Here is a 57,671-nt window from a genome sequence, read left to right as displayed (position 1 = left end):
ATTGGCTATCAAATAATTGCGATAAATATTCAAATTAGAATATGCGGTAGGGCTTTACTAACATTGAAGTATTTCTAACGAATTTTTGTGGGCCGTAGTCTGTGGCGCTACGGCAGCGGGCCGTACTTTTGCCGCTAGTTAGCTACTTACAACCTGTGAAGTCTGTTTTCGCCTATTTGCTCTCAGCCTTGGTGCTGCTGCAAACCTTCAGCCGCGAGCTGTTGGTGGTGGACTTCACGTTGAACCAAGCCACCATCACGGCGCGCTTCTGCGTCAATAAAGCCCGGCCACAGCTGCACTGCGATGGCAAATGCTACTTTGCTAAGCAGCTCAAAAAACAGGAGGAACGCGAAAGCAAGTCGGCGGGCCCGCTAAAAGAGCGGCTTGAAATGCTGCCGGCCGCTTTCAACCCCTGGCAGCCGCAGCCGGTCCGCGTGGCCGTGCGAGTTGCCCCGCGCTATGGCCGCGTGGCGGTGGGCACGTATGCGGCCCCGCTCGGCGCCCTTTTTCGCCCGCCGCTCGGCGCCTAAACCAACCAGCAAGTAGGGAGTTGCCGGCCGGCTCGGCCCGCCTGACGCCATGCGCGCAGGTTAGGCTGCCGCGCTTTGCCCCTAGGTTCGTTTAGTGCCTGATTAGCAAGGGATGAAGTCTTATTTTATTACTGCCGGGCTGGCTGTGGGCTGCCTAGGTAGCGCCTACGCGCAGCAAGCCCCGCTGCGTGGCACCATTCTCGATGCCCAAACGCAGCAGTCGCTGCCGGGTGCCACCGTCGTAGTGGCTGGCACCAGCACGGGTACCACCACCGACGCCAACGGGCGTTTTGCGCTGGCCGTGCCTAGTGGTACCCGCGAGCTAACTATCTCGTTGATGGGCTATAACGCGCAGAAGGTGCGCGTGTCGGGCGCGGACAACGTGCTCACGGTGCGGCTCGAAGCAGCGCCCGTAAACCTGCAAGGCGTGGTGGTGTCGGCCAGCCGCGAGCAGGAAAAGCGCACCGAAGCGCCGGTGGCCATCAGTCAGGTGTCGCCGCAGCTCATTGCCGATACCAAGGCCACGGCGCCGTATCAGTTGCTCAATAAAGTGGCGGGCGTGTACATGGTGAACCTCGGCAACGAGCAGCACATGATGGCCATTCGCCAGCCTATTAGCACCAACGCGGTTTACCTATACCTAGAGGACGGACTGCCAATTCGGCCCATCGGCATCTTCAACCACAACGCGCTCTACGAAATCAACCAAGCGGGCGTGCGCAGCATTGAGGTAGTGAAGGGGCCGGCCTCGTCGCTCTACGGCTCCAATGCCATTGGCGGGGCCATCAACTTCCTGAGTCAGCGGCCTACGCCGGTACCCACGGCGGGCGTGTCGATGCAGGGCGATAACTTCGGCTACCGCCGCGTCGATGCCAGCGCCAGCGGCACGGTGGGCAAGCTTGGCCTATACGCGGGCGGCTACGCGGCCCGCCAACGCAATGGTTGGCAAGACTATACCGATTTTGACAAGCAGTCGTGGACGCTGCGGGCCGACTACGCCTTTAGCCCGCGTACGCGGCTCATCGGCATGGGCACCTACAACTACCTCAACACCCAAACGCCCGGCACACTCGACAGCACCCGCTTCTACAGCCGCCGCTACCAGAGCAATAACCGCTTCACTAACCGCGTGGTAACGGCCGTGCGCAGCAGCCTGCGCCTGGAGCACACCTGGAATGAGGCGCAGCAAACGGCCCTCACGGGCTTCTACCGCTACAACTCGACTGGCCAGCTGCCGAGTTACTTTATCAGCGACGTGCGGGTGAATGGCGTGTACCAAAGCTCGAATGGGCAGGTTAATAATCAGTCATTCAATAGCTACGGGGCGCTGGCGCAACACCGCATCGACCTAGGGTTTCTAAATTCGCGGCTTATCGTGGGCGGGTATTTCGACTACAGCCCGAGCACTTATTGGGCGCGCTACCTCACGATTCAGAAGGACGTCGCCAACAATTTCTACACTGGCTACACCGACACCGGCCGACTGCTCGACGATTACAAAATCGACCTTTATAACACGGCCGCCTTCGCCCAGTATGAGGTGCAAGCCACTGAAAACCTGCGCATCGTGGGCGGCCTGCGCTACGACCGCGTGCAATATAATTTCAACAACAACCTAAGCGGCAGCGCGACTTCGAAGAAGGCCGCCCAGCGGAATATTTACAACCTAGTCGCGCCCAAGCTGGGCCTGACCTACGCCCTAGGTGCCAGCCGGGGCGTGTACGCCAACTTCAGCACCGGCTTTCAGCCGCCCGAAACGGGCAGCTTGTACAGCTCGCGCCAACTCATCGAGCTCAAGCAAGCCAACTTCACCAACTACGAGGCTGGTGGCTGGGTGGCGCTGCTCGACCGCAAGCTCTACCTCGACCTCAGTGTGTATGACATGGAGGGGCGCAACGAGATTGTGAGCATCCTGCAAGCTGACAACTCGACGCAGAGCGAAAACGTGGGCGCCACCCGCCACCGTGGCGTAGAATACACGCTGACCTACGCGCCCGTGTCGGAGGTGAATTTCCGCCTCAGCGGCACCAATGCTCGCCATACCTACGTGGAGTACAGCGAGGTAGTGCAGGGCCGCAACCGCGACTACTCGGGCAACCGCATGCTGAATGCCCCCAACTGGATTGCCAACGCGGAGGTGTTTTACAAGCCGCGCTTCGTGCCCGGTGCCCGCCTAGGGGTCGAATACCAGCGCATCGGCCAGTACTATACCAACACGGCCAATACTAAGACCTACGCCGGCTACAACCTGCTTAACCTGCGCCTAGGGTACCGCCTGCCGCAAACCACGCTGCGTGGCCTCGAAGTGTGGGCCAACGTGGTGGACATCGGTAACGCGCTGTACGCTACTACGGTGACTACCAACCAGTACGGCACCACTTACCAGGCCGCCGCGCCGCGCACCTACACCCTAGGCGTGGGCTACACCTTCGCTGGCCGGGCCAAAGAATAACCAGTAGTGCGGCGAGCTACGCCGTGCCTAGGTCAATCTGAAAACCGAGTTTCACTCCGTTTTACTTCCTCTATTAATGTCTAGTAATCAACTTTCGCCCGCGCCGCCAGCTGTAGTGGCCCCCGCGCGAACTGTCTCGCCGGTGCGGCGCTTTGTGGGCCGCCACATGTACCGCTGGCACCGCATACTCGGACTCATCACGGTGGTACCCGTGGTGCTGTGGGCGCTCAGCGGTATTTCGCACCCGTTGATGTCCAATTGGTTGCGCCCACCCATCGCCCACGAAACCGTGCCCGCGCCGTCGCTGAAAGCGGCAGCGCTGACGGTGCCCGCCACGCAAGTGCTGGCCGACCACCACCTGCCCGCCGTGCAAAACCTACGCGTGGTGCAGTACCGGCGTCAGCCTTACTACCAGGTCACGACAGCCTCGGGCAAACTGCGCTATTTCTCGGCGGCCACGAGCCTCGAACTGCCGGGCGGCGACCGAGCCTACGCCGAGGACGTGGCCCGCTACCTACTAGCCGACTCGACCAGTGCCGTGGCCAGCGCTGAGCTCCTGACCCACTTCACTGGCGACTATAAGTTTATCAACCGCCTGCTGCCGGTTTGGAAAATAACGCTGGCCCGGCCCGATGGCATGACTGTGTTCGTCGAAACCGGGCAGAGCCGGATGGGCACGTTCAACAACCATGCCCGCGCTACCTTTTTGTGGGTGTTTGGCATGATGCACAACTGGGACTTCCTAGAGGTGTTGCCCCGGCCGCTACACCTAGGTATTATGTTGGTGTTCACGACCATCATCTGGCTGTCGGCGCTGAGCGGGTTGGTTATTTATGGCTTTGTACGCCGCAAGCTGCGGCAGCCGCGCTCGGCCCAGGATAAGGTAGGCTGGCTGCGTCGGCGGCACCGCACGCTGGGGCTGTGGGTGGCGTTCGTCACGTTCACGTTTGCTCTTAGTGCTTCATACCACCTCTGGCAAAAGCTCACGCCTGACCGCCGCAATGACGTAGCCCGGCGCACCACATTTGGCGCGGCCGAGCTGGCGTGGCCGCTCACCCAGGCCCTAGGTGGCCCCGAGCCGGTTACGCAGCTGTCGCTGGCGCGTGTGAGTGGCCAGCCTTACTACCGGCTGGTGAGCAAAAAGGCTGACGGCCAGTTGCAAGCGCAGTACCGCAGCACCCGCGACGGCCAGCTATTGCCCGACGGCGAGTTTCGCTACGCCAGCGAGCTAGCTCAAGAGTTCAACGCCAAATTGAGCCAGCCCATGAATGCGGCCGCCGCCAGCGCTGAAAGTGGCTCGGCTATGGCTGACTGCTGCGCACCGCCTGAGCCGGCCACTGCTACGGCCACCAAAACAGCCCTAGGGTTGCCCGCGGCTGGCCAAGCGCCGGCTACGGCCGCGCTGCTCAGCCCCGAGTTGATAACCAAGTTTGCCGGCGAGTATGGCTTTGTAAACAAGCGCCTGCCGGTGGTGAAGCTAGCCTTCGACGGGCCGGGCCACCCGGCGCTGTACGTGGAGCCGGCGTCGGGCAAGCTGTCGGCACTCGTCACCGACGGCGACCGGCGCGAAGGCCTGTCGTTTGCGGTGCTGCATAAGTTCTTCCTAATGGACTGGGCCGGCAAAAACGTGCGCGACTTCGTGGCCATTTTCTCGGCTCTAGGCGTGCTGGTAGTCACGCTCTACGGGCTGGTGCTGCTCATCCGCACCCAGCGCTAGAGGCTAAAGCGCGAGCAGTGCCTCGGCCTGCTCGCGCAGCACCTGGCGCAGCAGCGGGTCGGTAATCTCACCTTCCTTTGACATAGCTTTACTGATGTTGGGCAGGCGCACACGCTGCGGCAACACGCTGGTACCTAGATAGAAAAGGATATCGGTAAGGTGGCTCAAGGCTAGTAGGCCACCTTGGCTGCCGCTGCTGAGAGCCACCAGCGCCGCCTTCTTGCCTCGTATGCCGCCGGGGTAGGGGAGGGCATCGATAAAGGTCTTGAGCGCGCCGGGGATAGAGCAATTATACTCGGGCGCGAAGATGACGAGCTTGTCCGACTGGTCGAGCGGCGCGATGAGGCGGTTGAACTCGTCGTGCCGCCCGGCATTGTGGTAAAGTGCCTCGGTGAGCAGGTCGGCCGGCAGGTCCATGAGGTCTAGGTACTGATAAGGTGCGCCGAGCTCATCGAGCAGCGTGGCGTAAAATTCGGCTACGCGCCGGGTGCGCGATTCGGGGCGGCTAGTGCCGACGAGGAGAGTAAGCAAGGGACAATAGGAATAAGGAAGCAATTAGCTACTAGCCAGTAGCCGGCGGGTTTTGTTTTTGAAAAATGAAGCTAACAGCCCCGTTTCTAAAATTAAAAAAGCTTGGCAGCCAGCCCAGACGGTAGGCATCCGTGTTTTGGGGCCTAGGTCGGCTTATAAATGCTACTTGGCTATCGCTTTTAACACAAAAGCAGGTTCCTACTGGCTATTCCAGTAAGAACCTGCTTGTACGCAAAACCAATGGTCGGGGCGCTGCCCGAGCACTCGCGGCTCCTACAGCATTACCCCGCCTGTTGCCTCGATGCGCTGGCCGTTGAGCCACCGGGCGGCATCGGTGCAAAGGAAAGCCACGATTCCGCCGATGTCGTCGGGCTCGGCCGTGCGGCCCAGGGCCGTTATCTGGGCTACCCAGGCGCGCATTTCGGGCGAATCTGGCATGGCTCCGCCGCCAAACACCGCGCCGGGCGCAACCACGTTGGCCGCAATGCCCCGGGGGCCCAGCTCTACGGCGAGGTAGCGGGTGAAGACTTCTACTGCCCCTTTCACACTGCCGTAGACGGAGAAGCCCGAATAAGAACTGCGCGCGGACACCGAGGAGATATTGATGATGCGGCCGCCGTCGTTCAGCAGGGGTAAAGCTTTCTGCGTGAGAAAGTACACGCCCTTGAGGTGAACGTTGAGCATCTCATCAAACTGCGCCTCCGTCGTTTCGGCGATGGGCGCGCTCAAGCTGGTGCCCGCATTGTTGATGAGAAAGTCGAACCGGTCGGTGCCGAAGGTATCGGCCAGGGCGGTGGTGACCTGCGCGAAAAAGGTCCCGAAGGTGCTCAGGTCAGCGGCATTGAGGCGGAGAGCCACGGCGCGGCGACCTAGGGCTTCAATGGCGGCTACCACGGTGGCGGCTTCGGCCTGCTGGCTATGGTAGGTGAGAATGACGTCGATGCCCTGCTGAGCGAGTTTCAGGGCCATATCCTTGCCCAGGCCGCGGCTGCCGCCAGTCACGAGGGCGATTTTGGAAGTACTCATACGGAGTGCGTTTGCAGTGTTAAATGAACACGACAAAAGTCCCCTAGGCCGCTTGCGGTGGTGTTGTAGCCGCCAATCGGCTTTTTGTAGAAATCAAACCAGCACGGCTTCCAGTGTGCGAAATGCGCCGGGGCTCACGGCAGCGTAGCGGCGGAAGAAGTGCGAGAAGTGCGCCACATCGACAAATCCTAGGCTGTCGGCAATTTCCCAGAGCGTCCAGTCCGTTTGGCGCAGCAGGGCCTTGGCCTCCTGCGCCAGCCGCCCGCCGATGAGGTCGGTGGTGGTGCGGCCGGTGCTGTCCTTGAGTACCTTGTTGAGGTGGTTGACGTGCACGGCTAGGTGGTCGGCAAAGTCCTTGGCAGTGCGCAGCGGCACGCGTTGCTGGGGAGTAGTGAGTGGAAACTGCCGCTCTAGCAACTCCGCAAAGCGCGATGTGAGCCGGGCCGCCGCCGAGTGGGCCGGGTGCAACGCAGTGGTGGTCTGCCGCTTCTGCCCTAGGTGCAGCAGTTCCAGCACGTAGGCTCGCAGCAGGTCGTACTTGTGGGCGTAGTCGGAGGCTAGCTCCTCCTGCATCTGACTGAAAATGAATGCCGTTCGCGCTGCTTCGGTCGGTGTTAGCTGAAACACGAGGTAGCCGTCGGCCCGAAACAGGGGAAGCTCGTCAGGGGTAAGGCCGCCGAGCACCGGCAGCAAAAACTCGGCGCTATACAGGCAGAAGTGCCCCTGCTGCACCTCTGCGGGCGACCACTGGAAGGATACCTTTGGCGTCGAAAATACCAAGGTGTCGGGCTCGATGTCAATGGTTTGGTTGGCATACTCGGCGCGGCTCCGACTACGCAACAAGCTGATTTTGTAGAAAGAGCGGCAAGGATAGGACATGCCCGGCCGCAGTTGGCTAGTCTCCCAGAAGTCGGCTAAATCAAATACGTTGAAGTGGCCGACCTCGCGCTGAATACCGCCGGGCAGCAGCTTGCTCAGGTCGAGGCTGGTGCAGGGAGCTAGCTCCTGGTAAAGGGTATTTAGCGTGGTAGTCGTCATGGCAGCAGGCTGCTTGTAAGATTCAAAGCCTACGGAACTCCCACCGGAGCAAAAAGTTTGCTGGCTCCCGAGCTCTGTGTGAGCACGATGCAGCCTATTGCACGCTCTCAGCTACTTGCAGTGGCGGGCTAGGTACCTCTACATTGGCCGTGCGCGGGAAAGCCAGGAAGTGCGAAACGTGCGGCGGCTCTGGCCCGCGATGGAACCGCCGCACCTCGGCTTCCACGGCCTGGTCGTCGCGCGTGAAGCGGCGGTGCTGGCGCAGGTGCTCGCCCCAGGTAGCCACGTAAAAGAACTCGGTGAGGCGCGTGGGGTCGGCCACGTCAGCAAAGACGCCGGCTCGCAGCGCCCCATCGCGCAGGCGTAGGCGGCGCAGCTGCTGGGCTGCCTCGCGGAAAGCGGGCCAGTCGGCGGGGGCCACGTTATAAGCTATCATTACTACCACGGGGCCATCTTCGGGGTCTACGCCTTCGCCTTCGGGAGCGCCCGGGGCGGGGTCGGTCCAGCTATCGGCCGGCGCTAGGTCGAGGCCCTCAGGCTGGTGAATAGAGAACGGAATGGCCAGCAACAGACTAGCCAGCATCCAGCCGGCTGCTACCAGCAGAGCCGTTTGCAGGCTGATGCGGTCGGCCAACTCGCCCCAGGCCACGCTGCCTAAGCTCATGCCCGCCTGAAACGTCAGCATATAAATACTCACTACCCGCGCCTGCACCCACTTGGGCACATGCAGCTGCACGGTGGTATTGAAGCTGGTCATCACAATCAGCCAGCAGGTGCCCGAAATGAACATGACCGGGAACAGCCAGTACTCGCTCGGTACCAGCGCCAAAGCCAAGTTGGTGCCCACAAAGCCGATGGAACCCAGCAGCACCCGCTGGTTCATGGTAAGCTGCTGGCCAGCGCGTCCCATGAGGAAAGCCCCCGTGATGGCGCCCGCGCCCAGCCACGACAGCATGACGCCGTAGGTGCCCGAGCTGAGGTGCAGCTGCCGTGCCACCACCACGCTCAGCAGCGCCCACATAGCGCTGGCCCCGAATGAAAACGCAAACGTGCGCACCAACACCCCATAAATAGCCGGCGAATACTGCACATAGCGCAACCCCGCCCGCAACGCACCCGTGAAGTTTTCGGCCGGGCCACTGCTAGGTTCGGCCTCACGCTGCCAGCGGTATACCACCAGCCACGTGCCGATGAAGGAGATGCCATTGAGCATGAACACGTAGCCTGGCGAGTAGTAGGCAATGATGAGCCCACCTAGGGCCGGCCCAATGGCGCGGGCAATGTTGTTGCTGACGCCATTGAGCGTGATGGCAAACGGCAGTACCGGGCGCGGCACCAGCTCGGTAGCCACGGCCTGCCATACCGGCCCATTTAGCGCCGCGCCCATACCTAGGAGAAATGTGAAGCCCAGCACCTCCAGTGCCGTAATGTGCCCCGTAAACGTGAAGGCCCCTAGGCTAAACGCCACCACCGCCATAAAGCCCTGCGTGGCCAGCAGTAGCTTGCGCCGGTCGATGAGGTCGCCGATGGCGCCGGCCGGCATGCTCAGCAAAAAGGCGGGCAGGCTAGTGGCCGTTTGCATAAGGGCCACCAGCAGCGCCGAGGTGGTGAGCGTAGTCACGAGCCACACGCCGGCCACATTCTGCATCCAGGTGCCCACGTTCGATACTACCGAGGCTATCCAAATAGCCCGAAACAGGGCGTAAGTAAAAGGCGTGAGAAAGGAGGGCTTGGCAGCAGCGGGAGCCGGGGACATGGGTAAGTGGTACTAGCAGATGATGGCAATGTCCTCGCTGCGCTGTGCTTGCAAAGACAAAGAGGTAGCTCACTTACGTACCGGCACTTCTTTGAGATAAAGCGGCATTGGCAAATAAATCTTGGCTGCGGGCTGCCCCGGCTGATGCACCACCAGCGCCCGGCAGTGGCTGGTGCTCGTTTTGCCATCTAACTCAAAGGCGATGCCTAGCTTCACATTGTCGTAGAGGTAGCGCGGGCCGGCCTTGAGCTGGTAGCTGGTGGCCAGCGGCAGCTTGCCATAGCACTCCTCAATCTGGCGCAGGGTCGAGCCATTGCGCAGCCCGTTGGCCAAGCGGAAGTAGGCGGACGTGGCCCGCACCACCTGCACCGATTTGTGAGTGTCTTGGCCCGGCACCATCGTGGTGTACACGTCGAGCTGGGCGGGTGGGTGGCCCGTGCCAAACCAAGTAGCCCAGCCCTTCTGCATGGCGGCGTCGCTGTAGGCGGCGGGCCCTAGGTTGGCCAGCGTGGCCGCATCGGCCCCCAGCTGGAGACTGCCCAAGCTCTGGCCCGGCACCACGAGCTGGGCCGGCGTGGGCGGGGCTGCAAGTGGCAATAAACTCAGCGGCAGTAGCAAACAAAGCAACATCGTTTTCTGGCTTGGTTGGGCTAGCGCTTACGCGGGCCGCGCAGCGCAGGTTGAAAGTGCCCATGTTCTTTAGGCTACCCTAGGAGGGTGAGCCCAAACTAAACAGTGCCAAATAATAAAAGCCCCTCAAGGAGGGGCTTTTAAAAGCAGAAAAGAGATGAGAAGAGCAAGTGAAATCTGCTGAGTCTGCTAACTAGCTCTTCTTGTTGGCGTTGAAGCGGACGCGCTGGTCCTGCACTACGGCACCGAGTTCGTTGGCCATCGTGTTATAGCGCGAAATGTCCAGCAACTTGAGGCGGGCCAACAGGCGGTCGGCTTCGTCAAAGTTGTTCAGCCATAGGTTGGCTTCGGCGTCATTGTATAGAGTTGCGGCGGTAACTTTTTCGTCGATGCGGGCCTTTTTGTCTTTAGGGTTCGATTCCGATAAAGCCTTGTTCCAAAGTGCAATAGCTTCGTTAATTTGCTTTTGGGCGTCGGCTATGCGGGCAGGGTCGCCTAGGCCTTTGTAGCCCATCAAAGCCTTCTCGTAAGCCTGGGGGTACTCGTCATAATTCACTTTCTTATCTGACACGACGATGATGGACGTGTTGCGCGTGATAACGCGCTGCCCTAGCTTGCTGTCTAGGTAGTCTGCCACCAGCTTCATGTTAGCTTTCATCGAGTTCTCGTCGAGCTGGCGTAGAAAAGCGTTTTGATTTGCAGCCCAGAACTTTGCTAGGCCGTCAGGGTTACCAAAAGCTTCTGTTTTGCCCACCGTGTAAGTGTTGGTTGCTTCGATGAGCTCATCGAGCAGCACCGCACCATCCTTGGTGCTCACCTTCACTGAGATAGGCGATTTGTACGATACTTCGTACAAGTGTTTTACGCCATCGCCCGTGCTAACGCCAGCGAGCTTTACTTGGGTGTTGCTTTTCACCTCGGCTGGCGCAATGGGGCCTAGGGTAAACCCATCCGTCGTTACCGTAATGCGCAGGTCGGCAGTAGGGCCAGCTGCCCGCTGAAAGCCGCTTACATTGACGTAGGTAGCAGCCAGGGTTTTAGCATCGTATACCTGTGCTGTATAGTCGGCAGTCGGAATCACGGCCGCTCCAGGCTTGCGCTCATCCAGCAGCAAGCGGTTGAGAGCTTTATCCTTAAGTGATAGCGCTTTATATTCTTGCTTGTCTTTCTCAGCTTTAATTTTAGCTTCTGCTACGGCCGACAAATGGTCGGCTTTCTGCTGCTTCACGGCTTCTTCGTAGCGTAGCACTACTTCGGCCTGGTACGAGTGGCTGCCGGCCGGAACCGGTATCATGGGCAGGCGCACATAGTCGAAGGTGACTTTTTGGGCATCAATGCTCTGGCCATAAGCAGTGACAGTTAGCAAGGAGGCCGCGCCCAATAGGGTAAACGGTAAACGCATAATTTAAGTAATGATAAAATTGAGGTTGCAATAAGCGACGCAAGTTATTCATAATTTGAATTATATATAAGTAATGGCTCTGGTAAATGCCTGCTAGCTAAGTACGGTTTTTAATTCCGTTATCTGGATATTATCCTATCGGATTAATAGGCGTAACCCTTTCTGGCATATTGGAGATTTTGGCTTGCTCAGTCTTCTGCCTAGAGGCGTTGCTTGCTGGTAATGAGGCGGTAGCAACTAGCTCAGCGCCGCCATAGGCGTTTGCGTCAGGTAAGCAGCCGTAATGGATGGAGCTACCAAAATGTCTTTGCTGCTATACAGCAAGCTGATTTACAGCAGAAAGCAGGATGGAAAAATGCTGTAGAAAACCACGTTTAAGTACTTTTTCATATGCCAACAATGCAATGAAAATAGCTAAAAATTAAGGGCCTAGGCAGTAGTGCTGCCCAGATTTGCCAGCCTAGGATGCGCTTACTCTACTACGAGGTCGTACTTAGCTAGCAGGCCCGGCAGCCCGGCCAGCGCAAAGCGCGCCCCGGTGAGGATGTTGGCTTCGGGGTCGAGGGCGTAGTTGGTAGCCGTCGTAAAATCGGCCCTCGCCAGCAGAGTATTATGAAAGCCCGCCCGCGTGAGGTCGCAGCCCGCGAAGGAAGCGCTGCTGAGGTCAGTATTGGTAAAATCGGCCTCATCGAGGGTGCACTGCGCGAAGCGGGTACCCGCCATGCGCTTGCCCCCGAAAGAGGCATAACGCAGCTGGCAGCCATCGAAGTGCACGCCGAATAGCATGTCCTGGCACGCACCAAAGTTTACACCTAGCAGCTTGCAGTCAGCAAAGGCTACGTTTTGCAGCGCTGTGCTGCCGAGCTTGGCCGTGGTCAGGTTGCAGCGCTCAAATAGGCAATCCTCGAAGCGCAGCCCACCTAGGTCGGCTTCGGCTAGCTCGCAGCTTATGAAATGGAACTGCTCGAACTCGCGACCTAGGGCAAGCAGGCGCCGTGCATCGAGGCCCGTAAGCACTTGGTCGGCCGGAAAAGAATCGGGCTTGCGGAGAGCAGTGGGCTTGCGGCGCGGTTTCATAGGCTAAAGCGTGAGAGAAAGCGTAAAACTACCCTGAAGCAGCCTCCTCTAGGTGTAGTAAATGGGCGGATGGCCCTGGCACTAGTACCTTGCAGTGGCGGTTATCTAGTTACTACTGCTATACTATGGCTTCGGCGCGCACTATCTACTTTAAAAATAACGCTGGCTGCCTCTGGGAGGAGCCAGAGGCATACATCCGCCTGGAATATTATGCAGGCGTGCGCAGCGAAACGCAGTTTCAGGCGCTGCTCACGCACGCCCAGCAAGCCATGAAGCGCCACGGCTGGAGCAAGATGCTTGTCAACCAGCAGGCTATGAGCGCCTTCACACCCACAGAAGAAACCTGGATGATAGACGAGTGGCTGCCCCGCGCCGTGCGCGAAGCTGGCTACCGCTACGGCGCCGTGGTGGTGGCCCACAACGTATTTGCACGCCTCGCCATGACGGGCATCGTCATGACCAGCCGTAAGCTTGGCCATCAGTACCGCAACTTCGAGCAGGAGTCCGAAGCTGTCGCCTGGCTGCTGGCGCAGGTATAATGGGTAGTGATTAGTGGTTAATTGTCAATTATTAATGCCAAGCTAAAAGACATTAACCACTACCCACTACCAATTAATCACTACCAACTACACCTGGCCAGCTAGCAAATCCTCAAAAGTTTGGCGGCGGCGGATGAGGCGCGGAGCTTCCTCCCCATCGAGCAGCACCTCGGCGGGGCGCAGGCGCGAGTTGAATGAACTGCTCATTTCGAAGCCATAAGCGCCAGCGTTGTGGAAGGCTAGGATATCGCCCTCGCGCACCTCGGGCAGCAGGCGGTCCCAGGCAAAGGTGTCGGTTTCGCAGATGTTGCCTACTACCGTGTACAAGCGTTCGGGGCCGTCGGGGTGCGAAAGGTTAGAGATGTAGTGATAAGCATCATACATCATGGGCCGGATAAGGTGGTTGAAGCCCGAATTGACGCCCGCAAACACGGTAGCCGTAGTGTGCTTCACGGTCGATACCTCGACCAGCAGGTAACCGGCTTCGCTTACCAGGTACTTACCGGGCTCAAACCAAGCTTCGAGCGGCCGGCCGTATTCTTTCTCAAACTCTTGGAAGGCTGCGGCTACCTGGTGGCCCAGGCCCGCTACATCGGTCTCGGGGTCGCCAGGCTTGTAAGGCACTTTGAAGCCCGAGCCTAGGTCCAAAAATTCGAGCTGTGGGAAGCGACGCGCGGCGTCGAACAAAATATCCAGCGCCCGCAGAAATACTTGTACGTCTTTGATTTCGGAGCCCGTGTGCATGTGCAGGCCGCGCACGTGCAAGCCAGTGCCTTTCACGACGCGCTCGAGGTGGCGCATCTGGTGAATACTGACGCCGAACTTGCTGTCGATGTGGCCGGTCGAAATCTTGTAGTTGCCGCCCGCCTCAATGTGCGGGTTTAGGCGCACGCACACGGGGTAAGAACCGCCAAACGTGGTGCCGAAGCGCTCGAGCAGCGACAGGTTATCGATGTTGAGGTTTACGCCTAGCTCCTTAGCCTCCACTAGCTCGCTAAAGGCAACGCTATTGGGGGTAAAGAGAATGTTTTCAGGCTGGAAGCCCACGTGCAAACCTAGCTTTACCTCGTTGATACTCACGCAGTCGAGGCCAGAGCCCTCGGCCAACAGCACCTTCAGCACGGCTACATTGGTGAGGGCTTTGCAGGCGTAGAAAAACCGCGTGGGGTGGCCGCTAAAAGCGGTCGTGAGCTTGTGGTACTGCGCCCGAATGGTATCGGCCTGGTACACGTAGAGCGGGGTGCCAAACTGCGCGGCGGCGGCCAGCAGGGCAGAAGCAGAAGATGCAGACATGAAACGCGAACGAAAAAGGCGGCCGGGCCGCGCTCTCAAAGGTACAACGCCCCGAAACTCGCCCCACTAGGTGCGAACTAGGCTTGCCCCAAAAGCTTGCCCCCGGCCCGCGCTGGTGCAACGCGGCCGGGGGCATAGGTGGTAGTTGTGACCTGGCTTTTATTTCTAATAGACAACCGTGATTGGCCCAGTAAAGGATTTGCCGTTGCCGAGCGTGATGAGGTAATAATAGGTGCCAACGGGGGTAGGCTGGCCGTTGATAGTGCCATTCCACTCGTTGCCACGACTATAGTTTGCGGCTTCGAAAATCTTGGCTCCCCAGCGATTATACACGATGACGCGGTTGTTAGCGTACTGGCTGATGTTGTCGATTTGCCAAGTGTCATCGTTGTTATCGCCGTTGGGCGAAAAGGCGTTTGGAATGCGCACGCGAGGCAGCACTGTCACCGTCACGGTGCTGCTGTTGCCGCAGTAGCCCGCGCCGGCCGCAAGGGTATAGGTAGTGGTAACCAGCGGCGCGGCCACAGGCCGCAACTGGTTGTTGGCCGCGAATGCCAGGCTTGCTGAAGGTGACCAACTGACGGGGTAGGTGCCGTCGGCTGTTCCTTCGAGTACCACCGTTTCGCCCTCCATAATGGTTTTATCGGGCCCAGCATTCACTTGCACAGGCGCCGTGACAACTACGCGCACGGCCGCCGAAGTGGCGGTGGCAGGCTGGCCGCAGGCATTGGTAGTGCGCAGCACCAACGTCACGGCCTGGCCATCGCGCAGGGTAGTAGTGGTAAAGCTGGGGTCGGTAGCACCGGCCACGCTTACGCCATCGACCTGCCATTGGTACTGTGAGCTAGGGCCAGCATTAGTGGCCTGGCCGAGGCTAAAGGTGAGGGGGGAGCCTATGCACACGGGCAGCGCGCTTTGCAGCAGCATGGTGACGGTTGGGGCCGGCACGGGCGTCAGGCTTACCTGCGCTGTAGCCGCCGCCCCACCAGTAGTGCACAGGCCAGGCGTTGGGGTCAGTTCTACCCGCACTAGGTCACCATTGGCCAGTGTGCTGCTGGTATAGGTGGGGCCGGTGGCCACGGCCGTACCATTCACAAACCACTGGTAAGTGGGAGCGGAGCCGGCGTTAGTAGGTGTGGGGGTAAAGGTCATGGCGGTGCCTGGGCACTGGGCCGGCAGCGCTGGCAAGGCTACGGCAGTCACTAGCAGCGGCTGGGTGGTCACCGTTAATACGTTAGAGTAAGCTGTACCGCAGGCGCCTGCAGTGGCGCGCCGCCGGAAGTACGTAGTAGCGGCCACTGGGCCGGGCGCGTAGGTGGGGCCAGCCGCGTTGGCTAGCGCCGTCCAGGTAAGGTTATCGGCCGATGATTCCCACTGATACGTGTAGGTGCCCGGTCCGCCCGTGGCGGCGGCGGTGTTTGTGAGCGGGGCTGGTACCGCACCCGCGCACACCGTTTGGTCGGCCCCAATGGTGCCCGGGGCCACGGCAGGCAACACTACTACCGCCACTGTGCCGCTAGCAGCGCAGCCTCCGGCGTTGGTGACGGTCAGGGTATAGGTCTGAGAGATGGCCGCGGCGGTGGTATTGGGTAGGGTCACGGTGGGATTAGCCACGGTACTACTGCTTAAGCCCGTGGCCGGGCTCCAGCTGTAGGTGAGGCCCGCCACGGGCGCTGCCCCGAGCTGCGCGCTGCCGCCAGGGCAAAGGGTAGTCGCCGCGCCCGCCACTGCTATTGGCGGCGGAACTACTGTCACTACTACTGTACTACTGGCTTGGCAACCGCTGGTGCTGGTGACGGTCAGAGTATAAGTCTGAGAGATAGCCGCGGCGGTGGTGTTGGGTAGGGTCACGGTGGGATTAGCCACGGTACTACTGCTTAGGCCCGTGGCCGGGCTCCAGCTGTAGGTGAGGCCCGCCACGGGCGCTGCCCCGAGCTGCGCGCTGCCGCCGGGGCAAAAGGTGACCGCCGCGCCCGCTACAGCCACCGGCAGCGGGTTCACAGTGATAGTTAGCTGCCCCACGGCGGGGCAGCCGCCCGATGTAGCTGTGCCCGCAATCGTGTAAGTTGTGGTTTGCGCAGGACTGAGCACGAATGGCCCCGCTCCGCTCACGGCCGTGGGCCCGCCGGTGATGGTGTAAGGGGCCGTACCCCCGCTCACCGTGAGCGTAGTGCTACCACCTAGGCAAATGTCTTGGGTGCCAGTAAGTGTCAGCGCCGGGGCGGGGCTCACCACCACGTTGCTAGTCACTAGACCTAGAGGGCAGCCAGCTTGCGACATGCCCTGCGCCGTAATGGTGCCCGCGCCAGCTGTGGGCCAGCGCACCGTTACGGGGTTGGCGGTGGCGCTGCCCACGATGGTACCGCCCGTCACGGTCCAGTTGATAGTGGAAGCGGTGCCACCGCTGGCGGTATAAGTCTGGGTAGTGTTCAGGCCACACACGGCTAGGTTACCTGCAATGGTGGTTGGCCCAGTGGGCTTCACTACCGTTATGCGCAGCACATCGCTCGCTATTTTGCCTGCGCAGCCCACGTCTTGTAGCACAAGCGTGACGTCGTAGGGTGTGGCGCGGGCCTGGTCGCAGGTAGGAGAAAACACAAACGTGCCCGCTACCGTGCCGCCGGTGGTGCCCGTGGCCGTATAGGCGCCTACGGGGCTGCCCGCATAGGTGAGGGCGCCGGCATTGTTGGCAAAGGTGGCATTATAGCCGCCGCTGCCATCGAGCAGGGTACTGGTAGCCGTGAGCGTTAGGGGGTGGGCGGCCGGCTGGGTGCCCGTTATTGGGATGCTTAGGGTGCTGCCGGCCTCTACGGTGTAGCTGCGGGGCATAACCGCTGCCGCCGGCAGCACGGGCGGGTCAACGGCCGGGCACAGGCCTACGAGTATTTGAATGTCGCGCCGAGTAGTGCCCAGCGATACCTCCACCCCGTTGATGGTTCGGTACTCTGTCACATCCACCGCAATGCCGTAGCGGTTGCCTACCAGGGGGCCGCCCACATACTTGGTAACACCAGTATTCTCGTTGATTTTGGCGTAGTACCCGGCGCCAGTACCCAGCGGGGTGTTGGCCGAGTAACCGCCCGAGGTGGTGTAAGGAACATACTCCCCGGGTGGCGTAAAGGTAGCATTGCTAGACAGGTAGTTATAGGGCTGGCCAAATGCGTACTCTAGGCGGTCGCCGTCGGCGTCCACCGCATTGTTTAGCACCACCGTGGTGTCGCTTGCGCAAATCAGACCTACGGCATTGCCAGTAAATATCGGTGAGCTATTAGGCAGGTTGGGAGGAGCCAGCGTTGAATAAAGCCCTAGCTGGTAGCCGCTGCTGGCGTTGCCGCCACCCGCCAGGTTGTTGATGTCTGCATTGCGGCCACCGCCTGGGGCAGTCACTACATAAAAGCCCGCGCTTGAAGCCGGTAGGCAAATGATGCCCACAAACTTTTGTAGCTGGTAGGGTTGCGAAGCGCCCGTGATAGTGCAGCCCGCTGGCACCGCAATAGTGGTGCAGCCACTGATAGTAGGCTGTACGAACTCTACGCCTAAGCCAGCCACCATGGCGTTGCTAGAACCTATGTTAGCCGCAGTTGGGATAACGCGAGCCCCAGTGGCCTTGTTATAGATGTACAAGTCAAGAAACGATGTTGTGACCGACCGATTGCAGGCCACGTATACCGAGGTCGTAATCTCGTAGCGATGCGGCGCAGCTGCCGGGCCAGTAGCCCCGAGGTACTTGTAGGTCATTTCGCCGCCCAGCAAGTGGCTGGCCAGCGCCGCCTGAGTTGTGCCCAGCAGCAGTAAAAGCACCAGCCACGGTAATAGCGTAATGCGGCGGAGTAGTGTTGCAATCATATGTAAGCGGTAAGGGACGGGAGACGGGCCGGTAGTGCGCTTGGGCTACGCGCGACTAGGCCTTGGCTGGTCGTTGGTAGCACCCCGCGTAGTAATAAAGGCTAAGAAGGTTCGCTCTAAAACGAACCCTGTATGCGTAGTAATAGCGCAGTAAAGCTAGGTCGCGGATACCGTGATATAAAGCGTTAAGACTATTAAATACATGAATAGTATTACTGCCTACCAGCCCATTATATAAGGAACCCAAGATGACTAGTGAGTCGGGTCGTTAGTGGTAAGCAGGCTACTACTAGCCATTTTACCGTAGAGGTTATTCAAAATGAGTTTAGGGGGCTTTGTGCCATAGCCTTCCGCTGCGAAAGACGGTGTATCTGTGGTCGAAACGACTATCTTGGCGAGCCGAAATAACGCCGCGCCTAGGGGCCCTTACCTTGCCAAATACTGCACTGTAGATAGAATTTTTCTGCTTCTTTTTATGCCTACTCCTAGTATGCCCGAAGTGTGGCTGCGTGGCCCATTACCTGCGGTGCCACCCCTGCTACAGCCAGTAGCCCACGCCCTGCTGCAAGCCCGCGAAGAAATAACCGAACTACTGGCCGACTTCCCAGCTGAGCGATTGGCTGAGCGGCCCCTAGGGCTGGCTTCGGTAGGTTTTCACTTGCGCCACCTAGTAGGCGTGCTCGACCGCACTTTTACTTATGCCCGCGGCGAGGCCCTCAGCGAGGGGCAGCTGGCCTACCTAGCTGCCGAAGGGCAGCCACCTACCCACCTAGGGGCCGTGCAAGAGCTAGTGCAGGCTTTTGCACAGCAGGTCGATACGGCGCTGGCGCAGCTGCGCGCCACGCCCGAGGCTATACTGCCTGAGTGGCGCGGGGTAGGCCGCGCCCAGCTGCCAAGCACCGTGATAGGGCTGCTGGTGCACGCCGCCGAGCACACCACTCGCCACGTGGGCCAACTGCTAGTCACGGCCCGGCTAGTAGCCAGCGCGGCCATTTAAAAGGGCTATAAGCGCATCCGTCCTCAAGCTTAGTACTACTTGCCGCCTGCTACGTATTAGGCTGTACCACTCTTCCCACCTACTTTATGAAAAACACTTTCCAAGGAATCGACCACGTCGGTTGGACGGTACCCGACCTAGAGGCTGCCACCCAGTTTCTGGAGCGAGCCTTTGGGGCGCAGGTCATCTACGACTCGCACCTCAAAAGCAGCCCACCCCAGGCCGGGGCCGGCGTCGAGCAGCAACTAGGGCTGCCGCCCGGTGGCCAGGTTATCCAGATTCGGCTGTTACGTTTGGCCAACGGGGCTTCTCTCGAACTGTTTGAGGTGGCCCGTGCGCAGCAGCAGTCGCCGGCCACTATTGTAGACCTTAGCTTTACGCATATAGGGCTATATGTCGAGGACATGGCCGCGGCCACCCAGCGCTTTGAGGCGGCAGGTGGGCGACTGCTATCAGCCCCTCACCCACTAAAAGGAGTAGAAGCGGGCCCCGGCAATGAGTTTGTATACGGGCACACGCCTTGGGGCGCCCTCATCGAGCTGCTGACGTACCCTGCCGGCGTGCACCTCCCCAACCCTCAGGTGCCACGCTGGACGCCAGCCGCCTAGGTCGTCGCTTTGGCTGGCAAATGCGGTAAGCTGGCGCGCGGGTGTTTTCTTTGGCCTGCGCATCTGCTTTCAACCCCCGACTTTGTATGGCCACTCGCCGGAAATTCCTGACCTCCTCAGCTGCCAGCTTGGCACTGCTCACTACCCAGCCTGGTGCCGCTGCCCCCCGGCTGCTGCCCCCCAATGTGCGCGGCAAGGCGCTGGCCATCTCTACCTGGAACGACGGCGTGGCTGCCAACCAAGGCGCCTGGGAAATCTTGAAAAAAGGTGGCCGCGCCCTCGATGCCGTAGAGGCCGGCGTGATGGTGACCGAGGCTTCGCAAAACTGCTGCGTGGGCCTAGGTGGCAATCCTGACCGCGACGGTATCGTGACGCTCGACGCCTGCATCATGGACCATCAGTTCAATTGTGGTAGTGTGGCTGCCCTCGAGCGCATCTTGCACCCCATCAGCGTGGCGCGGCGCATCATGGAAAAAACCCCCCACGTGATGCTCGTGGGGGAGGGCGCCCAGCAGTTTGCCGTGGCCCAAGGCTTCCCGCTGCAACCCCAGAAGCTTAGCCCCGACGCTGAGAAGGCTTACCGCGAGTGGCTGAAAACCAGCGAGTATAAGCCTATCGTAAACATCGAGAACACGGGTAATCAAAAAACCGGCCCCGTAGGTGGTCCCCAAAACCACGACACCATTGCCATGTTGGCGCTGGATGCGCAAGGCAACCTCAGCGGCAGCTGCACCACCAGCGGCATGGGCTTTAAGATGCGCGGCCGCGTGGGCGACTCGCCGCTTATTGGCTCGGGCTTGTATGTTGATAATGAAGTGGGTGCCGCCGCGGCTACCGGCCAGGGTGAAGACGTGATTCGCATGGCGGGGGCGCACACCGTAGTCGAATTTATGCGCCAAGGTATGTCGCCTGAAGCGGCGTGCCGGGCTGCTGTCGAGCGGGTAAACCGCATCAAAGGCGCCAAGGCTAAAGATATTCAAGTCTGTTTTATCGCCGTCAATAACCAAGGTGTAACAGGGGCTTTTGCCTTGCAAAACGGTTTTAGCTATGCGCTTTGCAATGCCGCCGATCAGCGCAAAGTGGTGCAAAGCGGGTACTTGTTAAAATAAGACAGGTAAAGCCAACAAAGCTTTTACTCAATCGCCAAGCAACTAAGCAAAAGAGCCCGGAGGTACTAAAGCCTATTTAAAGGTTTTAGCACTTCCGGACTCTTTTCCTAGTTTATGCGCAAAGCAGCAAAAACTAACCTAGGCTAGTTTCCAGCCCTGGCGGTAGTCGCGCTTTATGAATTGGTTTACCTCGTCGAGGTTTGTGATGCGCATTTGATTGTTGTCCCACAGCAGCTTACGGCCGCGGCCTGGGTAGTCAAAGCCGTTGCCCGACGCCTTAGGCTTCTGCAGGTCGTAGCCACGGATGGCGAGGTTAGCCATGAGAAGCGCCTCGGTGAGTGGGCCAGCGAGTTCGAAGGGCGAGCTCAGCTTCATTTTGCCAGCACCGGCGATGCTAGCTTCTACCCATTGGGCGTAGTGGCCGTTGGCTTGGCCAGGTACGCGGGCCAGGGTCTTAGGCACGTTCACTTCTTGGTTGCGAGAGAGGGGCAGCAGGCGCGGGTTTTCAGCGTAGGTGCTGGCCATCATTTTGCCCTTAGTGCCGATAAACAAGGTGCCATTGCCACCATCGCCAAACAACTCGTTCGGGCCTAGCTCGTCGGGGCGCTCGGGCTGAATGCCGCCGTCCATCCAGTGTACGGTAATGTCGCCCTTGGTTTTGTCGGTCTTTGGGAAGGTGAGCGTAACGTGGCTCGACGGAGGGCAGCTCTCGGGGAAATAGCCGCGCTTGAACTCATCAACGTATACGCTACCTACGCTGGCTTGCACCGAGTTAGCATACTTTAGGTCGAGAACTCGGAAAGGAGCTTCGAGCAGGTGGCAGCCCATGTCGCCGAGGGCGCCAGTGCCGTAGTCCCACCAGCCGCGCCAGTTGAAGGGGATGAGGTGGTCGACGTAGTCGCGCTGCGGCGCGCTGCCCAGCCACAGGTCCCAATCGAGTTCGGCAGGTACGGTAGCCTTGGTCTTAGGCCAAGCAATGCCCTGGGGCCATACGGGGCGGTCGGTCCAGCAATAGATGGTGTGCACGTCGCCGATAGTGCCAGCATCGTACCACTCCATTAGCTGCCGCACGCCATCGTTGGAAGAGCCCTGGTTGCCCATCTGGGTCACTACTTTGGGATAGCGCTTGGCTGCGTCGGTAAGGGCGCGCGCTTCAAAAATATCGTGGGTTAAAGGTTTTTGCACGTAGACGTGCTTACCAAGCTGCATGGCCGCCATAGTAGGCATGGCGTGGTTGTGGTCGGGCGTCGAAACTGACACGGCATCAAAATGCTTGTGCTCTTTTTCGAACATTTTCCGCCAGTCCTTATAGTACTTGGCTTGCGGAAACGCCTTGCGCGAATTGGCCGCCCGGCGGTCGTCTACGTCGCAGAGGTAAGCAATACGGGCTTTACCGCTCTTGGCAAACATGGCAATGTCGCTTTCGCCCTTGCCGCCAACGCCAACGCCAGCGATTAAAAGCTGGTCGCTAGGTGCAGTGTACCCCTTGCCGCCGAGCACAAAGCGCGGCACGATGATAATGCCGGCCGTCGCAGCCGCACCTTGTTTGAGGAAAGTCCGCCGAGACGGAGTTTCGGGAAGTTGGCTCATATGTAATGAGTTGAGTGGGAAAAGTTTGGTAAAAGGTACGCAATTATGCACATTATTTTCTCCACTTTCATCTAGTTACTTTACAAGTGTGGTAATTTAATAGCGTAGCACTAGGGTAGGGGAAGCATATGTATGTATACTAACTATCAATTAATTAAATAGTAGTATTTTAAAGAAAAATACGCAATAAAAAAAGGTTGCGTTAAGAAGCTGTTGTCAGTTTCTTAACGCAACCTTTTTCGATTAAGCCTGAAACGAGCATGGGAGATGCTCGATTAGGTTTGAAAGTGCAAAAGCCCTATTGCACTACCTAGCGGCGCGGCTTGGCGCGCTCGTACTGCACCGGCCAGTCCACATCGGCCCCTAGTTCGTGGGCGGCGCGCAAAGGGAAGTAGGGGTCGCGCAATTCCTCGCGGGCTAGTAGCACTAGGTCGGCTTGGCCGTTGGCAACTAGCTCTTCGGCCTGCTGCGGCGTGGTGATGAGGCCCACCGCGCCAGTAGCAATGCTCACTTCGCGCTTGATGCGCTCGGCAAACTCGACCTGATAGCCGGGCCCCACGGGTATCTGTGCCTTTTCCACGTTGCCGCCCGTTGAGCAGTCTACCAAGTCCACGCCGCGGTCGCGCAGCCAAGTGCTGAGCTGCACCGATTCGTCGGGTGTCCAGCCACCTTCGGTCCAGTCGGTGGCCGAGATGCGCACAAACAGCGGGAAATCAGCGGGTAGTACCTGGCGCACGGCGGCTACCACTTCGAGCAGCAGCCGTATGCGGTTCTCAAACGAACCGCCGTAGGTATCGGTGCGCTGGTTGGAGAGAGGCGACAAAAACTCGTGCAGCAAGTAGCCGTGCGCCGCATGAATCTCAATTACTTTAAAGCCAGCCGCTAGGGAGCGCTCGGTGGCGCTGCGGAAGTCAGCGATTACCTTCTTGATACCGGCCGCATCGAGCGCTACCGGCTGTGGGTAGCTATCGGAAAAGGCAATGGCGCTAGGCGCCACCACTTGCCAGCCGCCCTCAGCCTCGGGCACGGCCCCGTGGCCCTTGCCGAGCCAGCTGGTATAGGTGCTGGCTTTGCGGCCGGCGTGGGCTAGCTGTACGCCGGGCACGCTGCCGTGGGCTTCGATAAACTGATTGATGCGCTTCTGAAATTCAATGTGTTCATCTTTCCAGATGCCTAGGTCTTCGGGCGTGATGCGGCCCTCGGGCGACACGGCCGTGGCTTCTTGAATGAGCAGGCCGGCGCCGCCCACGGCGCGGCTACCTAGGTGCACCAGGTGCCAATCATTGGCAAAGCCATCGACGGCGCTGTACTGGCACATGGGCGATACTACGATGCGGTTTTTTAGGGTGAGGCCACGGAGGGCCAGGGGTTCGAAGAGAGCGGACATAAACTAGTGGCTAGCGAATGGTTAGTGCTGATAGATGCTAGCACTAACCAGATTTTTTCTGCGTGAATAGCTCTTAACAGCGAACGATAACCTAGGGTTGTCATGGCTGAGTTTGGCCTGCTGGACAGTAGTACTTAATTGGCGTTGGCACGTACAGGTAGGCTGCAACAGCTCTTTCCTCCCATTTTAGCTAGCTATGTTCCAAGAAACTTCCGCGGCCACTACTCTCGACCAAGTAGCCCTAACCCTAAGCGAGCCCACGGCCTGCGACACCTCGCGCCGCCAGTTTATCAATAATGCCGGGCGCGGCCTGCTGGCTGCCGGCATTGCCACGGCCCTGCCACTGGCCGCGGCCGAAGCTGCCGACCTAGGCAATGGTGCAGCGCCCGCGCCGCCTACCGGCCCGCTCGACATCAAGCTGCCCCCCCTCGAAGCGCCCACCGACCCCAAAGCTGGCCCCTTCCCCAACCCCGATGCACCCGACCAGCGCGTAGGTTTTGCCATCGTGGGCCTAGGTCACCTCACGCTCGCCGAAATTCTGCCTGCCTTTGGCCAGGCCAAGCACTGCAAGCCGGTGGCCCTAGTAAGCGGCGACGCGGATAAAATGGCTAAAGCCGCTAAGCAGTATGGTATTAAGCCGAGCAGCTGCTACTCGTACCAGAACTACGATAAGCTGAAGGACAACCCCGAGGTGCAAGTGATTTATATCGTGCTGCCCAACTCCATGCACCACGAGTACACCATCCGGGGCGCGAAAGCGGGCAAGCATATTCTTTGCGAAAAGCCGATGGCCAACTCGGTGAAAGAGTGCGAAGAAATGATAGCTGCTTGCGAAAAAGCCGGTAAAAAGCTCATGATTGCCTACCGCATTCAGTATGAGCCGCTGAACCGCGCCGCCCAAAAAATGGTGCGCGACAAGACCTATGGTAAAACCAAGCTCATCCAAATGATGAACTGCCAAAACCAAGCCCACGACCAGCAGTGGCGCCACAAAAAGGCGCTGGCCGGTGGCGGCTCGTTGCCCGACGTAGGCCTGTATTGCCTCAACACCACGCGCTTCCTGCTAGGGGAGGAGCCCACCGAGGTGAGCGCCCAAATCTACAGCACACCCGGCGACGACCGTTTTAAGGAAATCGAGGAGAACGTGAGCTTTACGCTGCGTTTCCCGAGCGGCGTAATAGCGCAGTGCATGACGGGCTACGGCTCGTTTAATAACAAGAGCTACGCCGTGCACGCCGAGACGGGCACCATCAAAATGGACCCTGCTTTTCCCTACAAAGGCCTCAAGCAGGAGCTGGTGCACGCCCCCAACGGCAAGCAAATGATAGAGCAACCTAGCAACCCCGACAAGCAGCAGTTTGCCCTTGAAATGGACCACATGGCCGAGTGCGTACGCGACAATAAAAAGCCCTACACGCCCGGCGAAGAAGGCTTGCAAGACCAGCGCATCATGGAGGCCATTTACCAATCGGCTAAGGAAAACAAACCCGTGAAACTGACTACTGGTGTAGGCAAGACAGATGCTTTCCGTGGCACGCCGCCCACAGAAGAGCAGGCTTAATAAAGCCACCTAGGGTAAGTAAAAGCACGCTTGTCATGCTGAGCTTGCGAAGCATCTTATCACGTCTAGATTATCATTCTGACGTGATAAGATGCTTCGCAAGCTCGGCATGACAAGCGTTTTTCATGACAAGCGTTCTTGATACTAGTTCAACTCTCAAATCGGCCACAAATAGGCTGACCGGCTACTTTTGCCGCCCATTCTTTTCATTCATGCACTTCACCTTTCTACGCGCTGGCTTGGCTTTGGCCGCGCTGACTTTGGCCACGTCGCTGGCCGTAGCAAACCCACCCACTGGCCCCATCAAAGTAACGGTGAGCCGGACCGCCAGCGGCTATGAGCTGCTACGCGATGGCAAGTCCTACTTCATAAAAGGAGCGGGCGGTAGCCAATACCCCGAGCGGATTGCGGCTTACGGCGGCAACTCCATTCGCACCTGGGGCACCGCCGAAGCTCCTAAGGTGCTGGCTGCCGCCAACAAGCACAACCTGACCGTGATGCTGGGCCTCGATGTGGCTCGTGAGCGCCACGGCTTCGACTACAACGATGCCTCTTCGGTAGCCGACCAGCTCGAAAAGATTAAGGCTGAAGTGCTGAAGTACAAGGACGACCCCGCTGTGTTGGTGTGGGGCATCGGCAATGAGCTGAATCTAGACTATACCAATCCCAAGGTGTGGGACGCGGTGAACAACATCGCTAAGATGATTCATAAGCTCGACCCCAACCACCCGACCTCCACGGTGCTGGCGGGCGTGAGCAAGCGCGAGGTGGCGTACATCATGGCCCGTTGCCCAGCCGTGGACATTCTAAGCATCAACACTTACGCAGGCTTGGCTACGCTGCCTAAGCAGGTACGCGAAGCTGGTTGGCAAGGCCCATATATCGTGGCTGAGTGGGGACCCACCGGCCACTGGGAAGGCCCCCAGACACCTTGGAAGGCTTCGGTGGAGGAAACCAGCAGCCAGAAAGCCGCCGTGTACCAAAGTCGCTACGAGGCCTCGGTGCTCAAGGACCGGGCGCACTGCCTAGGTTCCTACGTTTTCTTGTGGGGCCAGAAACAAGAGCGCACGCCTACTTGGTATGGCCTATTTACCGAGAAAGGCGAGGAAACCGAAGTGATGGATGTGCTGCAATACGAGTGGAGTGGCCACTGGCCTCAGAACCGCGCCCCGCATATCAACTCGCTATTGGTTAATGGTAAAGCCGCTACCGACGGCGTGACCTTAAAGCCTGGTCAGCCTTATTCCGCCGCAGCCGTTGTCACCGACCCCAACCGCGACCCGCTCACCTACCAGTGGGAACTGCTACCCGAGAGCACCGACCTCAAGCAGGGCGGCGACCGCGAAAGCCGCCCAGTGCCCATGGCCGGCAGCTTGCCCATAGGCGCGAAGGGCCAAACTACCCTCACGACACCTACCCAGCCGGGTGCCTATCGCCTCTTCGTGTATGCCCACGATGGGCACGGCAACGTGGCTACGGGCAACGTACCCTTCTTGGTGCAGCCGTAACTAGGGTGCCATTTCGCGGTTATTACTAGACTATGCGCACTGTCATTCAAAAGCACCGGGCCGTAAATGCGCCCATCGCCGACCTCACGACCTACCGGGCCATCCCCACGCAGTCCGTTGAGTATATCGACCCGTTTCTGTTCCTGAACCACCACGGGCCGCAGGTGTACCGGGCCAACAACCGCGGCCTGCCCTTTGGCCCGCACCCGCACCGCGGCTTCGAAACGGTTACGTTTATCCTGGAGGGCGACATTCTGCATAAGGACAGCAGCGGCCACGAAAGCGTCATCAAAGCCGCTGGTATTCAGTGGATGACGGCTGGTTCAGGCCTCATCCACGCCGAAGTATCGTCCAATGAATTCAAGAGAACGGGCGGCCCGCTCGAAATTTTGCAGCTTTGGGTCAACCTGCCGGCCAAGTACAAAATGACTGAGCCACGCTACCTAGGCCTACAGGAGAACGAGATACCGACAGTTGCGCTCGCCGACGGCGTCACGGCGCACGCCGTGTCGGGTACCTGGGGCGGCACCGCTGGCGCCGTGCAGCCGCTGGCCGATGTGGCCCTGGCTTGGCTTGATATGGCCGAAGGTGCCACTGCTACGCTGCCAATTGCAGCCAGCCACAGCATTTTTTTCTACGTGGTGCGCGGCAGCGTGCGCGTCAACGGTACTGAGGCCTTCGCCCGGGAACTGGTCGAATTCAACCACGATGGCGACGAGTTGGCCTTAGAAGCGTTGACAGACAGCGTATTGCTCCTAGGTCATGCCGAACCCTTTGGCGAGCCCGTAGTGTCGGGTGGGCCTTTTGTGATGAACACCGAGGCCGAAATCGAACAGGCCTACGCTGACTATCAGCAGGGAAAATTTGGCCGTTGGAACGGCTAAAACCTTGTGAAAAAAGAGGTGGCGAAATTTGTCAGTTTAAAATTCTTGCCTACCTTGCCGCCCAATTCGACCGATATCATGTTCAGCAACCGCTATTTTTTTGGCTTCTTTTATTTTACGCCGCCCGCGTAGAACGAGTCGCCATGTAGCTAAGCCACAAAAAATTAGCAGCGCCACTCGTTCTTCGGGTGGCGCTTTTTTTATGTTTTTTCAGCGAATAGGTTTTCAGCCATCGCTTTTACTTTCTCTACTACCATGCCACAGCACGTTGCCATTCAGGGGTTCAAAGGGAGTTTCCACGAAGTAGCCGCCCGCCAGTATTTCGGCGCGGCGCCCGCCCTGAACTTCTGCGCCACCTTCGGTGAGGTAGTAGCCCAAGTGGCCGATGGCCGCGCCGATGCCGCCGTGATGGCCATGGAAAACTCGGTGGCTGGCAGCATCTTAGCTAATTATCTGCTACTAGAACGGGCCGACCTCACCATTACAGGCGAGGTATATCTGCCCATCCATCAGCACCTTTTGGTGCTGCCTGGCACCACGCTCGCCGACGTGCAGGCCGTGCACTCGCACCCCATGGCTTTGCGCCAGTGTGGCGACTACCTAGGGCAATACCCCGCGTGGCAACTTGTCGAAACCGAGGATACCGGCCTCAGCGCCCAACGCCTGGCCGAAAGCCGCACGCCCGGCCTAGCCGTGATAGCTGGCGGCCAAGCTGCCGAAGCTTTCGGGCTGGAAATCCTGGCGCCCGCCATCAACGACGACCCTAATAACTACACCCGCTTCTTGGTGCTAGAGCGCGCTGCCGAGGCCACGCCCGTGGCGCAGCCCGACAAAGCATCGCTTTATTTCTACACCTCGCACGCGCCGGGCATGTTGGCCAAGGTGCTCACGCTGGTAGCGAGCCACGGTTTGAACCTGAGTAAGTTGCAGTCGTGCCCGCGCCCCAGCCAGCCCTGGCACTATGGCTTCCACGCCGATGTAGAGTTCTCCACTGCCGCCCAGCTAGAAGCACTGTTGGCTGAGCTACCCACCGTGACAGAAGAGCTGCGTGTGCTAGGCGCCTACCAGCGTGGCAGCATGGAGTTTGGGCAGGAAGTGGAGCCAGAAAGTCAGGTCATCAAAACCGAAGAGAATAATTCATTATCACTCGCAGTATAAGACGATGCCTGGTTTTACGTGTGCAACCTGCGGTCAATATCATGAAGAATTGCCGTTGTGCTTCGGCGCCGAAGTTCCTCTGTATTACTACAGTGTTCCTGCGGAAGAACGAGAAGCGCGTGTTGAAATGTCAACGGACTGGTGCGTAGTCGACGAAGAGCACTTCTTTATCCGCGGGAGAATTGAGATTCCAATAATCGACTACCCTGAGAATTTTGTCTGGAACGTGTGGACCTCGCTTAGTGAAGAGAGTTTTATGCGGTCTCAGGAATTGTGGAATGACCCTCTACGCGTGCAGGAGAAGCCATATTTTGGCTGGTTACAAACTGAAATTCCTAGCTATGAGAACACTGTCAATTGTAAGACTTGGGTGCACACCCAGCCAGTAGGCACTATACCACAAGTAGAGGTTTTCGAGGAAAACCATCCTCTAACACTCGACCAGCGCAATGGTGTCACCCTGATGCAAGTGCAGAAAATTGTAGAATCACTTTTGCATGGTTAAGCAGTCACCCATTTTAAGTCTAACAACGCAGTTCTTGCTCAGCATCGCGCTATAATTTAGTTAGTTACCCTAATGCAAGTCACCACCGCTAGCCGCTTGGCTAATACCGGCGAATACTATTTCTCGCGTAAGCTGCGCGAGATAGCCGCCCTTAATGCCGCCGGCGTCAATATCATCAGCCTAGGTATCGGCAGCCCCGATTTGCCGCCGCACCCCGGTGTGGTGGCGGCCCTAGGTGCCACCGCGGCCCAGCCCAATGCCCACGGCTACCAGAGCTACCAAGGCACGCCGGCCCTGCGCCAAGCCATGGCCGCGTTCTACCAAAAAAGCTATGGCGTGGCCCTCGACCCCGCTACCGAAGTGCTGCCCCTGGCTGGCTCCAAAGAAGGCCTGATGCACATTGGTATGGCCTTTCTAGAAGCCGGCGACGCAGTGCTTATTCCTAACCCCGGCTACCCGACCTACCGGGCGGTGGCCGAAATCTGCGGGGCCGAGGTGCGCGAGTACGACCTAACGGCCGATACTGGTTGGCTGCCCGACCTAGACGCGCTGGCTAAGAGCGACCTAAGCCGCGTGAAGATGATGCTGGTCAACTATCCGCACATGCCCACCGGCACGGCGGCCAGCCCCGAGTTTCTGCAACAGCTGGTTGAGTTTGCGGCCGCGCATAGCATCATGCTGGTGCACGATAACCCGTACGGCTTCGTGCTGAATGAAACGCCGCCCACGAGCCTGCTCAGCATACCAGGCGCTAAGGAGGTAGCTCTAGAGCTGAACTCACTCAGCAAAAGCCATAACCTGGCCGGCTGGCGCGTGGGCATGCTGGTAGGACGCGCCGACTGGCTGACTGAGGTATTGCGCTTCAAAAGCAACATGGATTCGGGCATGTTCCTAGCTATTCAGCAAGCGGCCGTGGCGGCTCTGGGTCTCGGCGACGAGTGGTTTGCGGAGTTAAACGCTACCTACCGCGCCCGCCGTGAACTGGTAGTGGAACTGTTGCAGGCCCTAGGTTGCGCGCCAGCGCCTGGCCAGGTAGGCCTATTCATTTGGGCGGCCGTGCCACCGGGTTATGCCGATGGCTACGCTCTCAGCGACGCCGTGCTGGCCGAGGCGCGTGTGTTTCTCACGCCCGGCGGCATCTTCGGCAGCAATGGTGCGGGCTACATCCGGGCCAGTCTTTGCCAGCCCGAGAGCGTGCTGCGCGAGGCGCTGGAGCGGGTGAAAGCTGATATGCAATCCACTAATCATGCAGCACGTAGCGAAGCATCTCGCGTGGCGTAGTAATTAAAAATGCCTCTGAACGTCAGCACACAAGCTGTTTTGCTGCGCGCTGTATGACAGACTACTTGAAATATCCTCAACAATGACTATCACCATCATCGGCCTAGGTCTTATCGGCGGCTCGCTGGCGCTTAGCCTGCGGCAGCACGGCCTGGCCGACCGGCTTATTGGGGTAGAAAACCATGCTCCCTACGCCCGCCGGGCTCTAGAGCTAGGCTTGGTCGATGAAATTGAGACCGACCTAGGGACGGCCGTGGCGCCGGCTAGCCTCATCATCGTGGCCGTGCCCATGGATGCCATGCTCGCGGTGCTGCCCCAGGTGCTCGACCTCGTGACCGACCAGCAAACCGTTATCGACGTGGGCTCGACCAAAGGCAACCTACTGGCGGCCGTGGCAGACCACTCGCGCCGGAGCCGCTTTGTGGCGGTGCACCCCATGGCCGGCACCGAGTACTCAGGTCCCGATGCGGCCGTGCGCGGCTTGTTCGAAGGCAAGACGCTGGTAGTATGCGATGCCGAAGCCAGCAACCCCGCCGCTGTGGCTATGGTCGAAGCGCTGTTTCAGGCCTTGCCCATGCGGGTGCTGCACCTAGGCGCCGCCGACCACGACTTGCATACGGCCTACGTGTCGCACATTTCGCACCTCACGTCGTTTGCCTTGGCACTCACGGTATTGGAGAAAGAGCAGCGCGGCGAGCAGCGCATTTTTGACCTAGCTGGTGGGGGCTTTGCCTCCACGGTGCGGCTAGCCAAGAGCGCGCCGGCCACTTGGGTACCCATCTTCCGCCAAAACCGTGAAAACGTGCTCGACGTGCTCGACGAGCATTTGCACCAGTTGCAGAAGCTGCGCGAATTACTAGTACAGGAAGATTACGCCGCGCTGACCACCGAGCTAGAGCACGCCAACGCCATTCGCAAGATTATTCCCTGAAAGAAGAGAAAGCTGCCTAGCTGCTTTAGCGTGATACGCCACCTAGGGTAAATGCTTCTTTATCTACTAAGCCAACACTTTTAAACTACTTAATCAACCCAACACCCCATGTTCAACGACCTTTTCAATCGCAAGCCCGAAGACAAGCCCTTCCTCATTTCGGGCCCCTGCTCGGCCGAAACCGAAGAGCAAGTACTCGAAACCTGCCAGCGCCTCGCCGCCACCGGCAAAGTGCAAGCCCTGCGCGCTGGCATCTGGAAGCCCCGCACCAAGCCCGGCGGATTTGAAGGGGTAGGGGCCAAGGGCCTACCCTGGCTCAAGAAAGCCAGCGAACTCACCGGCCTGCCCGTGGCCGTGGAAGTGGCTACCGCCAAGCACGTAGAGGACTGCCTCGCCTTCGGTGTGGACCTCGTGTGGGTGGGCGCCCGCACCACCGGCAACCCGTTTTCGGTGCAGGAAATCGCCAACGCGCTGCGCGGTGTGGATATTCCGGTGCTGGTGAAGAACCCTATTCACCCCGAGCTAGAGCTGTGGGTGGGTGCTATCGAGCGTCTGCAAAAGGTTGGTCTGAAGCAGGTTGGCATGGTGCACCGCGGCTTTTCGAGCTATGGCAACACCGACTACCGCAATGCCCCCATGTGGCACCTGCCCATTGAGATGAAGCGCCGCATGCCCGACATGCCCATCCTCAACGACCCGAGCCACATCTGCGGTCGCCGCGATACGCTGTTCGCCGTGGCCCAGCAGGCGCTGGACCTCGACTTCGACGGTACCATGATTGAGAGCCACATCGACCCCGATAACGCGTGGAGCGATGCCAAGCAGCAAATCACGCCCGAGGTGCTGAAGCAGCTCATCACCGACCTCGTGTGGCGCCACGAAACCACCGATAAGGCCGAGTTTGTGAACGCCCTAGCCGGCCTGCGCGAGCAAATCAACAACCTCGACGCCGAGGTAATGCAGCTGTTGGGCCGCCGTATGGCCGTAGCCGAAAAAATCGGCCAATACAAGAAGGACAACGACATTACCATCCTGCAAACCGCCCGCCTCAACGAGATTTTAGAGCGCAGCAAGCGCCAAGGCGCACAAGTGGGCCTGACCGAAGAATTCGTGGAGCGCTACATGGAAGCAGTTCACCTAGAGTCGGTGCTGCGCCAAGAGAAAGTGATGAATAGCTAGAAATTCATCTCTTTTGAAAGTAAGGGGGGCTAGGTAGTGAAACTGTTTTTTCACTACCTAGCCCCCCCTTTTTTATCAATTCGTCCTCTAATAGCACTCTCGACTGTATTTTTCAGGATGAAAATAACTACCAGGTTTGCCGCTGCACTCGCGGCTTTTTTAGTGATTGGAAGTGCCCATGCCCAGCACTTGCCTAAAGCTCAGCATGAGTTGCTAGCTACGCCTGCTACCGTGGCCTGGGGTTATTACGACGCGGCCGCGCCGGCCGTGCTGCGCATCAAGTCAGGCGAAACGGTGCAGGTGCACACGCTCATCACATCGAGCCCTTCGCGGCTGGAAGGCGCGGGCGTGCCTGCGGCGCAGGTCGAGCAGTCGCTGCGTGACATTACTAATAAAGTGACCAACAAAGGGCCGGGCGGGCACATCTTGACGGGACCCATATATGTGGAAGGCGCCGAGCCAGGCGATGTGCTAGAGGTGCGCATCAAAGCCATCGAGCTAGCGATTCCCTACGCTTACAACGCCTTCGGCCCCAAGAGTGGCTTCATTCCCGAGGACTTTGGCTACGCCAAAATGCGCATCATTCCGCTCGATGCCAAGCGTATGGTGGCCAACTTTGCGCCCAATATTGAGGTGCCGCTACGGCCGTTTTTTGGGAGCATGGGCGTAGCACCGCCCACCACGATGGGCCGCGTCAACAGCGCGCCGCCCGGCATCTTTGGCGGCAACCTCGATAACAAGGACCTCGTGGTGGGCACCACGCTTTACCTGCCGGTGCACGCGCCAGGTGCGCTCTTTTTTGTGGGCGATGGGCACGCTGGGCAGGGTAATGGCGAGGTAGATATCACGGCACTGGAAACCTCGCTGGTGGGCAATCTAGAATTTATTGTGCACAAAGACATGCACTTGGAGATGCCTCGCGCCGAAACGCCGACCCAGTACATCAGCATGGGTCTCAATGAAGACATCACCCTCGCTTCCAAGCAGGCGCTGCGCGAAATGATAGACTTCCTGATGAAAAACAAAGGCCTCAGCAAAGACGACGCCTACATGCTGTGCAGCGTAGCCGGCGACCTCAACCTGACGCAGGTGGTAGATGGTACTCGCGGCGCTCATATGCTGCTGCCGAAAGGCATTTTTAAGAAGCAAAAAGCGAAGTAGTTACGCTTGTCCTGCAGCGCGCAACGAAGCATCTCGCTCGCACCGCTGTTTGCGCAGAGATTACTACATCACGCGAGATGCTTCGCTGCGCTCTGCATGACAAGCGTAGTTATTTTGAATTGCCCGCCAAAAATTTGCCGATATTATCATTCAAGAACTTCGCATCGGCGGGGTTGCTGGCGGCGCCGGCGGTGTGGCCCCACAACGACGGAATGGGCAGCAACTGCACGCCCGGAATGAAGGCGGCTTCGTAGCGCGCATCGCCTACTGGGAAGTACAAATCGGTTTCGGAAGGCATGTACAAGATGGGTACTTTGATGCTACCTAGGGCCTTCTTCAGGTCGCCGCCCATGCCGGGCGTGGTGCCCACGTCGTGGTGCTCCCAGGTGCGCATTTGGGCAATGAGGTCGTTGGCATCGGCCCCGGGGATGAAGTGCGTGCGGTAGTTATTCAGCACTTGCTCAAAGGTGGCGTTAGGCTTTTCGTCACTGCGCCACAGCTCTTTGCGCCACCACTCTTGCGAGAACAGCCAGCCGGTCCAGACGGTGGCGAAGGCTTCGAGGCCTTTGGTAGGCGGCGCGGTGTAGTCACCATTGTTGAAAGCGGCATCGGCGGTGAGGGCCGCAATCTGACCTTCAAGGCGCACTACGCCGTGCGGGTAGTTTTTGGCCGTGCCCGACGTAGCCACGATGCGGTCGGCAAACGTGGGGTAGCTCACGGCCCACTGAAACGCCTGCTGCGCACCCATCGAAAAACCAATTAGCGCCCGCAGGTGCGTTATTTTTAATTCCTTAGTCAGCAACTCGTGCACCGCCTGCACGTTATCGCGAATGGTCATGACCGGGAAGCGCGGCCCGTGAAACGGCTCTGGCGTATTGCTGGGCGATGACGACTTGCCGTTGCCAAACAGCTCAGTGGTGACCAGGAATAGTTTGGTCGTATCGAGGCATTTGCCGGGGCCAATGAGCCACTCGTAGCCGCGGTGACCAGCCATGTAGTGCGAGGGCAGCAGCACCGCGTTATCGCGCTTGGCATTGAGGTGGCCGTAGGTGCCGTAGCCCACCCGTGCCTGCGGCAGCACCGCGCCGCCCTCAGTTTTGAAGTTGGTAAGCGTGAAGAAGTGGTGCAGCACCTGGGCGGCCTTAGGCTGGGCTTGGGCGGCGCCCACAAGCAGCAGGAACAGTAGCGTAAAAAACTGGCGCATAGCAAGCTATTATGAGAAAAGATAAACGTAAAAGGCGGGCAACAGCGGCTCTAGGTAGATGTACTTACCCAGAGCCGCTGCTGACCGCCTTTTACGTTTTGCCGCCTGGTTGGCGGTACCTAGGCGCTAGATGTTAGCGCTAGCCAGGCCTTTTTCGAGGGCTGTAGGCTGCAAATCGGGAAAAGCAGTGCCTTCTACGCGGACTACAGTTACGTCAGTCATACCCAGGAAGCCAAGAACGGCTTTCAGGTAAGGAGCCACGAAGTCGTAGCCAGCCGTAGGGCCTTCCGAGTAGATGCCTCCACTCGACATGGCTACGTATACTTTCTTGCCTTTTACTAGGCCTTCGGGGCCGTCGGCAGTGTAGCGGAACGTAACGCCGGCGCGCGCAATGTGGTCAACCCACGCCTTGAGCGTCGAGGGAATGCCGAAGTTGTAGAGTGGTGCCCCAATCACGATAGTGTCGGCAGCCATAATCTCGGCAATGGCCTCGTCGGAGTGGCGTACGGCCTCTTGTTGCTCAGGCGTGCGGCTTTCGGCGGGCGTAAAGAAGGATTGCAGGTGAGCTTCCTCTACGTGAGGGAAAGGCTTGTTGGTTAGGTCGTGGACCTTCACGGTACTGCCAGGGTTAGTAGCTTGTAGCTTCTCTACTAGGCCGTTGCCGAGTTTGATGCTGTATGACTCGCCCTTGCGCGGGCTCGAGATGATATGCAGGATGTTCATAGGTTGGTAAAAGCCGCTGGTGCGGCAAGCAATAAGATATAAAAAGATATATTTTTATATCTTATGTGATTAGTGTTGAGTTTTTTAAGATAAGTCAGGCCGATAACTACCCTAGGCCAGTTATTGTTAGCGCTATTTCGCTTACCTTTTGGTAAGTCCTTCCCCTACAAGCGTTCCTTACTTCAAGGTCAGAATCTGCTTTAGCTCGGCCGGTGACACCGTGAGTAAGCCTACCTTGGGCAAGCGCTCGGTGAGCGTACGCCAGTTAGGCTCTTGCTGAAAAATAGGTTTAAGCAGTGCCAGTGCGGCGGGCACCTGCTGCTTGTTGGCCAGCGTGATGGCGTGCCAATACTTCATTTCCAGATTGCCAGGGAACATCTTCTCGGCCGCCTGATACTCTTTGATGGCGGTGGGCATGTCGTTTTTCTCCACAGCTAGGTCGCCAGCGTTCATATGGTCATAGGCGCGATGCAGCTTAAGCAAGCGGCGCAGCTCTACCAGCGGTTTGTCAGCATCATCCACGCGCAAGTCCACGAGGCGGTCGGCCCAGGGGCCTTCGGTGGTGGTGCCGCGCACCACGAGCAGCGCTGCCGACTGGCGCCCCCGAATGTCGCCGCCCGCCGCCTGGGCCGCGTCGAGGGCCGCCAGCACGCGCTCGGCGAGGGGTAGGGGAGCACTGGCTTCGTAGGCCTTGGCCATGGCGCCCCACACAGTAGCATTGAGCATCATATTAGCTTGCACCGAAAACTGCGTTCCTTGCTGATGACCGGCCATGTCCACGCATTTCTTACCAGTGTGAGTGGCCACGCGGCCCTGGTTGTCTAGGATAGCGACTTGGCGCACCTCGCGGGCGTCATCGGCGGCTAGTAGCTCGTCGAGCGCCTGCTGGGCCGACTTGCCGCTCTTTAGCAGCGCCAGCCCACGCAAACCAAACGACTTATTAGTGAATGATTGCGTAGCGACTACGCCCACGCCTGCTTCACCCCAACTCACGCTGGTGCCTACCGAAAACCAGTGGCTTTGTACAGCTACGGCCATTTCGCCGGTTTTAGGGTCGCGAGCCACGATGCTGAACGTGTGGGCCAGCGGGTCAGTAGCCGAGTAGATAGATTGGGCCACAGCCCCGCGGCCAAATAGGAGCAGGGTGCAGCAAGCAAGGAGTAGCTTGTGTAGCATGAACAATAAAAAAGAATAGGCAGCAGAAGCTAGGCCGGCGCTACGCGTCGGCTAGAAACCCGCCTGGATACTTCGCAGTGACTCTAGGCCGCCTTGGGTGCGTGGCTAGCCTTGCTCTGGTTTTTTAACGATGATTGCCGAATCATCAGGTCGCCGGCAATGACGCAGGTGCGGGGCACAAACTGCTCTTTCTGGGCCATTTGCTCTAGGAAAAGACTGGCGGCCTGCTGCCCAATACGGTAGGGGTGCAGGTCAACGGTCGTCAGGCCCGGCTCGATGAGGTTGGCTAGAAACTCGTCGCCAAAGCCAGCGATAGCCATGTCCTCCGGCACCCGCAAGCCGCGCTGCTTCAGGGCCAGTATCAAATCGAAGGCATTGGTATAGTTGATGGCAAAGATGCCGTCGGGGGGCTCGGGCATTGCCAGCCACGTTGCTAAGCACGCCTCGGCCGAGGACGGTCGAAAGTCGATGTGCACCTGCAACGCATCCTCCACGGGTAGGCCATGCTTGCGCAACGCACTGAGGTAGCCCGCCTGCCGCTGCCGGCTAATAAGCAGCGACGCCGGCCCCGCCAAAATGGCAATGCGCTTGCACCCCTGCTCAATCAGGTGCTCGGTCACGTTATAGGCACCTAGGCGGTCGTCAAGAATCACCTTAGCGCTATTCACCTCGTTGCACACCCTATCAAAATGAACCACCGGAATGCCCCGGCGAGCGGGGTCCTTGACATGGTCAAAGTTTTCGGTTTCGCGCGAGTGGCAAATCAGGAGCCCATCAACACGGCTAGCTATGAGGGCTTGCACGTTGCTGACCTCGGCCTGATAGGACTCCTTCGACTGGCAAATCATGACCCGGTAGCCGGCCTCCGTAGCTATTTGCTGAATACCGCTGACGGCGGTGGCAAAGAACGGCCGCTCTATGTCAGGAATAACGACCCCAATGGTAGAAGTGGCGCGGCTCTTAAGGCTCTGGGCCAATAGGTTAGGCTGGTAATCGAGCTGGCGGGCAGCTTCTAAGATAGCCTGGCGTGTGGTGGGGCTGATATCACTATGTCCGTTCAGCGCCCGCGACACGGTAGAAAGGGCTACACCTACCTGCTTGGCTACGTCGGCAATGGTGGCTTGGCGGCGTCGCCGTTCGGGTGCAGCCGGCTTTTCTTCCGTGAAATGGTACTCACAGCTTTTGCAGTAAAAGCGCTGGCGCCCGCGCACAAAGCCCGCTTTGAGCACGGCATCGGGCCGGCTGCATTTAACACAGTTAATCATTGGGCAGGGTGGGAAAAAGAGCTGGATAATCTAAAGAGTGGTATCGTATCTAAACAAGCACAAGCGAATGTACTGCGCGAAAAAATATTTTCAAGCTATCTGCCTATCGAAAACGTTTGCGAAAACGATACCGATAGTTTTTATTTAAAATTTGCTTGTAGCAGAGCTTTTTAGCTACACTAGTGAACTCGCACAGCCTGTACATTTGAGCTATGTTACGGTAATGCTATCTATAGTGAGTATTCACTCACCTGGAAAATAGGCTTGCTAGGATGGTTGAATAAATAGAATTATATAAAGAAGGCTTCTTATGTTGCACACCATGCGCTGGTTCGGGCCAAATGACCCGGTTTCGCTTTTCGACATTCGCCAGGCAGGCTGTGCGGGTGTGGTATCGGCGCTACACCAGTTGCCCGTGGGTGTCGAGTGGCCGGTGGCTGCTATTCGGGCGCGTCAGCAACTCATTGAAGCCGACAATGCCACGCATGCGCCTCTGCATTGGGCTGTGGTGGAGAGCCTACCCGTGCACGAAGACATTAAAAAAGGGCGTCCTAGCCGCGACCAGTACATCGCCAATTATCAGCAAAGCCTGCGCAACCTAGCAGCCTGTGGCATTCGCACGGTGTGCTACAATTTCATGCCGGTGCTCGACTGGTCGCGCACCAACCTGCACTACGAAATGCCCGATGGCAGCCGTGCGCTGCGCTTCGTGTGGCAGGACTTTGCCGTGTTCGACCTTTGCATCTTGAAGCGCCCCGGCGCGGAGGCCGATTACGAGCCCGCCGTAGCTGAAGCCGCTCGGGCACAATTTGCCGGCATGAGCGCCAAGGCAGTGGCCGAACTTACCAACACGACGCTGCTGGGCCTACCCGGTTCAGAAGAGGCATTTGAGTTGACCAGCTTTCAGGCCTACCTAGACGAGTATAAAGCCATTGATGCTGCCACGCTCACGGCCAACCTGCACTACTTCATCCAGCAAATAGCGCCGGTGGCTGAGGAAGTAGGTATTGGGCTCTGCATTCACCCCGACGACCCGCCCTTCCCGCTGCTGGGCTTGCCCCGCGTAGTGAGCACGGAAGCAGACCTAGAGAGCCTGCTCGCCGCCTGCGACGTGCGCGCCAACGGCATCACCTTCTGCACTGGCTCGCTAGGCGTGCGGCCCGACAACGACCTGCCCGGCATGATAGCGCGCTTTGGCTCGCGCATTCACTTTGTGCACCTGCGCACCACCAAGCGCGAGGAAAATCCACGCAACTTCCACGAAGCGGCTCACCTAGCCGGCGATGTGGATATGTATGCCGTGGTGCAAGCGCTGGTAACCGAGGAGCTCCGCCGAGAGGCAGCCGGCGAAGAAATGGTGGCCCTGCCCATGCGCCCCGACCACGGCCACCAGATGCTCGACGACCTCCACAAAAAGACTTACCCGGGCTACTCAGCCATCGGCCGCCTCAAGGGCCTGGCTGAGCTGCGCGGCCTCGAATACGGCGTGCGCCGCGCGCTAGCCGAAGCCAATACTACCATTAGCCAGCAGCTAGTAGCTGCTGGCTAATAACCCTATTTAGTTACTGATTGGCAGTTACTTGCTGTCGTTCAGCGTTATCTCGCTCTCTTTCCCACCCATTCCGCCATGTTGCTACGCAACGTGTTCTTACTTCTTCTTTTGACTGTGGCTGCTGTTGCCCCTGCTCGGGCCGACGACGGCTACCGGCTGTGGCTGAAGTATGACCGCATCGCCGACGCTGCGGCGCGGCAGCAGTACGCGCGTAGCGCGCAGTTTATAGCTAGCGCGGGCACCAGCCCCACGCTGCAAGCCGCCAGCGGCGAGCTACAGCGCGGTTTGAGCGGACTCCTAGGTCAAGCTGTGCCAGTGGTGGGCACGGCAGGTAGCCGCACGGGCGGCGTTGTGCTGCGTGTCGATAAGCAGGCCAGCGCCAACGGCCAGCCGCTCAAATCGGAAGGCTATCGTCTCTTTTCGGAAAAGAACAACCTCGTAATCACGGGTCGTACGGAGGTTGCCGTACTCTATGGCGCCTTTGCGCTGCTGCGGCAGGTGCAGACGCGCCAGTCGCTGGCTGGCGTAAATTTCAGCAGCAACCCGCGCATTGATTACCGTTTGCTCAACCACTGGGATAACCAGAACGGCACCATCGAGCGCGGCTACGCAGGCTCCAGCATCTGGCAGTGGTATCAATTGCCCGAGGGCCTCGCTCCGCGTTATACCGATTACGCTCGCGCCAATGCTTCGATTGGCATCAACGGTGTTGTTATCAACAATGTAAATGCCAGCGCGCGTTACCTCACGGCCGAGTACATCGGCAAGGTGGCCGCCCTGGCGGGCGTGCTGCGGCCCTATGGGCAGCGGGTGTATCTGTCGGTGTTTTGGGCAGCACCCAAAGTCCTAGGTGGCCTGCCCACCGCCGACCCGCTCGACCCGCAGGTAAAACAGTGGTGGGCCGCCAAGAGTGAGGAGCTGTACAAAGCCATTCCCGACTTCGGCGGCTTTCTGGTAAAAGCTAACTCGGAGGGCGAGCCCGGCCCGCAAGACTACAACCGCAACCACGCCGATGGCGCCAACATGCTGGCCCAGAGCCTAGGTCGTCACGACGGCGTAGTGATGTGGCGCGCCTTCGTGTACAAGGCCGGCAGCGGCGACCGCTTCAAGCAGGCTTACGAGGAGTTTCAGCCCCTCGATGGCAAGTTTGACCCTAAGGTGTTGGTGCAGGTCAAGAATGGTCCGATTGACTTTCAGGCCCGCGAGCCATTTAGCCCGCTGTTTGGGGCCATGCCCAAAACACCACTGGTGCTGGAAGTACAGCTCACGCAGGAGTACTTGGGCTTTGCCACGCATTTGGTGTACCTAGGGCCGCTCATCAAAGAAGTATTAGAAGCCGACACCTACGCTAAGGGCGCTGGCTCGACGGTGGCTAAGGTGGTAGATGGCACCGTGGACCAGCATGCACTAAGCGCCATCGCAGGTGTGGCCAATATCGGCAGCGACCGCAACTGGACCGGCCACCCAGTGGGCCAGGCCAACTGGTACGCCTTTGGTCGCCTAGCCTGGGACCATACGCTGAGTTCCGCAGCCATTGCCCAGGAGTGGACCAAGATGACGCTGACCACCGAGCCAGCCGCTGTGCGTACCCTCACCGACATGCTGGTGAAGTCGCGCAACATCTACGTGCGCTATACTACGCCGCTGGGCTTGCACCACATCATGGGCGAAAGTATTCACTTCGGTCCGCAGCCCTGGCTGGCCAAGGCGGGCCGGCCCGACTGGACGGCCGTGTACTACCACAAAGCTGATTCTATCGGCCTAGGGTTCGACCGCACTGCCACGGGCAGCAATGCGCTGGCGCTGTACAAGCCCGAGGTGCAAAAGCAGTGGGGCAACCCGCAAACCTGCCCGCTCGACTACCTGCTTTGGTTTCACCACGTGGGCTGGAACCAGCGCCTCAGCACCGGCCGCACGCTCTGGAACGAGCTAGCCACCCGCTACTACACCGGGGCTGACTCGGTGCTGTGGCTGCAAAAGCAGTGGGCCCAGGTGCGCCCCCAACTCGACCCCGCCCTGCACGCCGATGTGACGGCTCGCCTCCAAACCCAGCGCAAAGAAGCCCTGTGGTGGCGCGATGCCTGCGTGCTCTATTTCCAAACCTATGCGCGGCAGCCGCTGCCCGCGCCTTTGGCTCCTCCCACCCGCACCCTAGCCGAGGTCAAAGACCTTGTTAATCTCTACCAGCTCAGGTAATCTATTATTTAACAGTCTACTGCCAATTCAATCATGGCTACTTCTATCCTTACCTCCAACGGTCATTCGGCTACCAACGGGACCACACTGGCCATTGCCGACCCCGCCTCGCAGCCGGGGCTCCAAGTCTTTTCGCTGGCCGGGCAGGTGGCGCTCATCACAGGGGGCGGCACAGGCATTGGCTTCGAAATAGCCCGCTGCATGGTGGCGGCCGGGGCCACGGTCATTATTACGGGCCGCCGCGAAGCGGTGCTGCAAGAGTCAGTCGCCGAGCTGGGGGAAGGTGCGCATTTCGTGGTGAATGACGTGAGCGACCTAGGCGGCACCGATACGCTGATTGAGCAGATTGAAGCCGAATATGGCCCGCTCGATATCCTAGTCAACAATGCTGGCATCAACATGAAAAAGCCGGCACTAGAAGTAACCGACGAAGATTTCAGCCGCATCATTCACACTAATCTCAACGCCGTATTTGCGCTCACGCGTGCCGCGGCCCGGCGCATGGTGCCTCGCGGCAGCGGCACAATTATCATGATTTCGTCGATGGCTGCCTACTACGGCATCGACCGCGTGGTGGCCTACGCAGCATCCAAGTCGGCAGTGGAGGGTATGGTAAAGGTGCTGGCCTCGGAATTCTCCAAGCACGGCGTGCGCGTGAACGCCATCGCCCCCGGCTTTATCGAAACCGAGATGAGCCGTACGGCCATGAACTCGGACCCCGACCGCCGCGACCGCGCCATGCGCCGCACACCCATGGGCAAGTTTGGCAAGCCCGCCGACATCGGCCACGCGGCCGTGTTCTTGGCCTCCGATGCCGCCCGCTATATCACCGGCGCCTCACTGCCGGTTGATGGCGGTAATTCTATTGGCTTCTAACGCCTTTCGCTACCGCCCTCATCAGGGCTACTCTGCTTCAGTTCTCACTTTTTATTTTTCAAACTTCCCACCCATGCATACACCCATACCTTCGTTTCGGCGGCTTAATAGTGCGAAATGGTCGCGGCTGGTGCCGCTAATCTTACTAGGTGGCAGCCTTACCCCGCTGCTGCCCCAAGTGGCCTACGCCCAAGTGGCGGGTGCCCACACGGTAAGCGGTAAAATCACCTCTGCCAACGGCGAAGGCATCCCAGGGGTAACGATAGTGGTGAAAGGCACCACGACCGGCACCACCACCGATGTAGATGGCAAATACACCATCAGCGTACCCAGCGACAATAGCGTGCTCGTGCTTAGCTCTGTCGGCTACGCGAAGCAGGAAGTGCCGGTGGGCAACCGCACCAGCATAACCCAGAGCCTAGAGGCCGAAAACCAAGCTCTGGAAGAAGTGAAGGTAATCGGCTACGGCACGCAGCGGGCCGAGGCGGTAACGGGCTCAGTGGCTTCCATCAAAGGAGATGCCTTGCGCGAAGTGCCGGTGGCCAATATTGGGCAGGCCCTGCAGGGCCGCCTGCCAGGCGTGCAGATTTCTCAGAGCTCTTCCCAGCCCGGAGCCAGCCCGCAAATCCGCATCCGCGGAACGCGCTCGCTGACGGCTAGCAACGACCCCCTGGTAGTGCTGGACGGTATTCCCTTCCCGGGCTCCATTGGGGACATCAACCCCAATGACATTGCTTCGATTGATATCCTGAAGGATGCCTCGGCCACGGCCATCTACGGCTCGCGCGGGGCCAACGGCGTGGTGCTGGTAACCACTAAAGGGGGAAGCAAAGGGCAGAAGCCGCAAGTGACGTACAGCGGCTTTGTAGGCGTGAAAACCTTGTTTGCCAAATACCCCATGATGAACGGGCCCGAGTTCGTGGCGCTTCGCAAAGCAGCGGGTATCTATACCAATGGCGTAGATGAGGCCAATGATGTAGATGTCGATTGGCAGGATTTGCTGTACCGGACCGGTATTCAAAACAACCAAAACGTAGGCCTGAGCGGCGGTACAGAAACTGGACGTTACAACTTCAACGCTGGCTACTATAAGGAGCAAGGCGTAATCCCGACCCAGCAGTACACCCGTTTTTCCATCCGCGGCACGTTGGACCAGAGTGTTGGCAAATACGTCCGGTTAGGCTTCACGACCAATAATACCTATAGCTTGTCGGAAGGCAGCAACATAGGGATATACGGTCCCTTGAGTTCTTCACCAATCGCCAACCCGTACAACGCCGACGGTTCGCTGAAAAGAACCATCAAAATGCCGTTGGATGAAAACTGGGTTACTACCCGCGGCGTGGTGGAGGCCAACCGGGACACATGGCTAAGCCAAACTAGAAGCTTGGCTACCTACAATGCCATCTTCGGTGAGTTGAAGATACCGGGCGTAGAAGGACTGAAATACCGCATCAACCTAGGTGTAAACTACCGGCAGAGCCAGGGCGGCAGCTATACGGGGCAGGGTATCAACGCGGTCACCCCAACTACTCCTTCCACGGCTTCCGTCAGCAATTCGGTCACGACGGACTACACCGTCGAAAACATTCTGTCCTACGACCGCACCTTTGGCGGGAAGCATAATATTAATGCGCTAGCCTTGTATTCTGCCTCCAGCAATATATTCAATCGCTCGCAGGTCAATGGCCGGGATATTCCTTCCGATGCCTTCCAATTCTATAACATAGGGTTGGCCGCTGGTCAAATCACGGTAAACCCCGGCGACCAGCAGTATTCTAAATTCGGCCTGCTGTCCTACATGGGGCGGGTGATGTACTCTTACGACGACCGGTACTTGCTGTCCGCTACGGTTCGTACGGACGGCTCGTCTCGCCTTGCCGAAGGCCACAAATGGAATGCGTACCCGGCCGTATCAGCTGGCTGGAACGTAGCCAAAGAAGGGTTCATGCAGGGAGTTGAGGCCATAAACATGCTAAAGCTGCGGGCTGGCTACGGCATAACGTCTAACCAATCCGTTAACCCTTATTCTACCCTGGGTCTTCTGAGCACCCGGCCCTACAACTTCGGCCCTACCGACTACCAGACGGGCCTGTATGTGACCCAGTTGCCTAACCCTGCCCTAGGTTGGGAATACTCCAGAACGTGGAACTACGCGGTAGACTTCTCGCTTCTGAAAAACCGTCTCTCCGGTACCGTAGAGTACTACGTTACCAACACCCGAGACCTGCTGCTCGGGTTAGGACTGCCTTCTACCTCGGGTGTGGGCAGCTACACGGCCAATATTGGCTCCACTCAAAATAAAGGCATAGAGCTTTCTTTGAATGGAGTGATTTTGGACAATGTCAATGGCTGGACTTGGGAAGCGGGCGTCAACCTATATGCCAACCGCAACAAGATTACGTCGTTGGCAGGCGCCCAGCAGCGCGACGAAGCAAACTGGTGGTTTGTGGGCCAACCCATCAACGTAGTATTTGACTACGAAAGAACGGGCCTGTGGCAGCAAGGCGACCAGTACCTGAACATTCTGGAGCCCGGCGGAAACCCCGGCATGATTAAGGTGAAATACACCGGCACGTACAACGCAGATGGTAGCCCCACCCGCGCCATTGGTTCCGCCGACCGTCAGATTCTAGATGTGAACCCCAACTTCCTAGGTGGTTTCAACACTCGGTTGGCGTACAAAGGCTTCGACCTGTCCGTCGTGGGCGTCTTCCAAAACGGCGGCCTCCTCAACAGCACTATCTATGGCTCGGGTGGCTACCTCAACATGCTAAGCGGCCGCCGTGGCAACGTAAAAGTTGATTACTGGACGCCGGACAATACCGGAGCTAAATACCCCAAGCCCGGCGGGCTGACGAGTGGCGACAACCCCAAGTATGCCTCTACGCTAGGCTACTTCGATGCTTCTTACCTCAAGGTGCGCACCATTTCGCTGGGTTATAACTTCCAGAGCAGCGCGTGGATGCAGAAGGCCGGCATCAGCCGCCTACGCCTGTACGTGACGGCGCAGAACCCTTTTGTGTTTTTCTCGCCTTACAAAAAGGAGTCGGGTATGGACCCGGAAACCAACTCGAATGGCAACGAAAACGCGGCCGTGCCTCTTGACTTCAACCTCCGCCGCATCCTGACGCTGGGCACCAACGCCCCAGCCACCCGCACCTTCCTCGGCGGTCTGGACCTCACTTTCTAAGCAGCGCTAAAAATGAAACGTTTTAAATTACAATTCTTAATTAGCACCGCCGCCCTCTCCCTGTCTGCGGCCGGGTGCAAGGACCTGCTGAATGAGCAGCCTAGGAGTATTTACGAGCCGGGCTTCTTCCAAACGGAAAGAGGCGTGCAAGGAGGATTGACCGCGATGTACGCGCACTTGCGCGACATTTACGGCCAAGCCTACTACTACAACTCTACCCTGACGGGCACCGATGAAGTAACCTACGGCCGGGATGCCGACGAAAACTTCCTGGCCATGGACCTCTCCGGCCGGGCGCAACTCACCGCCAATAACAGCCGGGCGGATGCCCTGTGGGGCGCGGCTTTTCCGAATATCAACACGGCTAATGGCGTTATTAAAAATGCCAGTGCAGTAGGCACCATTTCGGCCGCTCTGGTAGCCGAGGCACGGTTTTTCCGCGCCTTCGACTACTTCATGCTGGTGCAGACGTTTGGCGGGGTCCCGCTGGATTTGGGCTCGGGCGAGCTGGAATTCAACATCAATCCGGTTCGGACCTCTACCCGCAACACGGTGCCCGAGGTGTATACCAAGGCTATTTTCCCCGACTTGCTGCAAGCTATAAACGACTTGCCGGCGAACCCGCGGGTAATAGGAGGGGCCACCAAAACGCTGGCCCGCCTTTACCTGGCCAAAGCCTACCTGACCTACGCCTGGTGGCTGGAAAACCCGAACAATATTCCAACCTACCCAGCGGCTCAGCGCACTGACCCGGCCGGCCGCACCGCCCAGTACTACTACCAGCAGGCCTACGACGTGGCCACGGCTGGCATCGACAGCCCCGGCCCGTTCCGCCTGCAGAACACGTACTACGATGTGAACCTCGGTACGAACGACCGCAATGCTGAGATACTGCTATTTGCGGACCACACCGAATCCAGCGAACTCTACAATGGCGGCAGCCTCACCTTTGGTAGCGGCGGTGCCCCCGACAACTTTGCCGGCTGGATGCTGACCTGGAACTATCCCAACATCCGAAGCGCTAGCAGTTCTAACGGCTCGGGCCCGGTATCGTCGGTGCAGCGGGAAGCCGTGCAGCCGCTAGGCCGCCCCTGGACGCGCATGGCCCCGACCATTGGTGCCATCCAGAACACTTTTGCCGACAAGACGAACGACTCTCGCTTCGACGGCACCTTTACCACGACGTATCGTGGCAACTGGCCCAAAGCCGGCGTTACGGCCCAGACCCTGTACAACGCCAACAACCTGCCGGTTGCCCCCGGCGATGCAATTCTGACCTTCCTAGGCTCAGAGCCTGCTACCGCTATTACCTATCCCAGCGGCCCCGGCGCTAGCAATATTGGTGCGGGTGTGCTGCCCAACCGGGCCGATTACGTCGTTTCTCCGCTTGGCATCAGCCGTATTGTGTACCCGGGCCTTTGGAAGCTTGGCCCTTACCGCACCGACAATGGCACGGGCCTAGGCCAGCCGAATGCCGGTAGCACGCGCCCTTTCAACATTGCCAAGTTTTCGGAGCTGTACTTCGTAGCAGCCGAAGCCGCTGTGAAAGGCGCTACTACCAAAGCCGGGCAGACTGCTAAGGATTTGATAAATGTCATTCGGGCCCGTGCCGGCAAGTGGCGTTTCGACAACAATGGCAACGTAGTTAAATCGCAGGATAACAGCGCGGCAATGGTAGCGGCTACGCCGGCCACTATTGACATCAACTACATCCTGGCCGAGCGCTCGCGCGAGTACTTTGGCGAAGGCTACCGCTGGTTTGACTTAGTACGCACGCAGAAATGGAATGAGCTGGCTGGTACCTACCGCATCGGGGGCACTAACTATGGCGACCATACCCCGACCACTGTTACGCGCACTATTCAGCCGTATCACTACCTGCGTCCTATCCCGCAGTTCCAGCTCGACCGCCTGGACGTAGATGCCAGTGTGAAAGCTGCTTACCAGAACCCTAATTACCAATAAGCTGGTGAAAGAACTGGCTATCAAAAAGGCTGGCTCTGAATAAGAAAATAAGCCCCGATTTCGCCTCGAAATCGGGGCTTATTTATGAAGGGGTACTGTATTGAGTGGCTTTGGTTTATAAAAACATGATTCTCAACGGGAAATTACTAGGCCTCTTTGGCGCCTCACTTGGCTTACTGGTTACCTCCACCGCCCAGGCTACCGTGCGCCTGCCGCGCCTCGTGAGCGACGGCATGGTGCTGCAGCGCGATATGCCCCTGCGCGTGTGGGGCTGGGCCGCGCCGGGCGAAAAGGTGGCCGTGAGCTTTCAGGGCAAGACGTACAGCGCCACCACCAGCCCCAAGGGCGAGTGGCAGGTGCAGCTACCCGCCCAAAAGGCCGGCGGCCCTTACGAGCTGAAAATCGACGCCAGCAACCACCTAGTAGTAAAAGACGTGCTGGTAGGCGACGTGTGGCTATGCTCGGGCCAGTCGAACATGGAGACGCCCATGAGCCGCGTGCGTGATAAGTACCCGCAGGAAGTAGCGCAGGCCAACAACCCGCGCATCCGGCAGTTTGAGGTGCCGCTAACGTACGCCTTTACCAGCCCCAAGACTGACCTCACCGGCGGCAAATGGGTAAGCACTACCCCCGAAAGCGTGCTCAAGTTTTCGGCCGTGGGCTACTTCTTTGCTAAGGAGCTGCAAGCGAAGTACAACGTGCCGGTGGGCATCATAAAGGACGCGGTGGGCGGCTCGCCGGCCGAGGCCTGGCTGAGCGCTGATGCCCTGAAGCAGTTTCCGAAGTACGAACAGCAAGTAGCGCCCTACCGCGACAGCGCCTTCGTGGCCGGTACCCGGCAGCGCGAAGGTGCGGCCGTGGCCGACTGGTACAAGCGTCTGCACCAAACCGACCAGGGCGAGCAGCCCGGCCAGCCCAAGTGGAGCGCCGCTACCTACGACGCCACTGGTTGGGCCACTATGGCCGTGCCCGGCTACTGGGCCACCCAAACGCCCCTAGGTATGGTAAACGGCGTAGTATGGTTTAAGAAGGAGGTAGACGTGCCGGCCGCGATGGTAGGCCAGCCCGCGCGCCTGGAGCTGGGTACGCTGGTCGATGCCGATTCGACGTACATCAACGGGCAGCTGGTGGGCACCACCGGCTACCAGTACCCGCCCCGCAAGTATGATTTTGCACCAGGCATCCTGAAAGCTGGGAAGAACATCATCACGGTGCGCCTCATCAGCAACGGTGGGCGCGGCGGCTTCACCATGGGCAAGGAGTACCGCTTGGTGTCGGGTGGCCAAACCATCGACCTAAAAGGCAACTGGCAGTACAAGCTGGGCGCTACCATGCCGCCCACGCCGGGCACTACCACCTTCCAGTACCAGCCGGGCGGGCTCTATAATGGCATGATAGCGCCGGTGCGGCCCTACGCCGTGAAAGGGGTGCTCTGGTACCAAGGCGAAAGCAACGCTGGCCGCCCCGACGACTACCAGGCCCTGCTCACCGGCCTCATCCAAGACTGGCGCAAGCAGTTGCAGCAGCCCAACCTGCCGTTCATCTACGCGCAGCTGCCCAACTTCCAGGCTGTGCGCAAAGAGCCGAGCGAAAGCGGCTGGGCGGCCGTGCGCGATGCCCAGCGCCGTACCCTAGCCGTTCCCCATACCGGCATGGCCGTGCTGCTTGACGTAGGCGAGTGGAACGACATTCACCCCCTCGACAAGCAGACCGTGGGCCACCGCTTAGCCCTGGCCGCCGAGAAAGTGGCGTACGGCGACAACAAGGTGGTGGCCGCTGGCCCGCTCTTCCAATCGGCTAAAGCCGCTGGTAATAAGGTCACGCTCACCTTCGCCGACCCTGGCAGCAGCTTGGTAGCTAAGGGCAATGGGCCGCTCACAGGCTTCGCCGTAGCTGGGGCCGACAAGAAGTTCGTGTGGGCGCAAGCCCGCATCGAAGGCGACAAAGTAGTGGTGTGGAGTGACCAAGTGGCCCAGCCCACCGCTGTGCGCTACGCCTGGGCCGACAATCCCGAAAACGCCGCGCTCTACAATAAAGCTGGCTTGCCCGCTTCAACCTTCCAGACCGATGCGCTCTAAGCTCCTGCACCTGCTACCCGGCCTGGCGCTGCTAGCCCTAGGGCACCTAGCCCACGGCCAGGCGATACCGCTGTTTCGCGACCCCAAGCAGCCGCTGAACGCCCGCGTCAACGACCTCATCAAGCAATTGTCGCTGGAGGAAAAGGCGCAGCAAATGCTTGACCAGAGCCCGGCCATTCCGCACCTAGGTATCCCGGCCTACAGCTGGTGGAACGAAGCGCTGCACGGCGTGGGCCGCTCGGCGCCGGCCACGGTGTTTCCGCAGGCCATCGGCCTCGGAGCTACGTTTGACGACGACCTGGCGCTGCGCGAAGCCACTGCCATTTCGGACGAGGCGCGGGCTGTGTACAACGCCGCCATCGCCAAAAACCACTACGTGAAGTACGGCGGCCTCACGTTCTGGACGCCCAACATCAATATCTTCCGCGACCCGCGGTGGGGCCGCGGCCAGGAAACATACGGCGAAGACCCGACCCTGACGAGCCGTCTAGGGGTGGCCTTTGTTAAAGGGTTACAGGGCAACGACCCTAGGTACCTGAAAGTGGCGGCCTGCGCCAAGCACTATGCCGTGCACAGCGGCCCCGAGCGCCTGCGCCACGAGTTTAACGCCGAGGCCTCGGCCCAGGATTTACGCGAAACTTATCTGCCCGCTTTTAAAGCGCTAGTGAAAGAGGGTAACGTGGAAGCCGTGATGTGCGCCTACAACAGCACCAACGGCGAGCCTTGCTGCGGTAATGAATTTTTGCTCAGCCAAGTGCTGCGCAAAGAATGGGGCTTCCGAGGACACGTAGTGAGCGACTGCGGCGCACTCGATGACCTGTACCAGGGCCACAAAACGGTGAAGACTAAGACCGAAGCCGCCGCGCTTGCCCTCTCGCGCGGCGTGGATTTGAACTGCGGTGACACCTATACCAAGCTGCCCGAGGCCGTGAAGCAGGGGTTGCTCAAAGAAAGCCAGGTCGATAGCGCGCTCGCCATTTTGCTGCGCACGCGCTTCAAGCTAGGTCTTTTCGACGGGCAAAATGCCACGCCCTACGATAAGCTCGGGCCGGAAGTAGTGAACAGTGCCGCCCATCGCGCCCTGGCCAAAGAAGTAGCCCTCAAGTCGATGGTGCTGCTCAAGAACAACGGCGTGCTGCCTCTACGCCCCGACCTCGGCAAGTACTTCGTGACTGGCCCCAACGCGACTAGCGTGGAGGCGCTGCTCGGCAATTACTACGGCGTAAACGGCCAGATGAGCACCATCTTGGAAGGCCTAGTGGGCGCCGTGCAGCCCGGCTCGCAGATTGAGTACAAGCAAGGTGCGTTACTCGACCGGCCCAACATCAACCCCATCGACTGGACTACCGGCGAAGCCAAGCAAACCGATGCCATTTTGGTAGTTCTAGGTATCACGGGTGTGCTGGAGGGCGAAGAAGGCGAATCTATCGCCTCGGCCCACGCCGGCGACCGACTCGACTACAACCTGCCCCAAAACCAAATCGACTTCCTGCGCAAGCTGCGCCAGGGCAGCAAGACGCCCATTGTGGCCATCGTGACCGGCGGCAGCCCCATGAACCTGAGCGAAGTGCACGAGCTAGCCGACGCCGTACTGCTGACCTGGTACCCCGGCGAGGAAGGCGGCAACGCCGTAGCCGACCTCGTGTTTGGCAAGGTCTCACCCTCGGGCCGCCTGCCGGTTACCTTTCCTAAGAGCCTCGCTCAGCTGCCCGCCTACGAAGCCTACGGCATGAAGGGCCGCACCTACCGCTACCTAGAGGCCGAGCCGATGTACCCCTTCGGCTTTGGCCTAGGGTATGGTAAGTTTACCTACTCTGGTGCTAAGCTTTCGACAATTAAAGCAGCTAAAAATAAGCCGGTTGAGTTGACGGCCACGGTAACAAATACCGGCGCTATGGCCAGCGAAGAAGTGGTACAGCTCTACCTCACGCACCCGCAAAAAGCCGGCGCGCAAACGCCGCTTTTCGCCCTCAAAAGCTACCAGCGCGTGCGCCTCGCGCCAGGCGCCAGCCAGACGGTCAAATTCACGCTCACGCCCGACATGCTGGCGCAGGTAAATGCTCAGGGCCAGGCGGTAGCGCCCAGCGGCCCGGTTACGGTGTGGGTGGGTGGCTCGCTACCCTCGGCCCGCAGCCTGGCCCTAGGGGCCGCCAAGCCAGCATCAGCAGTATTAACTATCAAGTAGTTATTCAATATGAAATACTTACTCGGCTACGATATCGGTAGCTCTTCCATTAAAGCCTCGCTGCTCGACATCGCCACCGGGCGCTGCGTGGCTGCGGCTACCACGCCCACTACCGAAATGGGTATGGACGTACCTCAGCCCGGCTGGGCCGAGCAGCGCCCCGAGCGCTGGTGGCAGGAAGTCATCAACGCCACCCAGCAGCTCAAGGCTAAGTACGGCTTCGACGCCTCGCTGCTGGCCGGCATCGGCATCACGTACCAAATGCACGGGCTGGTGCTGCTCGACAAGGCCGGCCACGTGTTGCGCCCCGCCATCATCTGGTGCGATAGCCGCGCCGTGGAGATTGGCAACGAAGCATTTGCTGACCTAGGTGAGGAATTTTGCCTGGAAAACTTCCTGAACTCGCCCGGCAACTTCACGGCCTCCAAGCTGAAGTGGGTGCGCGAAAACGAGCCGGAGATTTACGCCCAGATTCACAAGATTCAGCTGCCCGGCGACTACCTCGCCTACCAGCTCACGGGCCAGATGCAAACCACCGTATCGGGCTTGTCGGAGGGCGTATTCTGGAATTTTAAGAAGCAAGCTATCGCGCAGGAGCTGCTCGATTACTACGGCATCAGTGCCGACTTGCTGCCCGAAGTGGTCGATACATTCGCCATTCAGGGCCGCCTCACGGCCGAAGCTGCGCAGACCCTAGGCTTGGTGGCGGGCACCCCCATTAGCTACCGCGCCGGCGACCAGCCCAACAATGCCTTCTCGCTCAATGTGCTGAACGCGGGCGAAGTGGCGGCCACCGGCGGCACGAGCGGCGTGGTCTATGGCATCAACGAAACCACCACTGCCGACCCGCGCTCGCGCGTCAACTCCTTCGTGCACGTGAACAGCACCCGCGAGCAGCCCAAAAACGGTGTGCTGATGTGCCTCAACGGCACCGGCATCCTGAATAGCTGGCTGCGCAAAGTGGTGGGCAACCTGCCCTACGACCAGATGAATACGCTGGCCGCCCAGGCGCCGGTAGGGGCTGATGGCCTGTTGTTCCTACCCTTCGGCAACGGTGCCGAGCGTATTCTGGAAAATCGGCCCGCCGCGGCCAGTTTGCACGGCTTGCAATTCAACATTCACGGCCAGCCGCACCTCATTCGGGCGGCGCAAGAAGGCATCGTGTACGCCCTCAACTACGGCATGGACATCATGCGCGCCTCGGGCGTGCAGGTGCAAACCGTGCGCGCCGGCCACGCCAATATGTTCCTCTCGCCGGTGTTCCGCGAGGCCTTCGTGAACTGCGGCAACGTGACCTTAGAGCTTTACGATACCGACGCGGCCCAGGGCGCGGCCCGCGGTGCGGGCATCGGGGCGGGCATTTATGCCAGCCCAAAAGAGGCTTTCAATGGCCTCGCCCGCATCAGCACTATGGAGCCCACCCCCGCCTTGCAGGCGCAGTATCAGCAAACCTATAGCGACTGGCAAACCCTGCTAGCCCGCGAAACCCGGCCAGCGGAATTGCTGCTGGCATAAAGCAACAATGGTGTAGGGCGCGGCCCCGCGCCATCAATAGATTCTCCCTCTTTTTTAATGCAAAGGTTAGGGAAAAGCGCCCTTTGGGTGACTATCTCTTTACTACCCCTCATTACCCCAATCATTTTCTCAGCTCATGGCTAACCAGGAATTTTTTAAAGGCATTGACAAGATTAAGTTTGAAGGCCGCGAGTCAGATAATCACCTAGCTTTTAAGTGGTACGATGAAAACCGCGTGGTAGCTGGCAAGACCATGAAGGACCACCTGCGCTTTGCTACCGCCTACTGGCACACCTTCGTGGGCACCGGTGGCGACCCCTTCGGCCCCGGCACCAAAGACTTTGCCTGGGATGCCAAAGGCGACATCGTGGGCCGCGCTAAGGACAAGGCCGACGCCGCATTTGAGTTCATCACCAAGCTCGGCACGCCCTACTACTGCTTCCACGACGTGGACCTCGTGGACGAGGGCTCGTCGCTGAGCGAGTACGAGCGCAACCTGAGCACCGTGGTAGATTACCTTAAGCAGCACCAGCAGGAAAGCGGCGTGAAGCTGCTGTGGGGCACGGCCAACGTGTTTTCGAACCCGCGCTACATGAACGGCGCCAGCACCAACCCCGATTTCTCGGTGGTGGCCTACGCCGGTACGCAGGTAAAAAACTCTATCGACGCCACCATCGCGCTGGGCGGCGAGGGCTACACCTTCTGGGGTGGCCGCGAGGGCTACATGACCCTGCTCAACACGGACATGAAGCGCGAGCAAGCGCACCTAGGTCGCTTCCTGAGCATTGCCCGCGACTACGCTCGCAAGCAGGGCTTTACGGGCAAATTCTTCATCGAGCCCAAGCCAGCCGAGCCCACCAAGCACCAGTATGACTTCGACGCCGCTACCGTAATCGGCTTCCTCAAAGAGCACGGTCTGGAGAATGACTTCATGCTGAACCTGGAAGTGAACCACGCCACGCTGGCCGGCCACACCTTCCAGCACGAGCTGCAAGTAGCCGCCGATGCCAACCTGCTCGGCAGCATCGACGCCAACCGCGGCGACTACCAGAACGGCTGGGACACCGACCAGTTCCCCAACAACCTGAACGAGCTGACCGAGTCGATGCTCATCATCCTAGAGCACGGCGGCATCAAGCCGGGCGGCATCAACTTCGACGCTAAAACCCGCCGCAACTCAACCGACCTGGAGGACATCTTCATCGCCCACATCGCGGGTATGGACACCTTCGCCCGCGCCCTCGTGACGGCCGATGCCATCCTCACCAAGTCGCCCTACAAGCAGTTCCGCCAGGAGCGTTACGCTTCGTTCGACTCGGGTGCTGGTGCTGAGTTTGCCAAAGGCAACCTGACGCTGGAAGACCTGCGCAAAATCGCGCACGAAGCCGGCGAGCCCACGCCCCGCAGCGGCAAGCAAGAGTGGCTGGAAAGCATCATCAACCAGTACATCTAATCGCTGACCTGACGTAGGACCCCACCCCCCGGCCCCCTCCCCTCCGGGAGAGGGGGAGCCTGACGACTTCGCTAGTAGCCTTTAGCGGTTAGCCAGTAGCTTTTTTGAAAAGAGCAAATAGCTAGCTGCCAGTAGCCAACAGCTAACGCTAGGCTCCCCCTCTCCCGAAGGGGAGGGGGCCGGGGGGTGGGGTTTTGCGTTTGGGATAGCCTTTCCTTTTCCCTATGAACCCCACCCGCCTTGCCCTAGGTGCCCTGCTGCTGGGCAGCCTGACCTTAACCAGCAGCCAGCGCCCCGACGCTGATAAGGGCCTGAAAGACTATTACAAGGACTACTTTCCTATTGGCGTAGCTGTGTCGCCGCGGGCGCTGCAAAACCCCGCCGAGGCAGCGCTTATCTTGCAGCAGTTCAATAGTCTGACGCCGGAGAACGACATGAAGATGGGGCCAATCCACCCCGAGGAAAACCGCTGGAACTGGGGCCCCTCCGACGCCATCGTAGACTTTGCGCAGGCGCACAAGCTGAAGGTGCGTGGTCACAACCTCTGCTGGCACGAGCAGACACCCCGCTGGCTGTTCAAAAACGCCGACGGCAGCCAAGTGAGTAAGGAAGTGCTACTCAAGCGCCTGCACGACCACATCGACGCGGTGGTGAAGCGCTACAAAGGCAAAATCTACGCCTGGGACGTGGTGAACGAGGCTATTGCTGACAACCCCAACGAGTTTTTGCGCAATTCGGACTGGTACAAAATCTGCGGCGAGGACTTCATTGCCGAGGCTTTCCGCTATGCGCACGCCGCCGACCCCAAGGCCGTGCTCTTCTACAACGACTACAACACCGAGCGCCCCGAGAAGATGGAGCGCGTGTACAAGCTGCTCAAGAAGCTGAAGGATGCCAACGTGCCCATCGACGCGGTGGGCTTGCAGGGGCACTGGTCGCTGGTCGAGCCCACCGAGCAGGAGCTGCGCACTACCATCGAGCGCTTTGGCTCCCTAGGTCTCAAGGTGCAGGTGACGGAGCTTGACGTGTCCGTTTACCCTTGGGAGAAAGACCGCCGCGCCAAGCGCCCCGACGAGTCGGACGCCTACACGCCCGAAATGCAGGCCAAGCAGGCCGCGCAATACAAGATGTTCTTCAAGGTATTCCGCGACGAGAAGAAGTACTTGACCGGCATCACGTTCTGGAATATCTCCGACCATTATTCGTGGCTCGATACTTACCCAGTGGCGGGGCGGAAGAACCACCCACTGCTGTTTGACGAGAACTTTAAGCCCAAGCAGGCTTATTACGAGGTGGTGAAGTTTTAATTCATCAGAAGATAATAGTAAGTTAAAAACGGGTCATGCAGCGCGCAGCGAAGCATGACCCGTTTTAAGTTCAAAACAGTTAGTTCTCATGCGTTTTATCCTTTCCCGCCTGTCTCTCGCCCTCGCTCTGCTGTCGCCTGCGCTGGCTGATGCGCAGCAAGTAGCCGCCCCGCTCAGCGAGCACTATATCTCGGCCAAAAAAGCGACCGGTAGCTTTCCGCTGGTGGCTGGCGGCAAGGCCGCCGCACTCTACGCCAGCGAAAGCGACTGGCCCGGCGTGCTGCGCACCATGCGCGACGTGCAGGCCGACATCAAGCGCGTGACCGGCCGCGAGCCGCAGTTGCTGACTGATGCGCCGGCTGCCCAAGTGCCAGTAGTGCTAGTAGGTACCCTAGGGCATAGCCCTTTGATTGACAAGCTAGTGCAGGCCGGTAAGCTCGACGTGAGCAACCTGGCTGGGCGCTGGGAAACCTTTGTGGTGCAGGCCATCGACAACCCGCTGCCGGGCGTGAAGCAGGCGCTGGTAGTGGCTGGCTCCGACAAGCGCGGCACCATTTACGGCCTCTACGACCTCTCGGAGCAGATGGGCGTGTCGCCCTGGTATTGGTGGGCCGACGTGCCGACCAAGCCGCAGAAGAACCTGTACGTGGCGGCTGGCCGCCACACCCTAGGTACGCCGCAGGTGAAGTACCGAGGCATCTTCCTCAACGACGAAGCGCCCGCGCTCAGCGGGTGGGCCAAGGAGAAATTTGGCGGCATCAACTCGAAGATGTACGAGCACGTGTTCGAGCTAATTCTGCGATTGAAAGGCAATTATCTGTGGCCCGCCATGTGGGGCAATGCCTTTAATGACGACGACAAGCGCAGCCCCGAGCTGGCCGACACCTACGGCATCGTGATGGGCACCTCGCACCACGAGCCCATGCAGCGCGCCCAACAGGAGTGGAAGCGCTACGGCAAAGGCCCCTGGAACTACCAAACCAATGCGCCGGTGCTGCAAGAGTTTTGGCGCCAGGGTATTAAGAATATGGGCACGCACGAAAGCATCGTGACCATCGGCATGCGCGGCGATGGCGACGAGCCCATGAGCGAGGGCAGCAACATCAAGCTGCTTGAAAAGATAGTGGCCGACCAGCGCCAGATTCTGACCGAAGAAACTCGCAAGCCCGCCGACCAAACCCCGCAGGTGTGGGCGCTCTACAAAGAAGTACAGGACTACTACGACAAGGGCATGCGCGTGCCCGACGACGTGACCCTGCTGCTCTGCGACGACAACTGGGGCAACCT

General features: G+C 59.1%; 42 protein-coding genes (1 of these 42 only partly in view). 27 read left to right on the top strand and 15 right to left on the bottom strand.

Going from position 1 to position 57,671, the window contains the following annotated elements; all coding sequences use genetic code 11:
• Nucleotides 1-155 precede the first annotated feature (155 nt).
• The 3 genes from FNT36_RS23330 (at nt 156) to FNT36_RS23320 (ending at nt 4,699) form a co-directional block, all read left to right on the top strand.
• On the top strand, nt 156-530 hold the full coding sequence (locus FNT36_RS23330; RefSeq protein ID WP_144852810.1) for a hypothetical protein: 375 nt from the start codon (nt 156-158) through the stop codon (nt 528-530).
• Nucleotides 531-642: 112 nt separating this feature from the next.
• Complete coding sequence (locus FNT36_RS23325) at nt 643-2,982, top strand: TonB-dependent receptor (RefSeq protein WP_144852808.1); 2,340 nt, start codon at nt 643-645, stop codon at nt 2,980-2,982.
• A 76-nt stretch (nt 2,983-3,058) separates the two neighbouring features.
• Nucleotides 3,059-4,699 (top strand): PepSY domain-containing protein, encoded by a 1,641-nt coding sequence (locus FNT36_RS23320; protein ID WP_144852806.1) that lies wholly within the window; start codon nt 3,059-3,061, stop codon nt 4,697-4,699.
• A gap of 3 nt (nt 4,700-4,702) precedes the next feature.
• On the opposite strand, the gene FNT36_RS23315 is transcribed toward FNT36_RS23320, so the two are convergent.
• The 7 genes from FNT36_RS23315 to FNT36_RS23285 form a co-directional block, all read right to left on the bottom strand.
• On the bottom strand, nt 4,703-5,230 hold the full coding sequence (locus FNT36_RS23315; RefSeq protein ID WP_144852804.1) for an NADPH-dependent FMN reductase: 528 nt from the start codon (nt 5,228-5,230) through the stop codon (nt 4,703-4,705).
• A gap of 273 nt (nt 5,231-5,503) precedes the next feature.
• Nucleotides 5,504-6,256 (bottom strand): SDR family oxidoreductase, encoded by a 753-nt coding sequence (locus tag FNT36_RS23310; protein ID WP_144852802.1) that lies wholly within the window; start codon nt 6,254-6,256, stop codon nt 5,504-5,506.
• Nucleotides 6,257-6,349: 93 nt separating this feature from the next.
• Entirely contained in the window at nt 6,350-7,294 is a 945-nt protein-coding gene (locus FNT36_RS23305) for a helix-turn-helix domain-containing protein (RefSeq protein WP_144852800.1), read from the bottom strand.
• 94 nt (nt 7,295-7,388) lie between these two features.
• Entirely contained in the window at nt 7,389-9,050 is a 1,662-nt protein-coding gene (locus FNT36_RS23300; protein WP_144852798.1) for an MFS transporter, read from the bottom strand.
• A gap of 69 nt (nt 9,051-9,119) precedes the next feature.
• Nucleotides 9,120-9,680 (bottom strand): hypothetical protein, encoded by a 561-nt coding sequence (locus tag FNT36_RS23295; RefSeq protein ID WP_144852796.1) that lies wholly within the window; start codon nt 9,678-9,680, stop codon nt 9,120-9,122.
• 193 nt (nt 9,681-9,873) lie between these two features.
• Nucleotides 9,874-11,082, bottom strand: coding sequence for a hypothetical protein (locus FNT36_RS23290; RefSeq protein WP_144852794.1), 1,209 nt, complete (start codon nt 11,080-11,082; stop codon nt 9,874-9,876).
• A 471-nt stretch (nt 11,083-11,553) separates the two neighbouring features.
• A complete protein-coding gene (locus FNT36_RS23285) occupies nt 11,554-12,159 on the bottom strand; it encodes a pentapeptide repeat-containing protein (protein WP_144852792.1) in 606 nt (201 codons plus the stop codon).
• Nucleotides 12,160-12,284: 125 nt separating this feature from the next.
• On the opposite strand from FNT36_RS23285, the gene FNT36_RS23280 reads away from it, so the two are divergent.
• Entirely contained in the window at nt 12,285-12,698 is a 414-nt protein-coding gene (locus FNT36_RS23280; protein ID WP_144852790.1) for a hypothetical protein, read from the top strand.
• 87 nt (nt 12,699-12,785) lie between these two features.
• Here the strand turns inward: FNT36_RS23280 and lysA are convergent, their stop codons facing one another.
• On the bottom strand, nt 12,786-13,991 hold the full coding sequence (gene lysA, locus FNT36_RS23275; protein WP_144852788.1) for a diaminopimelate decarboxylase: 1,206 nt from the start codon (nt 13,989-13,991) through the stop codon (nt 12,786-12,788).
• 165 nt (nt 13,992-14,156) lie between these two features.
• A complete protein-coding gene (locus tag FNT36_RS23270) occupies nt 14,157-17,837 on the bottom strand; it encodes a gliding motility-associated C-terminal domain-containing protein (RefSeq protein WP_144852786.1) in 3,681 nt (1,226 codons plus the stop codon).
• Nucleotides 17,838-18,312: 475 nt separating this feature from the next.
• On the opposite strand from FNT36_RS23270, the gene FNT36_RS23265 reads away from it, so the two are divergent.
• From FNT36_RS23265 to FNT36_RS23255, 3 genes are all read left to right on the top strand, one after another.
• Nucleotides 18,313-18,834: a DinB family protein gene (locus FNT36_RS23265; protein WP_144852783.1), complete on the top strand. Its 522-nt coding sequence runs from the start codon at nt 18,313-18,315 to the stop codon at nt 18,832-18,834.
• Between the two features lie 86 nt (nt 18,835-18,920).
• Nucleotides 18,921-19,442, top strand: a complete 522-nt coding sequence (locus tag FNT36_RS23260; protein WP_144852781.1) for a VOC family protein — start codon at nt 18,921-18,923, stop codon at nt 19,440-19,442.
• 86 nt (nt 19,443-19,528) lie between these two features.
• Nucleotides 19,529-20,551, top strand: a complete 1,023-nt coding sequence (locus FNT36_RS23255) for a N(4)-(beta-N-acetylglucosaminyl)-L-asparaginase (RefSeq protein WP_144852779.1) — start codon at nt 19,529-19,531, stop codon at nt 20,549-20,551.
• A 138-nt stretch (nt 20,552-20,689) separates the two neighbouring features.
• Here the strand turns inward: FNT36_RS23255 and FNT36_RS23250 are convergent, their stop codons facing one another.
• Together FNT36_RS23250 and FNT36_RS23245 are read right to left on the bottom strand one after the other, a co-directional pair.
• On the bottom strand, nt 20,690-22,141 hold the full coding sequence (locus tag FNT36_RS23250; protein WP_144852777.1) for a Gfo/Idh/MocA family protein: 1,452 nt from the start codon (nt 22,139-22,141) through the stop codon (nt 20,690-20,692).
• A 310-nt stretch (nt 22,142-22,451) separates the two neighbouring features.
• On the bottom strand, nt 22,452-23,528 hold the full coding sequence (locus FNT36_RS23245) for an NADH:flavin oxidoreductase/NADH oxidase (protein WP_144852775.1): 1,077 nt from the start codon (nt 23,526-23,528) through the stop codon (nt 22,452-22,454).
• Nucleotides 23,529-23,724: 196 nt separating this feature from the next.
• Between FNT36_RS23245 and FNT36_RS23240 the strand changes: the two genes are divergently transcribed.
• The 9 genes from FNT36_RS23240 to FNT36_RS23205 all read left to right on the top strand — a co-directional run bounded on the left by FNT36_RS23240 (nt 23,725) and on the right by FNT36_RS23205 (nt 33,696).
• Nucleotides 23,725-25,089 carry a Gfo/Idh/MocA family protein gene (locus FNT36_RS23240; protein WP_144852773.1) on the top strand — a complete coding sequence of 455 codons (1,365 nt, stop codon included), beginning with the start codon at nt 23,725-23,727 and terminating at the stop codon, nt 25,087-25,089.
• 212 nt (nt 25,090-25,301) lie between these two features.
• Nucleotides 25,302-26,597, top strand: coding sequence for a glycoside hydrolase family 2 TIM barrel-domain containing protein (locus FNT36_RS23235; protein WP_144852771.1), 1,296 nt, complete (start codon nt 25,302-25,304; stop codon nt 26,595-26,597).
• A 32-nt stretch (nt 26,598-26,629) separates the two neighbouring features.
• Entirely contained in the window at nt 26,630-27,481 is an 852-nt protein-coding gene (locus FNT36_RS23230) for a pirin family protein (protein ID WP_144852769.1), read from the top strand.
• A gap of 255 nt (nt 27,482-27,736) precedes the next feature.
• Complete coding sequence (locus FNT36_RS23225; RefSeq protein WP_144852767.1) at nt 27,737-28,639, top strand: prephenate dehydratase; 903 nt, start codon at nt 27,737-27,739, stop codon at nt 28,637-28,639.
• A gap of 4 nt (nt 28,640-28,643) precedes the next feature.
• Nucleotides 28,644-29,144, top strand: coding sequence for a DUF2199 domain-containing protein (locus FNT36_RS23220; RefSeq protein WP_144852765.1), 501 nt, complete (start codon nt 28,644-28,646; stop codon nt 29,142-29,144).
• A 72-nt stretch (nt 29,145-29,216) separates the two neighbouring features.
• Complete coding sequence (locus tag FNT36_RS23215; protein ID WP_144852763.1) at nt 29,217-30,425, top strand: pyridoxal phosphate-dependent aminotransferase; 1,209 nt, start codon at nt 29,217-29,219, stop codon at nt 30,423-30,425.
• A gap of 82 nt (nt 30,426-30,507) precedes the next feature.
• Nucleotides 30,508-31,356: a prephenate dehydrogenase gene (locus FNT36_RS25725; protein WP_233636173.1), complete on the top strand. Its 849-nt coding sequence runs from the start codon at nt 30,508-30,510 to the stop codon at nt 31,354-31,356.
• Between the two features lie 108 nt (nt 31,357-31,464).
• The gene (locus FNT36_RS25720) at nt 31,465-32,535 is read left to right on the top strand and encodes a chorismate mutase (protein ID WP_233636172.1); all 1,071 of its coding nucleotides are present in this window, start codon (nt 31,465-31,467) and stop codon (nt 32,533-32,535) included.
• A gap of 189 nt (nt 32,536-32,724) precedes the next feature.
• Nucleotides 32,725-33,696 carry an acetamidase/formamidase family protein gene (locus FNT36_RS23205; protein WP_233636171.1) on the top strand — a complete coding sequence of 324 codons (972 nt, stop codon included), beginning with the start codon at nt 32,725-32,727 and terminating at the stop codon, nt 33,694-33,696.
• Nucleotides 33,697-33,805: 109 nt separating this feature from the next.
• Here FNT36_RS23205 and FNT36_RS23200 read toward each other — a convergent pair whose 3' ends face one another.
• The 4 genes from FNT36_RS23200 to FNT36_RS23185 form a co-directional block, all read right to left on the bottom strand.
• Nucleotides 33,806-34,900: an alpha/beta fold hydrolase gene (locus FNT36_RS23200; RefSeq protein ID WP_144852759.1), complete on the bottom strand. Its 1,095-nt coding sequence runs from the start codon at nt 34,898-34,900 to the stop codon at nt 33,806-33,808.
• A 126-nt stretch (nt 34,901-35,026) separates the two neighbouring features.
• Nucleotides 35,027-35,623, bottom strand: coding sequence for an FMN-dependent NADH-azoreductase (locus FNT36_RS23195; protein ID WP_144852757.1), 597 nt, complete (start codon nt 35,621-35,623; stop codon nt 35,027-35,029).
• 177 nt (nt 35,624-35,800) lie between these two features.
• The gene (locus FNT36_RS23190) at nt 35,801-36,799 is read right to left on the bottom strand and encodes a DUF1028 domain-containing protein (protein WP_144852756.1); all 999 of its coding nucleotides are present in this window, start codon (nt 36,797-36,799) and stop codon (nt 35,801-35,803) included.
• An 83-nt stretch (nt 36,800-36,882) separates the two neighbouring features.
• On the bottom strand, nt 36,883-38,064 hold the full coding sequence (locus FNT36_RS23185; protein WP_144852754.1) for a LacI family DNA-binding transcriptional regulator: 1,182 nt from the start codon (nt 38,062-38,064) through the stop codon (nt 36,883-36,885).
• Between the two features lie 310 nt (nt 38,065-38,374).
• Here FNT36_RS23185 and uxuA point away from each other — a divergent pair, with 310 nt between their 5' ends.
• The 11 genes from uxuA to FNT36_RS23130 all read left to right on the top strand — a co-directional run.
• The gene (uxuA, locus tag FNT36_RS23180; RefSeq protein WP_144852752.1) at nt 38,375-39,613 is read left to right on the top strand and encodes a mannonate dehydratase; all 1,239 of its coding nucleotides are present in this window, start codon (nt 38,375-38,377) and stop codon (nt 39,611-39,613) included.
• 78 nt (nt 39,614-39,691) lie between these two features.
• Complete coding sequence (locus FNT36_RS23175) at nt 39,692-41,812, top strand: alpha-glucuronidase family glycosyl hydrolase (RefSeq protein ID WP_144852750.1); 2,121 nt, start codon at nt 39,692-39,694, stop codon at nt 41,810-41,812.
• Nucleotides 41,813-41,845: 33 nt separating this feature from the next.
• Nucleotides 41,846-42,688 (top strand): SDR family NAD(P)-dependent oxidoreductase, encoded by an 843-nt coding sequence (locus FNT36_RS23170; RefSeq protein WP_144852748.1) that lies wholly within the window; start codon nt 41,846-41,848, stop codon nt 42,686-42,688.
• Between the two features lie 73 nt (nt 42,689-42,761).
• Complete coding sequence (locus FNT36_RS23165; protein ID WP_144852746.1) at nt 42,762-45,881, top strand: SusC/RagA family TonB-linked outer membrane protein; 3,120 nt, start codon at nt 42,762-42,764, stop codon at nt 45,879-45,881.
• Between the two features lie 12 nt (nt 45,882-45,893).
• Nucleotides 45,894-47,846, top strand: coding sequence for a RagB/SusD family nutrient uptake outer membrane protein (locus FNT36_RS23160; protein ID WP_144852744.1), 1,953 nt, complete (start codon nt 45,894-45,896; stop codon nt 47,844-47,846).
• A 125-nt stretch (nt 47,847-47,971) separates the two neighbouring features.
• The gene (locus tag FNT36_RS23155; RefSeq protein WP_144852742.1) at nt 47,972-49,924 is read left to right on the top strand and encodes a sialate O-acetylesterase; all 1,953 of its coding nucleotides are present in this window, start codon (nt 47,972-47,974) and stop codon (nt 49,922-49,924) included.
• On the top strand, nt 49,914-52,109 hold the full coding sequence (locus FNT36_RS23150; protein WP_144852740.1) for a glycoside hydrolase family 3 N-terminal domain-containing protein: 2,196 nt from the start codon (nt 49,914-49,916) through the stop codon (nt 52,107-52,109). The genes FNT36_RS23155 and FNT36_RS23150 overlap by 11 nt, the downstream gene beginning before the upstream one ends.
• A 9-nt stretch (nt 52,110-52,118) precedes the next feature.
• Nucleotides 52,119-53,624: a xylulokinase gene (locus FNT36_RS23145; RefSeq protein ID WP_144852738.1), complete on the top strand. Its 1,506-nt coding sequence runs from the start codon at nt 52,119-52,121 to the stop codon at nt 53,622-53,624.
• Nucleotides 53,625-53,760: 136 nt separating this feature from the next.
• A complete protein-coding gene (gene xylA, locus FNT36_RS23140) occupies nt 53,761-55,077 on the top strand; it encodes a xylose isomerase (RefSeq protein WP_144852736.1) in 1,317 nt (438 codons plus the stop codon).
• Between the two features lie 224 nt (nt 55,078-55,301).
• A complete protein-coding gene (locus FNT36_RS23135; protein WP_144852734.1) occupies nt 55,302-56,384 on the top strand; it encodes an endo-1,4-beta-xylanase in 1,083 nt (360 codons plus the stop codon).
• Between the two features lie 88 nt (nt 56,385-56,472).
• Nucleotides 56,473-57,671: the beginning of a glycosyl hydrolase 115 family protein gene (locus FNT36_RS23130; protein WP_144852732.1), read on the top strand. 1,402 nt of this gene lie beyond the right edge of the window; 1,199 of the gene's 2,601 nt are visible here — the first part of the coding sequence; it begins with the start codon at nt 56,473-56,475; its stop codon lies off the right edge, out of view.

The organism is Hymenobacter setariae (assembly GCF_007713685.1).
In the GTDB taxonomy this organism is placed as follows: domain Bacteria; phylum Bacteroidota; class Bacteroidia; order Cytophagales; family Hymenobacteraceae; genus Hymenobacter; species Hymenobacter setariae.
Note: the sequence above shows the minus strand (reverse complement) of the source record. Positions and strands in the feature narration are given on the sequence as shown.

What these genes read in the sequence shown, in the direction of transcription:
- FNT36_RS23280 (WP_144852790.1), top strand. Translation starts at nt 12,285, where the DNA reads ATGGCTTCGGCGCGCACTATCTACTTTAAAAATAACGCTGGCTGCCTC.
- FNT36_RS23190 (WP_144852756.1), bottom strand. Translation starts at nt 36,799, where the DNA reads ATGCTACACAAGCTACTCCTTGCTTGCTGCACCCTGCTCCTATTTGGC.
- FNT36_RS23165 (WP_144852746.1), top strand. Translation starts at nt 42,762, where the DNA reads ATGCATACACCCATACCTTCGTTTCGGCGGCTTAATAGTGCGAAATGG.
- FNT36_RS23310 (WP_144852802.1), bottom strand. Translation starts at nt 6,256, where the DNA reads ATGAGTACTTCCAAAATCGCCCTCGTGACTGGCGGCAGCCGCGGCCTG.
- FNT36_RS23135 (WP_144852734.1), top strand. Translation starts at nt 55,302, where the DNA reads ATGAACCCCACCCGCCTTGCCCTAGGTGCCCTGCTGCTGGGCAGCCTG.
- FNT36_RS23235 (WP_144852771.1), top strand. Translation starts at nt 25,302, where the DNA reads ATGCACTTCACCTTTCTACGCGCTGGCTTGGCTTTGGCCGCGCTGACT.
- FNT36_RS23240 (WP_144852773.1), top strand. Translation starts at nt 23,725, where the DNA reads ATGTTCCAAGAAACTTCCGCGGCCACTACTCTCGACCAAGTAGCCCTA.
- FNT36_RS23290 (WP_144852794.1), bottom strand. Translation starts at nt 11,082, where the DNA reads ATGCGTTTACCGTTTACCCTATTGGGCGCGGCCTCCTTGCTAACTGTC.
- FNT36_RS23150 (WP_144852740.1), top strand. Translation starts at nt 49,914, where the DNA reads ATGCGCTCTAAGCTCCTGCACCTGCTACCCGGCCTGGCGCTGCTAGCC.
- FNT36_RS23285 (WP_144852792.1), bottom strand. Translation starts at nt 12,159, where the DNA reads ATGAAACCGCGCCGCAAGCCCACTGCTCTCCGCAAGCCCGATTCTTTT.
- FNT36_RS23270 (WP_144852786.1), bottom strand. Translation starts at nt 17,837, where the DNA reads ATGATTGCAACACTACTCCGCCGCATTACGCTATTACCGTGGCTGGTG.
- FNT36_RS23170 (WP_144852748.1), top strand. Translation starts at nt 41,846, where the DNA reads ATGGCTACTTCTATCCTTACCTCCAACGGTCATTCGGCTACCAACGGG.
- FNT36_RS23155 (WP_144852742.1), top strand. Translation starts at nt 47,972, where the DNA reads ATGATTCTCAACGGGAAATTACTAGGCCTCTTTGGCGCCTCACTTGGC.
- FNT36_RS23325 (WP_144852808.1), top strand. Translation starts at nt 643, where the DNA reads ATGAAGTCTTATTTTATTACTGCCGGGCTGGCTGTGGGCTGCCTAGGT.
- FNT36_RS23250 (WP_144852777.1), bottom strand. Translation starts at nt 22,141, where the DNA reads ATGAGCCAACTTCCCGAAACTCCGTCTCGGCGGACTTTCCTCAAACAA.
- FNT36_RS23230 (WP_144852769.1), top strand. Translation starts at nt 26,630, where the DNA reads ATGCGCACTGTCATTCAAAAGCACCGGGCCGTAAATGCGCCCATCGCC.
- FNT36_RS23145 (WP_144852738.1), top strand. Translation starts at nt 52,119, where the DNA reads ATGAAATACTTACTCGGCTACGATATCGGTAGCTCTTCCATTAAAGCC.
- FNT36_RS23245 (WP_144852775.1), bottom strand. Translation starts at nt 23,528, where the DNA reads ATGTCCGCTCTCTTCGAACCCCTGGCCCTCCGTGGCCTCACCCTAAAA.
- FNT36_RS23225 (WP_144852767.1), top strand. Translation starts at nt 27,737, where the DNA reads ATGCCACAGCACGTTGCCATTCAGGGGTTCAAAGGGAGTTTCCACGAA.
- FNT36_RS23175 (WP_144852750.1), top strand. Translation starts at nt 39,692, where the DNA reads ATGTTGCTACGCAACGTGTTCTTACTTCTTCTTTTGACTGTGGCTGCT.
- FNT36_RS25725 (WP_233636173.1), top strand. Translation starts at nt 30,508, where the DNA reads ATGACTATCACCATCATCGGCCTAGGTCTTATCGGCGGCTCGCTGGCG.
- FNT36_RS23260 (WP_144852781.1), top strand. Translation starts at nt 18,921, where the DNA reads ATGAAAAACACTTTCCAAGGAATCGACCACGTCGGTTGGACGGTACCC.
- FNT36_RS23295 (WP_144852796.1), bottom strand. Translation starts at nt 9,680, where the DNA reads ATGTTGCTTTGTTTGCTACTGCCGCTGAGTTTATTGCCACTTGCAGCC.
- FNT36_RS23215 (WP_144852763.1), top strand. Translation starts at nt 29,217, where the DNA reads ATGCAAGTCACCACCGCTAGCCGCTTGGCTAATACCGGCGAATACTAT.
- FNT36_RS23220 (WP_144852765.1), top strand. Translation starts at nt 28,644, where the DNA reads ATGCCTGGTTTTACGTGTGCAACCTGCGGTCAATATCATGAAGAATTG.
- uxuA (WP_144852752.1), top strand. Translation starts at nt 38,375, where the DNA reads ATGTTGCACACCATGCGCTGGTTCGGGCCAAATGACCCGGTTTCGCTT.
- lysA (WP_144852788.1), bottom strand. Translation starts at nt 13,991, where the DNA reads ATGTCTGCATCTTCTGCTTCTGCCCTGCTGGCCGCCGCCGCGCAGTTT.
- FNT36_RS23265 (WP_144852783.1), top strand. Translation starts at nt 18,313, where the DNA reads ATGCCTACTCCTAGTATGCCCGAAGTGTGGCTGCGTGGCCCATTACCT.
- FNT36_RS23305 (WP_144852800.1), bottom strand. Translation starts at nt 7,294, where the DNA reads ATGACGACTACCACGCTAAATACCCTTTACCAGGAGCTAGCTCCCTGC.
- xylA (WP_144852736.1), top strand. Translation starts at nt 53,761, where the DNA reads ATGGCTAACCAGGAATTTTTTAAAGGCATTGACAAGATTAAGTTTGAA.
- FNT36_RS23195 (WP_144852757.1), bottom strand. Translation starts at nt 35,623, where the DNA reads ATGAACATCCTGCATATCATCTCGAGCCCGCGCAAGGGCGAGTCATAC.
- FNT36_RS23300 (WP_144852798.1), bottom strand. Translation starts at nt 9,050, where the DNA reads ATGTCCCCGGCTCCCGCTGCTGCCAAGCCCTCCTTTCTCACGCCTTTT.
- FNT36_RS23160 (WP_144852744.1), top strand. Translation starts at nt 45,894, where the DNA reads ATGAAACGTTTTAAATTACAATTCTTAATTAGCACCGCCGCCCTCTCC.
- FNT36_RS25720 (WP_233636172.1), top strand. Translation starts at nt 31,465, where the DNA reads ATGTTCAACGACCTTTTCAATCGCAAGCCCGAAGACAAGCCCTTCCTC.
- FNT36_RS23320 (WP_144852806.1), top strand. Translation starts at nt 3,059, where the DNA reads ATGTCTAGTAATCAACTTTCGCCCGCGCCGCCAGCTGTAGTGGCCCCC.
- FNT36_RS23200 (WP_144852759.1), bottom strand. Translation starts at nt 34,900, where the DNA reads ATGCGCCAGTTTTTTACGCTACTGTTCCTGCTGCTTGTGGGCGCCGCC.
- FNT36_RS23255 (WP_144852779.1), top strand. Translation starts at nt 19,529, where the DNA reads ATGGCCACTCGCCGGAAATTCCTGACCTCCTCAGCTGCCAGCTTGGCA.
- FNT36_RS23185 (WP_144852754.1), bottom strand. Translation starts at nt 38,064, where the DNA reads ATGATTAACTGTGTTAAATGCAGCCGGCCCGATGCCGTGCTCAAAGCG.